The 47,832-nt window shown below is 49.7% G+C and carries 45 protein-coding genes, 1 tRNA gene and 6 pseudogenes; 18 read left to right on the forward strand and 34 right to left on the reverse strand.

Annotated elements, in window-relative coordinates:
- Positions 1–94 precede the first annotated feature (94 nt).
- The 3 genes and pseudogenes from C8R14_RS14105 to C8R14_RS08655 form a co-directional block, all read left to right on the forward strand.
- Positions 95–259 (forward strand): annotated as a pseudogene (locus tag C8R14_RS14105) (IS630-like element ISSpo6 family transposase); the annotation flags it as partial.
- A 400-nt stretch (positions 260–659) separates the two neighbouring features.
- A complete protein-coding gene (locus tag C8R14_RS08650; protein WP_011633476.1) occupies positions 660–1,010 on the forward strand; it encodes an ArsR/SmtB family transcription factor in 351 nt (116 codons plus the stop codon).
- Entirely contained in the window at positions 1,007–2,734 is a 1,728-nt protein-coding gene (locus C8R14_RS08655) for a SulP family inorganic anion transporter (protein ID WP_011633475.1), read from the forward strand. The genes C8R14_RS08650 and C8R14_RS08655 overlap by 4 nt, the downstream gene beginning before the upstream one ends.
- Before the next feature lie 20 nt (positions 2,735–2,754).
- Here the strand turns inward: C8R14_RS08655 and ppk1 are convergent, their stop codons facing one another.
- The 4 genes from ppk1 to C8R14_RS08675 all read right to left on the reverse strand — a co-directional run bounded on the left by ppk1 (position 2,755) and on the right by C8R14_RS08675 (position 6,354).
- A complete protein-coding gene (gene ppk1 / locus C8R14_RS08660; RefSeq protein WP_011633474.1) occupies positions 2,755–4,881 on the reverse strand; it encodes a polyphosphate kinase 1 in 2,127 nt (708 codons plus the stop codon).
- Positions 4,882–4,931: 50 nt separating this feature from the next.
- Entirely contained in the window at positions 4,932–5,204 is a 273-nt protein-coding gene (locus C8R14_RS08665; RefSeq protein WP_011633473.1) for an oxidative damage protection protein, read from the reverse strand.
- A 75-nt stretch (positions 5,205–5,279) separates the two neighbouring features.
- A complete protein-coding gene (locus C8R14_RS08670; RefSeq protein WP_011633472.1) occupies positions 5,280–5,843 on the reverse strand; it encodes a GNAT family N-acetyltransferase in 564 nt (187 codons plus the stop codon).
- Complete coding sequence (locus C8R14_RS08675) at positions 5,833–6,354, reverse strand: hypothetical protein (RefSeq protein WP_049753077.1); 522 nt, start codon at positions 6,352–6,354, stop codon at positions 5,833–5,835. Before C8R14_RS08675 ends, C8R14_RS08670 begins: the two co-directional genes overlap by 11 nt.
- Before the next feature lie 108 nt (positions 6,355–6,462).
- Here C8R14_RS08675 and C8R14_RS08680 point away from each other — a divergent pair, with 108 nt between their 5' ends.
- The gene (locus tag C8R14_RS08680; RefSeq protein WP_011633470.1) at positions 6,463–7,593 is read left to right on the forward strand and encodes a damage-control phosphatase ARMT1 family protein; all 1,131 of its coding nucleotides are present in this window, start codon (positions 6,463–6,465) and stop codon (positions 7,591–7,593) included.
- Here C8R14_RS08680 and C8R14_RS08685 read toward each other — a convergent pair.
- From C8R14_RS08685 to flgB, 12 genes are all read right to left on the reverse strand, one after another.
- Positions 7,583–8,128 carry a hypothetical protein gene (locus C8R14_RS08685; RefSeq protein ID WP_011633469.1) on the reverse strand — a complete coding sequence of 182 codons (546 nt, stop codon included), beginning with the start codon at positions 8,126–8,128 and terminating at the stop codon, positions 7,583–7,585. The two genes, C8R14_RS08680 and C8R14_RS08685, sit on opposite strands and share 11 nt — an antisense overlap.
- A gap of 76 nt (positions 8,129–8,204) precedes the next feature.
- Complete coding sequence (gene flgL / locus C8R14_RS08690; RefSeq protein WP_011633468.1) at positions 8,205–9,104, reverse strand: flagellar hook-associated protein FlgL; 900 nt, start codon at positions 9,102–9,104, stop codon at positions 8,205–8,207.
- 28 nt (positions 9,105–9,132) lie between these two features.
- Positions 9,133–10,536 carry a flagellar hook-associated protein FlgK gene (gene flgK / locus C8R14_RS08695; RefSeq protein ID WP_011633467.1) on the reverse strand — a complete coding sequence of 468 codons (1,404 nt, stop codon included), beginning with the start codon at positions 10,534–10,536 and terminating at the stop codon, positions 9,133–9,135.
- A 258-nt stretch (positions 10,537–10,794) separates the two neighbouring features.
- Entirely contained in the window at positions 10,795–11,802 is a 1,008-nt protein-coding gene (flgJ, locus tag C8R14_RS08700) for a flagellar assembly peptidoglycan hydrolase FlgJ (RefSeq protein ID WP_011633466.1), read from the reverse strand.
- 13 nt (positions 11,803–11,815) lie between these two features.
- Positions 11,816–12,943 carry a flagellar basal body P-ring protein FlgI gene (locus tag C8R14_RS08705; RefSeq protein WP_011633465.1) on the reverse strand — a complete coding sequence of 376 codons (1,128 nt, stop codon included), beginning with the start codon at positions 12,941–12,943 and terminating at the stop codon, positions 11,816–11,818.
- A 21-nt stretch (positions 12,944–12,964) separates the two neighbouring features.
- Entirely contained in the window at positions 12,965–13,705 is a 741-nt protein-coding gene (locus tag C8R14_RS08710; RefSeq protein WP_011633464.1) for a flagellar basal body L-ring protein FlgH, read from the reverse strand.
- Between the two features lie 186 nt (positions 13,706–13,891).
- Entirely contained in the window at positions 13,892–14,674 is a 783-nt protein-coding gene (flgG, locus tag C8R14_RS08715) for a flagellar basal-body rod protein FlgG (protein WP_011633463.1), read from the reverse strand.
- Between the two features lie 38 nt (positions 14,675–14,712).
- Positions 14,713–15,456: a flagellar basal-body rod protein FlgF gene (gene flgF, locus C8R14_RS08720; RefSeq protein WP_011633462.1), complete on the reverse strand. Its 744-nt coding sequence runs from the start codon at positions 15,454–15,456 to the stop codon at positions 14,713–14,715.
- Between the two features lie 40 nt (positions 15,457–15,496).
- On the reverse strand, positions 15,497–16,756 hold the full coding sequence (flgE, locus tag C8R14_RS08725; protein WP_011633461.1) for a flagellar hook protein FlgE: 1,260 nt from the start codon (positions 16,754–16,756) through the stop codon (positions 15,497–15,499).
- Between the two features lie 15 nt (positions 16,757–16,771).
- Positions 16,772–17,443: a flagellar hook assembly protein FlgD gene (locus tag C8R14_RS08730; protein ID WP_011633460.1), complete on the reverse strand. Its 672-nt coding sequence runs from the start codon at positions 17,441–17,443 to the stop codon at positions 16,772–16,774.
- Between the two features lie 12 nt (positions 17,444–17,455).
- The gene (gene flgC / locus C8R14_RS08735) at positions 17,456–17,860 is read right to left on the reverse strand and encodes a flagellar basal body rod protein FlgC (RefSeq protein WP_011633459.1); all 405 of its coding nucleotides are present in this window, start codon (positions 17,858–17,860) and stop codon (positions 17,456–17,458) included.
- A 5-nt stretch (positions 17,861–17,865) separates the two neighbouring features.
- A complete protein-coding gene (gene flgB, locus C8R14_RS08740; protein ID WP_011633458.1) occupies positions 17,866–18,276 on the reverse strand; it encodes a flagellar basal body rod protein FlgB in 411 nt (136 codons plus the stop codon).
- A gap of 226 nt (positions 18,277–18,502) precedes the next feature.
- Here flgB and flgA point away from each other — a divergent pair, with 226 nt between their 5' ends.
- From flgA to C8R14_RS08755, 3 genes and pseudogenes are all read left to right on the forward strand, one after another.
- The gene (gene flgA / locus C8R14_RS08745; RefSeq protein ID WP_011633457.1) at positions 18,503–19,198 is read left to right on the forward strand and encodes a flagellar basal body P-ring formation chaperone FlgA; all 696 of its coding nucleotides are present in this window, start codon (positions 18,503–18,505) and stop codon (positions 19,196–19,198) included.
- A 187-nt stretch (positions 19,199–19,385) separates the two neighbouring features.
- The gene (gene gap, locus C8R14_RS08750; protein ID WP_011633456.1) at positions 19,386–20,393 is read left to right on the forward strand and encodes a type I glyceraldehyde-3-phosphate dehydrogenase; all 1,008 of its coding nucleotides are present in this window, start codon (positions 19,386–19,388) and stop codon (positions 20,391–20,393) included.
- A gap of 92 nt (positions 20,394–20,485) precedes the next feature.
- Positions 20,486–20,977, forward strand: a pseudogene (locus tag C8R14_RS08755) (DDE-type integrase/transposase/recombinase); the annotation flags it as partial.
- Between the two features lie 61 nt (positions 20,978–21,038).
- Here C8R14_RS08755 and C8R14_RS08760 read toward each other — a convergent pair.
- The 3 genes and pseudogenes from C8R14_RS08760 to C8R14_RS14115 all read right to left on the reverse strand — a co-directional run.
- Positions 21,039–22,199, reverse strand: coding sequence for a baeRF3 domain-containing protein (locus tag C8R14_RS08760; RefSeq protein ID WP_011633454.1), 1,161 nt, complete (start codon positions 22,197–22,199; stop codon positions 21,039–21,041).
- 471 nt (positions 22,200–22,670) lie between these two features.
- Positions 22,671–22,801 (reverse strand): annotated as a pseudogene (locus C8R14_RS14110) (IS5/IS1182 family transposase); the annotation flags it as partial.
- A gap of 207 nt (positions 22,802–23,008) precedes the next feature.
- Positions 23,009–23,199, reverse strand: a pseudogene (locus tag C8R14_RS14115) (transposase); the annotation flags it as partial.
- Between the two features lie 236 nt (positions 23,200–23,435).
- On the opposite strand from C8R14_RS14115, the gene C8R14_RS08770 reads away from it, so the two are divergent.
- Together C8R14_RS08770 and cls are read left to right on the forward strand one after the other, a co-directional pair.
- Positions 23,436–23,975 carry an AmiS/UreI family transporter gene (locus C8R14_RS08770; RefSeq protein WP_011633453.1) on the forward strand — a complete coding sequence of 180 codons (540 nt, stop codon included), beginning with the start codon at positions 23,436–23,438 and terminating at the stop codon, positions 23,973–23,975.
- A gap of 661 nt (positions 23,976–24,636) precedes the next feature.
- Positions 24,637–26,115: a cardiolipin synthase gene (gene cls / locus C8R14_RS08780; RefSeq protein WP_011633452.1), complete on the forward strand. Its 1,479-nt coding sequence runs from the start codon at positions 24,637–24,639 to the stop codon at positions 26,113–26,115.
- A 196-nt stretch (positions 26,116–26,311) separates the two neighbouring features.
- On the opposite strand, the gene C8R14_RS08785 is transcribed toward cls, so the two are convergent.
- The 4 genes from C8R14_RS08785 to C8R14_RS08800 form a co-directional block, all read right to left on the reverse strand.
- Positions 26,312–27,262 carry an alpha-L-glutamate ligase-like protein gene (locus C8R14_RS08785; RefSeq protein ID WP_041353649.1) on the reverse strand — a complete coding sequence of 317 codons (951 nt, stop codon included), beginning with the start codon at positions 27,260–27,262 and terminating at the stop codon, positions 26,312–26,314.
- Between the two features lie 4 nt (positions 27,263–27,266).
- Positions 27,267–28,799: an inactive transglutaminase family protein gene (locus C8R14_RS08790; protein ID WP_011633450.1), complete on the reverse strand. Its 1,533-nt coding sequence runs from the start codon at positions 28,797–28,799 to the stop codon at positions 27,267–27,269.
- Positions 28,796–29,383 carry an ATP-dependent zinc protease family protein gene (locus C8R14_RS08795; protein WP_011633449.1) on the reverse strand — a complete coding sequence of 196 codons (588 nt, stop codon included), beginning with the start codon at positions 29,381–29,383 and terminating at the stop codon, positions 28,796–28,798. Before C8R14_RS08795 ends, C8R14_RS08790 begins: the two co-directional genes overlap by 4 nt.
- A 96-nt stretch (positions 29,384–29,479) precedes the next feature.
- Positions 29,480–29,550, reverse strand: a tRNA-Gly gene (locus C8R14_RS08800).
- A gap of 59 nt (positions 29,551–29,609) precedes the next feature.
- Between C8R14_RS08800 and thiS the strand changes: the two genes are divergently transcribed.
- From thiS to trmB, 3 genes are read left to right on the forward strand one after another with little or no spacing between them, the layout of a single operon-like run.
- A complete protein-coding gene (gene thiS / locus C8R14_RS08805) occupies positions 29,610–29,810 on the forward strand; it encodes a sulfur carrier protein ThiS (RefSeq protein ID WP_011633448.1) in 201 nt (66 codons plus the stop codon).
- Between the two features lie 59 nt (positions 29,811–29,869).
- Complete coding sequence (locus tag C8R14_RS08810) at positions 29,870–30,676, forward strand: thiazole synthase (protein ID WP_011633447.1); 807 nt, start codon at positions 29,870–29,872, stop codon at positions 30,674–30,676.
- A 32-nt stretch (positions 30,677–30,708) separates the two neighbouring features.
- Positions 30,709–31,383 carry a tRNA (guanosine(46)-N7)-methyltransferase TrmB gene (gene trmB / locus C8R14_RS08815; protein WP_011633446.1) on the forward strand — a complete coding sequence of 225 codons (675 nt, stop codon included), beginning with the start codon at positions 30,709–30,711 and terminating at the stop codon, positions 31,381–31,383.
- 177 nt (positions 31,384–31,560) lie between these two features.
- Here the strand turns inward: trmB and C8R14_RS08820 are convergent, their stop codons facing one another.
- A complete protein-coding gene (locus C8R14_RS08820) occupies positions 31,561–31,833 on the reverse strand; it encodes an ABC transporter permease family protein (RefSeq protein WP_011633445.1) in 273 nt (90 codons plus the stop codon).
- Positions 31,834–31,900: 67 nt separating this feature from the next.
- A complete protein-coding gene (locus tag C8R14_RS08825; RefSeq protein WP_011633444.1) occupies positions 31,901–32,956 on the reverse strand; it encodes a methyltransferase domain-containing protein in 1,056 nt (351 codons plus the stop codon).
- 235 nt (positions 32,957–33,191) lie between these two features.
- Here C8R14_RS08825 and C8R14_RS14410 point away from each other — a divergent pair.
- Positions 33,192–33,442: pseudogene (locus C8R14_RS14410) on the forward strand (IS3 family transposase); the annotation flags it as partial.
- 95 nt (positions 33,443–33,537) lie between these two features.
- On the opposite strand, the gene C8R14_RS08830 reads toward C8R14_RS14410, so the two are convergent.
- Entirely contained in the window at positions 33,538–35,244 is a 1,707-nt protein-coding gene (locus tag C8R14_RS08830) for a cation:proton antiporter domain-containing protein (RefSeq protein ID WP_011633443.1), read from the reverse strand.
- A 208-nt stretch (positions 35,245–35,452) separates the two neighbouring features.
- On the opposite strand from C8R14_RS08830, the pseudogene C8R14_RS08835 reads away from it, so the two are divergent.
- Positions 35,453–36,426, forward strand: a pseudogene (locus C8R14_RS08835) (IS481 family transposase).
- A gap of 173 nt (positions 36,427–36,599) precedes the next feature.
- Positions 36,600–38,513 carry an ABC-F family ATP-binding cassette domain-containing protein gene (locus C8R14_RS08840; RefSeq protein WP_011633442.1) on the forward strand — a complete coding sequence of 638 codons (1,914 nt, stop codon included), beginning with the start codon at positions 36,600–36,602 and terminating at the stop codon, positions 38,511–38,513.
- A 104-nt stretch (positions 38,514–38,617) separates the two neighbouring features.
- Here the strand turns inward: C8R14_RS08840 and C8R14_RS08845 are convergent, their stop codons facing one another.
- On the reverse strand, positions 38,618–38,935 hold the full coding sequence (locus tag C8R14_RS08845) for an IS5/IS1182 family transposase (protein WP_011633441.1): 318 nt from the start codon (positions 38,933–38,935) through the stop codon (positions 38,618–38,620).
- Between the two features lie 91 nt (positions 38,936–39,026).
- Between C8R14_RS08845 and C8R14_RS08850 the strand changes: the two genes are divergently transcribed.
- On the forward strand, positions 39,027–39,614 hold the full coding sequence (locus tag C8R14_RS08850; RefSeq protein WP_011633440.1) for a GIDE domain-containing protein: 588 nt from the start codon (positions 39,027–39,029) through the stop codon (positions 39,612–39,614).
- Between the two features lie 40 nt (positions 39,615–39,654).
- Here the strand turns inward: C8R14_RS08850 and C8R14_RS08855 are convergent, their stop codons facing one another.
- The 7 genes from C8R14_RS08855 to C8R14_RS08885 all read right to left on the reverse strand — a co-directional run bounded on the left by C8R14_RS08855 (position 39,655) and on the right by C8R14_RS08885 (position 46,511).
- Positions 39,655–40,470 carry a copper resistance protein B gene (locus tag C8R14_RS08855; RefSeq protein WP_011633439.1) on the reverse strand — a complete coding sequence of 272 codons (816 nt, stop codon included), beginning with the start codon at positions 40,468–40,470 and terminating at the stop codon, positions 39,655–39,657.
- Complete coding sequence (locus C8R14_RS08860; RefSeq protein ID WP_242500187.1) at positions 40,467–42,350, reverse strand: copper resistance system multicopper oxidase; 1,884 nt, start codon at positions 42,348–42,350, stop codon at positions 40,467–40,469. Before C8R14_RS08860 ends, C8R14_RS08855 begins: the two co-directional genes overlap by 4 nt.
- On the reverse strand, positions 42,298–43,533 hold the full coding sequence (gene hemW / locus C8R14_RS08865) for a radical SAM family heme chaperone HemW (RefSeq protein ID WP_011633437.1): 1,236 nt from the start codon (positions 43,531–43,533) through the stop codon (positions 42,298–42,300). Before hemW ends, C8R14_RS08860 begins: the two co-directional genes overlap by 53 nt.
- A 34-nt stretch (positions 43,534–43,567) precedes the next feature.
- Positions 43,568–44,182, reverse strand: coding sequence for an RdgB/HAM1 family non-canonical purine NTP pyrophosphatase (rdgB, locus tag C8R14_RS08870; RefSeq protein WP_011633436.1), 615 nt, complete (start codon positions 44,180–44,182; stop codon positions 43,568–43,570).
- A gap of 18 nt (positions 44,183–44,200) precedes the next feature.
- Positions 44,201–44,929: a ribonuclease PH gene (gene rph / locus C8R14_RS08875; RefSeq protein ID WP_011633435.1), complete on the reverse strand. Its 729-nt coding sequence runs from the start codon at positions 44,927–44,929 to the stop codon at positions 44,201–44,203.
- A gap of 59 nt (positions 44,930–44,988) precedes the next feature.
- Positions 44,989–45,795, reverse strand: coding sequence for a type I methionyl aminopeptidase (gene map, locus C8R14_RS08880; RefSeq protein WP_041353646.1), 807 nt, complete (start codon positions 45,793–45,795; stop codon positions 44,989–44,991).
- A gap of 113 nt (positions 45,796–45,908) precedes the next feature.
- On the reverse strand, positions 45,909–46,511 hold the full coding sequence (locus tag C8R14_RS08885) for a hypothetical protein (RefSeq protein WP_011633433.1): 603 nt from the start codon (positions 46,509–46,511) through the stop codon (positions 45,909–45,911).
- Positions 46,512–46,623: 112 nt separating this feature from the next.
- On the opposite strand from C8R14_RS08885, the gene C8R14_RS08890 reads away from it, so the two are divergent.
- Both C8R14_RS08890 and C8R14_RS08895 read left to right on the forward strand, forming a co-directional pair.
- Positions 46,624–47,259, forward strand: a complete 636-nt coding sequence (locus C8R14_RS08890) for a c-type cytochrome (RefSeq protein WP_011633432.1) — start codon at positions 46,624–46,626, stop codon at positions 47,257–47,259.
- A 468-nt stretch (positions 47,260–47,727) separates the two neighbouring features.
- Positions 47,728–47,832 (forward strand): transposase (locus C8R14_RS08895; RefSeq protein ID WP_146208364.1); only part of this gene is annotated, 105 nt, incomplete at its 3' end.

Raw genomic sequence — 47,832 nt, forward strand, 5'->3', positions numbered from 1 at the left:
CGCGCACAGACGTACGTCAGGCACGAACTGAGTGGGCCCGCGAGCAGCAGCATTGGGATTGCCGTCACCTGGTCTTCCTGGATGAGACGGCAACGGCCACTGGAAGAGCACCACCTTCATTGCGGGGCTGCGTCACGATGCGATCACCGCTCCGTTAGTGCTCGACGGCCCAATGAACGGGGCCGCGTTTCTCGCCTATATTCAAACATGCCTGTACCCCACGTTGCAGCCAGGTGACATTGCGGTGGCCGACAACCTGAAGACTCCTGCACAACTTCCCCACTTAGCCAAATAAACACCTAAACTGGCGAAAGGTAAAAGGTGAGTGGAGTAGAAGATGCAGATGAGTTTTGGATCCCTGGAACCTATCGTAGTGTCTGAAATTACTTGACCACTACATGTTGCCGACATCTTCCGTTTTGTGGATGAGTGATGTTACTTCCTATCGGCGTTGATGTCACTGATGAAGATGCTTGTGTCAACGATTATTGCGCAGACGATGAATCACGACAATCTTCGCTGATCTCGATATCTTTTCGTATTACTCATGTCTTTTGTCTATTTCATCCACATATAGAATTCATAGCTATATTCTTTATTGCGAATATACAAATATAATATTACACTTCCATCCTTCTATTTCAACAGCAGGTGTTTCAATGTCGGATGTTTTGCGACAATTCAAGGCCAGTGTTTTTCAGGCGCTGGCACACCCAACGCGTATTGCTATTGTAGAAGCGCTACGAGAGGGTGAGCTGTCCGCTGGCATTATTATCGATAAGTTGGCGTTAGAGCAGGCAAATGCTTCACAGCATCTCGCTGTCTTACGCGCCAAGCAGATTGTCGCTACGCGTAAAAAAGGTAATCAGGTTTTTTATATGGTGCGTGATCCACTTCTTATAGAGGTTCTGGATATCATGCGCCGCTACTTTCAGACGCATATTGAGGAATCCATGATGATGTTTCAGGAGCTTGAGCAGATAGATAAAACAGAATCCGGCGAACAATGAGTAAATACACTTCCGGCTGGAATCAATGGATGCCCAAACTTGTTGTATGCCTGCGTAACTACTCTAGGCAGGATTTTGTGGCTGATCTGATCGCCGGGCTGACTGTTGGCCTGGTAGCGCTGCCATTAGCAATGGCTTTTGGCATTGCTTCAGGTGCTACTCCGCAATCGGGAATTTATACTGCCGTTGTAGCCGGATTCATTATCTCGGCATTGGGTGGTTCGCACACGCAAATCGGTGGCCCAACCGGCGCGTTTGTGGTGATTGTTGCAGACATCATTATCAAATTTGGTTTTTCCGGTTTATTGATGGTTACGATGATGGCTGGTGTGATACTGATCATCATGGGCATTACCGGTTTGGGTACCGCAGTCAAGTTCATTCCGCGCCCAGTAATTATTGGTTTTACTAACGGGATTGCATTACTGATTGCCTCAACTCAAATCAAGGATTTTTTAGGGCTACAAACACCTGCTGCTCCCAGTGAATTTATAGAACGCATTACCATGCTCTGGACATATATTGACACGATCAATATCCCAACAGTGTTGATGGCAAGCACTTCACTGGCGGTCATTTTACTGTTTCCACGCATCAGTAAACATATTCCGGGCTCAATTGTGGCGTTGTTCTTAGGAACTGCTTGTGCTGCGGGATTTAATCTGCCGATTGAAACCATTGGCAGTACATTTGGTGATATTCCAACCGGTTTACCCGCACTAACCATGCCCGCTTTCCAACCTGATCTGATCATTCCACTTCTCCCTTCTGCATTAACCGTTGCATTACTTGCAGCAGTGGAAAGTCTGCTCTCGGCAGTGGTCGCTGATGGTATGAGTGGTGACAAACACGACTCTAACGTAGAGCTGATTGCGCAGGGTGTAGCGAATCTGGCCACACCACTGGTGGGAGGCATTCCTGCTACCGGTGCAATTGCGCGCACAGCCACCAATATTCGTTCTGGTGCAAAAACCCCGGTTGCAGGCGTTATTCATGCCCTGACACTGTTACTCATTTTATTGATCGCAGCGCCCCTGGCGCGTTTTATTCCGCTGGCAGTGTTGGCAGCAGTGCTCTTTGTCGTCGCCTACAACATGGGAGAATGGAAAGAAATTCGCGGCATCATACGTCTTCCTAAAGCCGAGCAGGCAGTATGGGCCGCCACCTTTAGCTTAACCGTATTAGCTGATTTAACCGTTGCAGTTGAAGTTGGTATTGTGCTGGCTGCGCTGCTGTATATCTATCGTGTATCACAAACAACGTCGGTCTACACGGTAACCGATGAGTATGTTCAGAGCGGACGTGCTCACAGCTTGCAAGACAGGGGACTCCCCTCCTATGTTTCAATCTTGCGCATTCAGGGGCCATTTTTATTTGGCGCAACCGATAAACTATTGGAAAAAACAACAGACCTTACTCAGTTCGCACCCATTGTGATTCTGCATCTACACAACATGATTGCAATTGATGCAACAGGACTACATGCATTGGAAAGTTTGCCTGAACGTTTGCAGCAGGCGGGCAAAACCTTGCTTGTGTGTGGCATACGTAACCAGCCAGCACAGATGCTAAAGCGTTCATCCATTACTAGCAGCATTGGCCAAGAAAATATTCTGCCCCATATTGAGGCCGCCTTACAGCGTGCACAGGAGATCATGGAAAGCTTTGATGGTATGGGAGAGGAAATTGCCAAGGATTACGATACTACGCACGCGCCACTATAAAACGCCTGTATGAGATTACATTATTCGATCGCCTCCTGTTTAACTGCTGCAAGCTTTTCAAGCAAGACCTCCTGCGCACTGAATCTACTGTTCCTTCTGGCTGATTTGTGCTTGTAATACCCGTCGCCATCCATTTCCCAGGCTTGTACGTTATCGCGCAAATACGGTTTCAATCCTTCTACAATAACGCGTTTTTTCAGCCGTGGATCAAGCACCGGAAAACAAATTTCCACGCGCCGGAAGAAATTCCGGCTCATCCAGTCGGCGCTTGCCAGATAGACGTTGTGCTGCTTGCTGTTGAGAAAATAAAAAATACGGGAATGCTCCAGAAACCGCCCGACAATGGAACGCACCCGGATATTCTCCGATAACCCCGGTACACCGGGGCGCAATGCACAGGCACCTCGTACAATCAGATTGATTTTTACCCCGGCGGCGGAAGCGGCATACAGCGCCTGAATGACAGCCGGTTCCAGTAAGGCATTCATTTTAGCAATGATGGCAGCCGGCTTTCCTGCAGTAGCATGTTTTACTTCCTGCTGGATGCTGTTCAGTATCTGGTTATGCAAATTAAAAGGTGACTGCCAGAGATGCCGCAGTTTGCTTGCCTTGCCCAGTCCGGTTAATTGCAAAAACACCTCGCTGACATCAGTACAGATTTCTTCATGACAGGTCAGCAAGCCAAAATCGGTATAAACCCGCGCTGTTCCCGTATGATAATTGCCTGTTCCCAAGTGTACATAGCGCTTTAGCTGGCCTGCTTCACGCCGCACCACCATGGCCATTTTGCAGTGTGTTTTGTGGCCAAAGACACCATAAATAACGTGCGCGCCCACCTCTTCCAGCCGCTTGGCCCAGTTGATGTTGGCTTCTTCATCGAAGCGAGCAAGTAGTTCCACCACTACGGTCACTTCCTTGCCTAGACTGGCGGCTGCCACAAGCGCCTCCATCAGAGTCGAGTCTGAACCGGCACGATACACCGTCTGCTTGATTGCCATAACATCCGGATCAGCGCTGGCTTGCTGGATGAATTCAACAACTGGCTGAAACGACTGGTAAGGATGATGCAGCAAGATATCACCCTTGCTGATCACCTCAAAAATATTATGCCCCTTCTTTTTCCGGGGCAAGAAAGGAAGACCCGGAACGAAACGTGGAAATTTGAGATCAGGCCGATCAATCAGATCAAACACCTGCATCAATCTGACCAAATTGACTGGCCCCCTTACCTGGAACAGGTCCTCGTTTTTGAGTGCAAACTGTTCCAGCAGAAATTCTGCCATTTGCTGTGAGCAGTTATCTGCTACCTCAAGCCTGACTGCATCCCCCAGATGGCGCTGTGATAACTCGCCCTGTAATGCGATCCGCAGATTCTTGATTTCTTCTTCATCCACATACAAATCACTATCGCGGGTAACGCGAAACTGGTAACAGCCGGTAACATGCATCCCTGCGAAAAGTTCGCCGACATGCGCGTGAATAATGGAGGACAAAAATACGAAACTATAGGGGTAGCTACTGACTTCTTTGGGCAACCGTATCAGACGTGGCAGGATACGGGGCGCCTGTACGATCGCAACACCAGAGTTGCGGCCAAATGCATCTTTTCCTTCCAGCCCGACCGCAAAATTCAGGCTTTTATTCAACACGCGCGGAAAGGGATGCAAAGGATCAAGACCGATGGGGGTCAGCATCGGCATCAGCTCACGAAAGAAAAAATTCCGGATCCATTCACGCTGGCTGTCATCCCAGACATTACGACGCAAAAAACAGATACCCTGCTCCACCAACGCGGGAAGAACGTCATCATTGAGCAGCTGATATTGCCGGGAAATCAGCTCATGCACCTGCCTGGATACCTGTTCAAACGTCTGGCCCGGCGACATGCCATCCGAACCAAAACCTGGGGAATCCAGCTTGATCTGTTCTTTTAGCCCGGCAATGCGCACTTCAAAGAATTCATCAAGATTGCTGCTGACAATACAGATAAAGCGCAAACGCTCCAGCAACGGGATTTCTTCATTTTCCGCCTGAGCCAGCACGCGGCGATTAAATTCAATCTGGCTAAGCTCGCGGTTCAGAAACTGTTTGGTAAGCGGGATATCCGGCCTGGTTGCCGATGCCTTGTCCGGTTCGTTATTTACCACGATCAGCCCCTGCCCAATATTTCCGGAATGTAGAAAACGGTCGCAATAGCTTATTTTTCGGGAGGAACGTAGCCAACCGGCTGCTCAGCTCCTTCACCAAAGAAATAGGCTTCCATTTGGGTGGCGAGATATTTGCGCGCCTTGATATCTGCCATGCTCAGCCGCATTTCATTCACCAGCATCGTCTGGTGTTTGATCCATTGCCCCCATGCTTCCCTGGAGACATTTTCAAAAATCCGTTTACCCAATTCCCCTGGGTAAGGTGGAAAATCCAGCCCCTCCGCTTCACACCCAAGTTTGATGCATTGCACATTTCTGGCCATATTGTTGTTATCCGTTTAGATTGATTACACGACTATTTTTATGAGAGATGAATACACGTCATACCAATGGGCAGTTTACAATATATTTTCCGAATGGATAGACTCGGAAGCAAAGACTGTCAGCCCCATGACGTAGTCATCACATTCCAGCCCGCCCATGTTGAATTTGCGCGTCCCTACCTTGCGAAACCCCATGCGGGTATAAAACCCGATGGCGGCATCATTATGTTCATATACACCGAGTAACAAACGCTCCGCCATGCGGGCACGTGATTCGGCAATGGCTTCCTGTAGCAGCCTTTTACCAAGGCCCCGCCCCTGAAATTTGCTGAAAATATAAATTCGTTTCAATTCAAGATCACGCGAGGAGCTGTCCGGCAGCAAAAACGGCGATGGCGCGACAGTCATGTAACCAATGGGGGCGTGACCCGGGCTGATTTCGGCCAGCCAGAGTTGATAGCGGCTATCGGCTAGCCAGCTGCGATAACACTCAACAGAATGGGCGTTGGCACAATGCGTGAGAATATTTTGTCCCTCCAGAACGCCCGCAAACGCTTCGAGAAATGTCGCCTGGCCAATCAGTGCAAGTGCTGCTTCATCACCAGATGAACAGATTCGTATCCGGATTTTACTGTTCATCTGGCCACTCATTTTCATCGTTCTCATTCCGCTCATCGGCTGAAAATTCGGGGAGAATGCTGCCAGCCTTCTGATATTCCGGCCGGATCAGGCTGTGCCCCCGGAATGCCGGCATAATTAACTGCTCATCAGTACGAAATGGCTCTACAGCTGGGCGCAATCCTGCCCGCCAGATTTCCATGGCGTCATCTGCCAAAGGCGCTCCCCGCTTGAATACTGGCCGCTGTTTCTCACGCCGTTCATATTTCCGATACGGTTGCAGCACCATGCAACTGCCAAAAGGGAAACAGGGGTACAGCCCCGGTATTTCCGGATAGAGCAGAAGCGGTTGAATATAAAAAGGGAAATACGACAAACCACCTCCCATCCAGATTGCCGGAAGAATCTGGGATTGCCTACTGTGAAGAGATGGTCGATCGAAACTGGCTTCAGAAAAACTTGTGCCAGGAAAAACAATCAGCATACCAAGTACCCATAACAGTCTGTCGTGTCTCTTTATCAGCCATCTCATCCTCATCTCTCCTGTTACAACCCATACACCCCGTCTGCGGAAAATGGCCGTTTCACGACCCTCCCGGTACAATGTCCAATTCAGTCATAAGATTCAAGAATACCACTCATGCCATCTCATCAGTCAATTCTGCCTCCACCCCGTCTAACTACTGAAGAACCCGGCTCCTTCGCTTCCTTTTCACTGGAAAAGCGGTTACCTGTCATTCTTGGCAAGCTTATCGATAACGCTGACACAGCTGTCTTACACGCTTTGCAGCAACTGGCAACAGAGATGCGGGAAGGAAAAATCACTACCTTGCCACCGGTAATTTTTGGCACACTTGATCAGATAATCAAACCGTACAGCGGACGGAGCTGGGCAAACATGCCGTTTCTTACCGTCGAGCTCTATTTCTACGCACGGATTTTGCTGGCCTTCGGTTATAGCACAGCCGCGCCGGCCGATCCTTTCCAGCTAGCTAAAGAAGCAGCCAACTTACAGGCCATTGAATCGCTTGCCACACTGGTTGAGTATTGTGATCCCGACTGCGATACCCACAAACTGCTGCGCTGGTCAGTCATTGGAAACACAGCTGATCTCAGTCAACACACCATCCCGGAAGCTGATCAGGTTTCGCTGCTGGTAGATGAGCGTGATGCGGCAACAAAGTTAATTGCTTCCCGAATGCAGCGGATTGATCTGGTGTTTGATAATGCCGGAATGGATGTACTGACAGACCTGCTGCTGATCCGCAAGATCAGCAGCTACTGTTCACACATCGTTGCGCATGTCAGGCCTTATCCGATGTTTGTTTCGGACATGACTATGATCAATATGGAAAGTCTGATCGAAAAACTGGGAATTTCATCTATTCCGGCAGCACGCAAACTGGGGGAAGATATTACGCAGTTGTTGCGCCAAAATCAGCTGACACTGCGCACCAGTCCTGCATTGGGATTACCTGCCAGTTTTTATGCGGATGAAACACTTACCCGTGAAACTTTTGAGAATGCAGAATTGGTTATTTTCAAGGGGGACTTGAATTATCGCTATTTTGCTGGTGATCGACGCTGGCCGCACACCACAGAAAAAGATTATTTTTTGCAGCGCTTTGGCCGATCAGCCCTGTTTTTACGCACACTCAAATCAGAAGTGCTGGCTGGCCTTACACCTGAAGTTGCCGCGAAAACCACCACGCTTCAACCAGACTGGCTCACCTGCGGCCACTACGGCATCATTCAGGTTTTTACTGGATAGCAGGAACAACAATCATTGCAACAAGCAGCCACGAAAAGAACATCAATGTCGCTGTCACAACCGCTTTGAACTGCCATATACCTGATTTTTTAAAACTATCACCCGAAAGATGCTCGAAGGATGGTTCCTGAAAACCTGATTCAGCAACCTGTTTATCTTCGGTCTCAGCTTTAATCAGGAAATCCCTGGATTTGGCTTTCAAAAGGAGTTTTATCGCTTCATTCTGCATGCGCTGATAACGATTACGTTCCGTTACGAGGCTGTTGTAATTCTTCTTGCAAAATCTGATGGTATACGAGTACCAGAGTACCCCATAAATGGCACTTACCAGAGACAATATGACAAAAGGCCCGAGAAAGCTCCCCATAGCCACGGCTACCTGTTGCACTTTATTGGCATTGGCCAGACTCACCATCGCAACACCCGCTACAAATGTCCAGATACTTAATGTGAGTCTCCATTCAACTGTTTGCAGTACTTCTACACGCTTGAGATGCAGCTCTGCAATCTTCAAATACAATTCTTCCCGGTTCATATCATTCTCCAAAAGCAGATCGTCACGAATTTACCTGAATACCGGCAATCTGCTGAACACGGGCAAGTGAAACAGGCTAAATCACATTAAACAATGACAGCTCGGAAACACGGGTAAAGGATTTCTGTGCTGCTTCCAGCAAGGCTTGTTGACGCACCATATCAGATATAGCTTGCGCAAAATCCAGATCCTGCAGGCGCGAGAGTGATTGCTGATACTGAACGGCAGTATCCTCACCAATTTGCTGCAGCGCATCGATTTCCTGCAGCCGTGATCCAACCGCAGCCCGTTTGGTCAATACATTATCCAAAGCAGTATCCAACTCCTGCAACACATTACCCACTGCCCCATTGGGCATACCACCAGGGGTTTTCAGTGCTGAAATAAAATTATCCACTGTCTGAAACAGATTTTGACCACCCGGTTCAAAAACAGCATCACCGGTTTCACTTACCGGCAACTGCCGGGAACCGGAAACTTGTATCAGCCGTTGTTCCTGATCACCTTGATACGTCACAACGCCAGCAGACTGCTCGACGAACGGTTGGGTATTACCCTTAAATCCGGAGAACAGATAATTGCCCTGTTCATCCTTGGTATTCGCCAGTCCCAGTAAGTGTTCGAAATGACCGCGCAGTTCGACGGCCATCATCTGCCGCTCATTATCAGAATAGGCCGGATTACCCGCTGCTACCGCCATGGTTCGCACACTCTGGATAACATTGGAAACACTGCCGAGTGTACTATCCACTTGCTGCAGGCTGTCCATTGCCCGGTAACGGTTATCAGCATATTGCGTATTCAATGCCAGTGATTGGGATAACTCATGCGCACGCGCCGCTCCGATCGGATCGTCCGACGGGGTCATGATGCGCTTGCCGCTTGAAAGCTGTTGCTGCAGCTTGAACAATGAACTTTGCTGCTGCAGCATGGATCGGGTTCCCTGATCATATAAGGTATTAGTACTGACGCGCATGATAAATTCCTTTTCTGTCAAAAATTGATCAGATTCTGAGCAACGAATCAAACAGCGAATTGCTGATTTCGATCACCTTGCTGGAAGCCTGAAACATCCGCTGATAACGCAGCAGGTTAGCAGCTTCTTCCTCCAGATTGACCCCGGATAATGACTGTATGGCCTGATCTGTCTGCGCAAGCAGGCTCTCCTGCGCCTGGCTGGTGACTTCCAGTTCACGGGTTTTATTACCCACCTGACTGACCAGACTTGCATACGCCGACTGATAGGATGCTGTTCCACCCTGCAGAGTGTTTGTTGTCTGCAACTTGGCAAGCTGCAAAGCATTACGGTTATCGGCCACACGATCATCAAAACTGCCTCCATCATTTAAAGCTGCCGCAATTTCAGCGGGATCACTGATTGCGACCTCAATACTTCGCGCAACATGATTGGAATCCGTCACCTCAAAAAAATTTTTACCTACCGTACCCTGTAGATCGAGTCCTAATGTATGCCGATCATTGAAAGTATCGGCAAGCCCCTTGGCAAGCTGATTAAAGTCAGTTTGTATGGCATCCAGTGTTTCACTGCGAAAAGCCAGTAATCCTCCCAAACTTCCCCCCTGCAACTGATGCTCGGGCAACAATATCTCTTTATCGCCCACGTCCATCGCCACTACTAGGCGCTGCGGATCACTTGAAGAGGGCACCGCCTTGAGTGCCATCGCACTGGTGCCGACCACCAACGACTGACCATTACCAATAAAGACGTTGTAATGGCCATTACTCTGACGCACGACATCCACATTGGCCAGTTTGCTGAGATCACGGATGAGCGCATCGCGCTGATCGTACAGATCATTGGCCGGCTGACTATTTGCCGAGCCTTCTACTGCCTGGATATTGGTATTCAGCCGCACAACCTGCTGCGCCAGTGAATTAATCTCATTCACGCTACTAGCAATCTGGCTGTTCACTCCCTCACGCATTTCCGACAAACGCTGATCCATTGACTGAAAGCGGGAAACCAATGCTTCAGCGTTGCTCAACATCGCCTGGCGGGAAGGGATCGAGGTCGGGTTGGAGGCGACATCCTGTACTGCATTGAAAAAATTGTGCAGCGCAGGCGTCAGCCCGGAAGTGGTATCCGCCAACAAATTATCGATCTGTTTGATCTCATTGTAATGACTATCCAATTGGCTGCTCTGGCCTTGCGCTTGCAACGACTGACTGACCAGATACTGGTTGTAGATACGTTGTACGGTTGACACCTGCACGCCTCGGCCGATAAATCCATTACTGTGCGGCAGGGGGGTATTCGTACTCTGAATAGCTTGCTGGCGGTTATAACCGGGTGTGGTCGCATTGCTGATATTGTGGCTGGTCGTCAGCAAGGCAGTTTGTGCAGCCTGTAGCCCGGAAACACCCACATTCATAATACTGTTTGCCATTGTTCTACCCTCGATTATCGTGAATTACTTCTATTTGTTTACGGCAAAATTCCAGTGGGATTAAAGCCATGATTCATCATATTTGCTCATTTCGTTATGAATCCCGCAACCGCCCTCTTTGCGAGATCCGTTTTAAGCTTTAGCCGTCACTGCGAACATAGTGAAACAGGTGGGTGGCGTGAAGCAATCCAACACCTTTGGAACCACTGCTACTGGATGCTGGTATTCGCAAAAAAGCAGCAAATATTTAACAACTCCTTATATGTTCAACGCATCACTGTTGATGATCTTCAGCAGCTTTTCCGCGTAGGATGGATCAGTCGCATAACCAGCCTGTTGCAACCCCCAGGCAAACGCTGTGGCACTGCGGCTTTTCAGCACGGCTGCATAACGGGGAGTGTTCTGCAGTAACCGCGCATAATCCCGGAAGGCTTCCTCGTAGGAATTGTATGCCCGGAATTTTTCCCTGATCTTTTGCGGTGTACCATCCACATATTCGGTGGTCATGGTTTCCACCACTTGTCCACGCCAGTTCCCGCTTGCCTTGATGCCAAACAGATTGAAGCTTGGCTGATTGTCCGTCCGCCGGATCTGATGCCTGCCCCAGCCAGTTTCCAGCGCGGCCTGGGCAATCATGAAATGTTCAGGAATGCCGGTTTCACGCGCCACTTTGCGGGCATGCGGCAATACATCCAGCACAAACTCTCTGGGCTGATCAACCGCAGCTATCTCAGGACCATCATTCCCGGAGCTGGAAGCAATTCCCATCCGGTTTGTTCGCCATGCGGGCGAGACAGCTGAAAAATTTGGTTTAGCGGTAGCCCGATTAAGATTCGTCCAGAGTTGGGAAGGCAGATCCTTTGTTTGCCCCGGCGCCACTGAAACCAGTGGTTTCTCATCATTTCCGACAATAGCTGTCAAGAGAGATTCTGCTCCGTCTATGGCGTTAGCCTGTTCCTTGCCGACAGCTTGTGACAATTGCCGTACGATCATGTCTGCCAGGCCAATTCCCTTGTCAGAAAGATTCTGCACCAGTTGCTGATCAAGCATCTGGGTATAAAAACGCGATTGATCACTATCAAACAATCCTTCTTTGGGCGTGGCTTCACGCATACTTTTCATCATCATGTTGAGAAACAGCGCCTCAAACTGCTTTGCCGTCTGCTTCAGCCCTTCCTGCGGATCGCGCCGGGCTTGATTGCGCAATTGATCAACTGCTTGCGCATCGATGGCCAACTGGCCGGAAATGTCGGGAGAATTGATCATATCGCCAACCTAATCAAATAATTTCCAGCTCTGCCCGCAATGATCCCGCTGCCTTGAGTGCTTGCAAAATTGCCAGCAAATCCTGCGGAGTGGCACCAATGGCATTCAGCGCTTTCACCACATCAGCCAGACTAGCTGATCCCGGCAACAACATCAGATTACCTTCTTCCGAACGCACTTCGATTTGTGATTGCGGCACCACCACCGTTTCACCACGCTGTGAGAAGGGTCCGGGCTGGCTGACAATCGGCTGGGTATTGATGATCACCGAGAGATTGCCATGCGCCACCGCACTGGGTTCAAGCGTCACCATCTGGTTCATGACGACCGAACCGGTACGCGCATTGATGATGACCTTGGCCACACCCTGTGCCGGCATGACATCAAGACCTTCAATCTGTGAAATAAACGTGACACGCTGATTGTTATCCACGGGTGCCCGCAGCTGGATAACGCGCCCATCCAGTGCAGTGGCCGTTCCATACGAAAAACGGCTGTTGATTGTCTCCACGATACGCCGTGCGGTCGTGAAATCAGTGTCGTGCAATTCCAGGTTGATGTACTCCCCCTGGCCGAGCAACGTTGGCACAGCGCGTTCCACAATCGCACCCGCACTGATCCGCCCTGCGCCCAGATGATTAATCTGAACACTACTGCCGGCTGAACTGGCACCCGCACCGCCAATCACCAGGCTGCCTTGGGCAACGGCATACACCTGGTTATCAATCCCTTTTAACGGGGTCATCAGCAAGGTGCCGCCACGCAGGCTCTTGGCATTACCCATGGATGAAACCGTCACATCAATCTGCTGCCCCGGTTTGGCGAAGGCCGGCAAGGTAGCCGTTACCATGACAGAAGCAACATTGCGTAACTGTAAATTGACTCCTGGCGGAAGATTCACGCCCAATTGCCCCAACATGCTGAGGATACTTTGTACGGTAAAGGGTGTCTGCTGGGTTTGATCACCCGTACCATCTAAGCCGACTACCAATCCATAGCCAATCAACTGATTAGCACGCACGCCCTGGATATTGACCAGATCCTTGATGCGTTCGGCAGAAGCTGGGGCAGAAATAATCAGGCAGCCCAATAATCCGAGATTCAGCAGCCCGAAATTCCGAATCCATTTGGATAAAGTCATAGCGATATGCCTCTGGTATGCTTAAAAAGGTGAAATCGACAAAAAGAAACGTGACAGCCAACCCATGGTTTGCGCTTCATCCAGATAACCAGTGCCCCGGTATTCGATACGCGCATCAGCCACCTGCACCGATGACACGGTGTTGTTCATAACATTAATCGGGTTGATCACCCCGGAAAGCCGGATGAATTCATGTCCCTGATTGATACCGATCTGCTTTTCACCGCTCACCAGCAAATTGCCGTTGGGCAGAATATCGATCACAGTCACAGTAATCGTGCCGGTGAAATTATTGTTGCTGGAGCTCTCTCCCTTGCCATCAAACTTGTTGCTTGATTTGGCTTCCAGATCAAGATCCTGAAAAATGGATTTGAATGGCAAACCGAGGAATGACGGTACTGAAAGATCAATCCCCCCATCACGCTGGGCGTTACTGCCACTTTTCTTGCTCGCATTGGTCTTCTCGTTGAGCATGACGATGATGGTGTCACCGATGCCGCGCGCGCGACGATCCTCGAATAATGGCGTATAGCGCCCGCTGCCCTGATAGTTGAATGCCGCCTGATAAATCCCACCATTGCTCTGACTGACAGGAATAATCAGCGGCTCAGGCGGCCGGATCGTCATCGGTTGCTGCACTTTCGGCGCGGGCGTGATCATTGAACACCCTGTCACCATACTGACCATGACAATTAATACGGGAGAAATCAGCGTGCCAAGAAGACGCTGATTTATTGCGTCAAAGCAGCTGGATTGCTTCATTTCATTCGCAATGACGTCCATCAATTTAATCAGTGTTTCCCCAAAATTCTTCATACAAAAATTCCATGGCGCCAGAACATTACCTATCCATAAAATCAGAAGCCACACATCCCATGAGCGTACCAAAAAGCCTGAATTTCCAATTGATACAGCTGATGTGTTAAAACCACATTCATTCAAACTGAATCAAAGTTGGGTAAGTCTGCTTAACATCTGGTCGGAAGTCTGGATCGACCGGGAATTGATTTCATACGCGCGCTGGGTCTGAATCATTTCAACCAGCTCTTCCACCACATTCACGTTGGAAGTTTCCACAAATCCCTGATTTAGCAGTCCGATGCCGTTAGTCCCCGGAATACCGGGATTGGGCACACCACTGCTCATAGTCTCCAGATAAAGGTTTTCACCAAAGCGCTGCAGGCCAGCAGGGTTAATGAAAGAGGTCAATTGAATATTACCCACTGGCAATGGTGTGGCCGAACCCGGTGTCAGTACAGATACCGTGCCATCCCGTCCGATCGTGATACTTAGCGTATTCGGCGGAATGGTAATGGATGGCTGCAGCGGAAAGCCACTGGCGGTCACCAGCTGACCATCCTGATCAGACTGGAATGCACCATCGCGGGTATAGGCCAGCGTGCCATCCGGCAGCAAAATCTGAAAAAATCCTTCCCCCTGAATCGCTACATCACGTGTATTGCCAGTCTGCTGCAAATTACCCTGCAAAAAGATATTTTCGGTTGCCACCGGCCGCACCCCGGTTCCCAGCTGCAAACCAGAAGGCAGACGCGTGCGTTCGGATGACTGCGCACCCGGTTGGCGGATGGTCTGATACAGCAAATCTTCAAACACCGGACGCATGCGCTTGAAGCCATTGGTACTGATGTTGGCCAGATTATTGGCAATCACATCCATTTTGGTCTGCTGGGCATCCAGACCGGTTTTTGATATCCACAACGAGCGAACCATAGCGTTATCCTTTTTGGAAAATTAAAAACAGGTAGAATTCAGCCTCTCAGTGTCATGATTTCACTAGCCTGCTGGGCATTCTGCTGGGCGTTTTCGAGCATCTTCATTTGCATATCGAACTGCCGGGCAAGCGTAATCATCTTCACCATCTCACTGACTGCATTGACATTACTGCTCTCGAGCGCTCCATCAATCAGGGCTACTTTACCGCTGGCAGGTGCTTCACCCCCTTGTTTCAATCGGAACAGGCCGTCATCTCCTCTGACAAGCTGCTCTGCAGGCGGATCCACCAGTTTGATGCGCCCGATAATCGATACCGCCGTGATCCGGGAATCTGACGGCAATACCGAGACACTGCCATCCTTGCCAATCGCCACCCTACTATCCGGTGGAATAGTAATCGGCCCCGTTTCTCCCTTGATATTGAACCCCTGCTGTGTTTGCAGTACACCGTTGGCATCCGTCTTGAGATTGCCATGCCGGGTATAGGCTTCTTCACCGTTTTCAAGCTGTACCGTAATCCAGCCGGAACCCTGTATCGCTACATCCAGCGGACGGTCGGTCTGCTGGATCGCGCCCGGTGTAAAATCCGCGCCGGTGGTTGAATCCAGTACAAATGCACGCGTGGGTAGCGACTCTCCGTAAACAGGCACTGCCCGGAAAGCATCGGCCTGTGCACGAAAACCTGTGGTCGAGGCGTTGGCCAGATTATGGGAAACCGTTGCCTGCTGCGTCAGGGTATGCAGCGCGCCGGTCATCGCGGTATAAATCAGTCTATCCATTTTTAGAGCGTTACCAGGTCAGGGTTAAACAGAAAATCCTTCAGATATTCATGATGGATTGCATGACCGCATCCTGTGTCTGAATGGTCTTGGCATTAGCCTGATACACGCGCTGCGTCATGATCAGGCTGACTAATTCACTAGTCAGATCGACATTGGATTCTTCCACCGCCGAAGATTGCAGTGAACCCAGCACACCAGTCTCTGGCGTGCCAATCAACGGCAACCCGGATTCAGCGGTCTCTGCCCATTGATTGTTTCCCATCGGTTTGAGACCGTTAGGATTGGAAAAACCTGCCAACGCAAGCTGCCCGAGCGTGCGTGTGACACCATTGGTATAACTGCCCCTGATCTCACCATTATCAGAAATACTGTACCCGGCCAGACGGCCCGAAGTAAATCCATCCTGATTCATCATGTTGACACCGAACTTGTTGCCAAACTGGGTAGAGCGAGTCAGATCGAACGAAAATGTAAGATCTGGGATCGCCCCCCATTTAGTAGCATCTATTGCTTGAAAATCGACAGTGACATCAATTGGTCCTGTGGGCGTAGTCATGATTCCATTGGAATCAAAGGTCAGAGAAGTGGATCCTCCCCCTCCAAATGTCACACCGAGTGGTAACCCGTTAGTGGTATCAACAGCTCCATCGACAGTTGCAAATACACCCCATTCCGTTGAATTTGTTTTCTGGAAAAACAGATTCAATATATGGGAATTACCCAGACTGTCGAATATCTCACCTGAAGTGGAATGGGCATAGGTTAATGGATTGTTTGCGTCAAACGCCACACTTGTAACACTTGTACGCGCATCCAAATTGACGCCTGTTGCAAAATTGGCAGTTGGCTTAGGTGTCAGATCCGAAGTAGGTAATCGCAGATTAACCGGTATATTGGGAATAATCTGACCGGAAGCATCGGCGGCAAAACCAGTAACGTTGTAACTATTTGCATTAACCAGAAATCCATCCTTATCCAGATGAAACTGGCCGTTACGGGTATAGCTGATCGTGCCATTGTTATTCGTCCGAAAAAAACCATTTCCGGTTATTGCCACATCTAGCGGATTGTCGGAACTGGTCACATTCCCCTGGGCAAATTCCTGCGCGATAGCTGCCACCTGGGTGCCAATTCCGATCTGATTCTTGCCCCCACCTAATGAATTGGCGAATACATCACTGAACTGCGCTTGTGATTGCTTGAAGCCAACCGTATTAGCGTTAGCAATATTATTACCGGTAACGTCCAGTTTGGCCGAGGCTGCTTTTAGACCACTTAATCCATGCTGAAAACCCATGATTTACTCCCCTGATCAAAATATTTTTTTAATATCATGCATACCGACGTAACCCAGCCTACCTACTTCCAGCAAGGCGCCCTCCTTGCCAGCCTGTGCGCTGCTGACCGAACCAAATGCCAGAGTGGAAGCAGCTACCTCCTGGTTACTGCGCACGGCTTTCAGGGCGAAACTGTATTGCCCCCCGGCAGCTTCGTTACCATTGTTTGCCAGGCCATCCCAGGCAAATGTGCCCACCCCTGCCGGTTGCGTGCCTAGATCAATGTCACGCACGGCAATACCGGCGCTATCCTTGATGGTGACGACCAGCTTGTCTACCGGTTCGGTCAGTTCAAATCCGCCGATTCCGGTGTGGTTTTCCAGTTGCATGTCAGCGCCTGGAACCAACACGCTACGGCCAATCATGTTGGCGGCTTCAAATGAACGCCGTGCATCGGAATCCGATACCAGCTTTTCCAGCGTGCTATTGAGCTTGTCGATGCCGCTTACGGTACTGATCTGCGCCATCTGGCTGGTTACTTCTGCGTTATCCATCGGGCTGAGCGGATCCTGATTTTGCATTTGTGTCACCAGCAGTTTGAGAAACCGCTCCTGCATATCCTCATCACCCTTGCGGGCAGTCTTGATACTGCCCCCATTGGAAGTCAGCAGTTCGGATACGCTGGAATTGTTTTGCACCTGACTCATATCTATCTCTCCTTATTGGCCAATTGATAGTGTTTTTTGCAGCAATGTTTTGGTCACGTTCATCATGTCAACGCTGTTCTGATAGGAACGCGATGCCGACATCATATTGACCATTTCATCCACAACGTTGACATTGGGCAGGGTAACGTAGCCTTTTTCGTCCGCCATCGGATGCTTCGGGTCATACACCACCCGCATGGGCGAGGGATCATGCACGATACCTGCCACCTTGACGCCCTTTGCCTTATCTGCAGAAATATCAACGGTACGAAAAACAACTTGCCGGGAACGATAGGCTTCACCCGTTGAACTGGTAGCGCTGTCTGCATTGGCGAGATTACTGGCCACCACATTCAGCCGCTGTGACTGGGCGGCCATGGCTGAACCGGCGACATTGAATACACTGAACAGGGACATGGCTATTAATTTCCTTCTCTGATAGCGGATAACAGGGTTCGGAACTGGCCGCTGATAAATGTCAGTCCAGCGTCATAGCGTATGGCGTTATCCATAAACTGCATACGCTCGGTATCCATATCAACGGTATTACCGTCTATACTGGGTTGCTGCGGAACACGATACTGCTCCGGCACGGACGTAATCGATCTGAAATCGGACAAGCCGATATGTCTTGATGAAGTCGTCGCCAGCGCACTTTGTACCTGTCTTGGCGACTGAACGTTTTGCATTGCCTTGGAAAAATCGAAATCTTTCGCCTTAAAACTCGGGGTATCCGCATTGGCAATATTTCCCGACAACAGCTCCTGCCGGGCCGCTCGTAACCCGAGTGCCTTTTGGTTAAAGCCAAGCAGATTGTCCAGTTTGTTGATCATGTTTTCCTCCTGCAAAGTAGTCATAATTACTATAAGCAGGAACCATGCCAAATTGAACAAGCCATTATTTCCAGCCAATCAATCAAACTGATCCATAATCACCTTTCAGTTTCCAGGTTAGCCAGGGAATTGCGGCGATACCATGCTGAACCAGCGGCAAAAATTGCCGTCAGCGGCAAAAACTGACCGTCCTGATTGTCAATCCCGATAGCCAACCATACCGGACATGAACAAAAAACCCTTATTGATCATACTCGTATGCAGCCTCCTGCTCCCTACAACGGCAATCGCTAGCGAAGACTTACCTACAGAAACAATACACAAGATAATCAATGATTTTGTGCGTGTGGAAACCCGTCACCTGCCCGGCAGGGTCATCATCAAGACAAACCAGTTGGATTCACGTCAGACATTACGCCCGTGTAACCAGCTTCAGCCTTTTCTGCCGCCAGGCGGACGCTTATGGGGAAAATTCTCAGTTGGCGTGCGTTGTCAGGATGAAGCTGCCTGGACACTTTATGTGCCGGTTGAAATCGAAGTGATTGCCAACGTCATACACGCCGCACAGCCCATCAACATGGGAAAATTAGTGGATACACAGGATATTGTGAGCAAGGAAGTCGATCTCGTGCGCATCCCCGCTGGGGCAGTCACGGATCCTGATCAGGTAGTCGGCAAGGTGGCGGTAACCTTTCTTGCTTCCGGCCAGCCGATACGCACACACCAGCTACGCGCTCCATATATCATCACACGTGGACAGAAAATACGGCTCACCGCAACCGGAGCAGGATTTGCCGTCAGCACGGAAGGTGAAGCACTCGCTGCTGCTGCCGAAGGAGAAGTGGTACAAATACGTAACCACACTGGACGAATCATGAGCGGAATAGCACGGGCGGGAGGAATAGTGGAGATAAAGCAATAGTGACAACGGCCAGAGGCATAAAATTTGGAAGAAGTTTACTGAGTTACTAAGCAGTTTTATACACTGGCGGAATAAAAATCTGCTAGTTTAAGAGGATGGCATGTCAGCTCATCCAAAATATGCGTTTTGCGCCTAATGCGACAGAACCGTTTATTTTTCCTATACACCTAACCAGCACGAGGACATCATGGCGATCAAAATTGGTATCAACGGCTTCGGACGAATCGGTCGCTGCGTTGCACGCATTGCGGCTCAGAACCCTAGCGTCGACCTTGTCGCAATTAACGATCTGACAAGCGCCGAGCAGCTTGCGTACCTCTTTAAGTACGACTCAACGCATGGCAAATACGCGGGCGTGGTCAGCAGCACCGAAAACTTGATCAGCGTCGACGGTGACAAGATACGCGTTTTTTCTGAAAGAGACCCCTCCAATATTCCATGGGGCGATCTTGGTGTGGATTATGTGCTGGAATGCACGGGTATTTTCCGCAATAAAGAGCAGGTTTCGAAACACATCGAAGCTGGCGCAAAATTTGTGCTCATGTCGGCTCCCGGCAAGGGCCTCGACATGACTTTTGTGTTGGGCGTGAACGAAGAAGGTTTCACTCCTGATATGACTGTGATCGACGTCGCGAGCTGCACTACCAATTGCCTGGCTCCAGTTGCAAAGGTCCTGCATGAAAACTTCGGTATTCAGAACGGCCTCATGACAACAATTCACTCGTACACAAACGACCAAGGCCTCCTGGATGCACCGCATAAGTCGGACTTCCGCCGTGCTCGCGCAGCCGCTGTGAACATGGTCATCACCACCACTGGCGCAGCCGTTGCCGTGACCAAGGCGATGCCTGAGCTCAAAGGCAAACTCGACGGCATGTCGGTTCGCGTTCCAACACCCAATGTTTCGTGCGTTGATCTTGTCGCGACCTTCGAAAAGCCTGTGACGGTCGAATCCATCAACGCTGCAATGAAAAAAGCCGCGCAAACGACTTTGAACGGCATCCTTGCTTACACCGAAGACCCGGTCGTCTCGACAGACATGATGAACGACCCTCATTCATCGATCTTCGATTCGAGAGCGACCATGGTGATCGGCACACATATGGCCAAGACCATCTCGTGGTACGACAATGAATGGGGTTATTCGGCCCGCATGATCGACGCGCTTCTTTTTGTCGACAACAAGCGGAAATAATCCATAGATACCGGCATTTCATTTATCGACCAGCCTGAGCTGGTTGATAAAAGGAGTTCTGTCACAAATATTCGTCAAGTGCAAAGCCACAGTTTGTGTCGATAGACAGAGCCACACGTTGGGTGTATGTGGCCATCAAACCCAACAAAACCGCAGCCAGTGCCAGAGCATTTCTGAAGGCGCTGCACAATGCCCGTCCGATCAGGATTACCCGTATCCTGACAAACAACGGCAAGGAATTTACTGACAGACTGTTTGCCAGCCGTGAACGTAATCCCAGTGGCAATCATCAGTTTGACCAGCTGTGCCAGGAACTCGGTATCGGACATCGCCTGACCCGGCCACGCACTGCGCAAACCAATGGGATAGTCGAACGTTTCAATGGGCGTATTGCTGACGTACTCAAGACAACATCGATTCAATAGCGCTGAAAATCTGGAACAGACCCTGATACGTTATGTCAGCCTGTAAACCCGCAACTACCGCAGTCTGCCCTCAAGAGTAAAGCTCCAATGCAGGCCATGAAAGAATGGCATAAAACTCATCCCCCATCTCTTTCATAAAAACCATACAATCATCCGGGACAGATACTACTCAATCCGCAGCAAAGACGCCCGGGTGATATCCTCTCGGGCGTCTTGCCGTTTAGAAACGAAAAACTGCTGCTGCACCTGTGTTGGTAGGCATGCGCTCAGCAGGCACTATCACCACTTCGCCGCCAGTCTTGAGCACCAGTTCGCCCAGATCGTCCAGCAGGTCATCTACCTCTGGGTCATCCAGCTTGCCAACAGTCACCCTGCCGGTGGCAACGTCGATCTGACCCGGAACGATACGGTCGGCTTCGATCAACAGCGTGGCCACGCGCCCTTCGACGGCAGCCTTGGCAATGTCGTCCAGCAAGTCAGAGCCCTGACCCCTGCCATTAGCGACGCCATAAGAATCGACAAAGCCCGCCAGGCGTTCGAGGTATTGTGGCTGGATCAATTGCCATGCGCGCTCACGCAGCGCGTCGATCGACATGGCATCGGGGTGCACGTCCAGAGCATCTTTCAGCAGCTGCGGATTTTTGCTGACCGAGCGGAACAGGTTGTGATGCTCAGGCAGCGCGGCCAGGATCAAGCCCATTCCGCTAGACTTGTCATAGCGATGCATTACAGCCTGATCGACAGCACGGAAAAACTGCTCGGTGTCGCGGTCGACCAGGTTCTGCTTGACGTCGGTGCCTGACCATACAGAGCCACCAGTAGGGCCATGGCCGCCAGTAGGGCCATAAGCGCGGTGCGCGCCTTCGCGGGCGCCTGGGTCTTTGCCAAGCATTCCTTCCGCCGTCCAGGCACCGCTTTCCATAGGAAACATTTCAACCAGGTTGTCGCGGTTACCCTCAAACAGTTTAAAGCTACTGCGGCTCAGTCCCAAAATCTGGTAATGGTCGGCCGATTGCGTGATGCGCATCAATGGCTTGGTATGAAAACTGTCGGCCACCACGACCAGATCGGCCACCGGGCGTGGCAGACAATAGACACGAAACATCCCCGGTGCAGCCAGTACCGCCAAGCCATCGGTCGTATGGTTCCAGAACGCAGCATTGTCGGCCAGAGTATGAAACTGCTCCAGCAGCGGCATCACTTCCCGCTTGGGGTACTTCTGGCGCAGCGACTCTTCCAACTCTTTTACCAGATTGCGAAAGCGGATCGGGTCTTGCACGTTGTCGGGATGCAGCCGGTGCGTCGTCTGGTACAGCGACAGACAAGGCACCTCCTTGTTATGCAGCAGAACGTCTGGGTAGTCATGGTTCAAAGAATTCATTGTGGAACCTTTCAAAAATGGAATTAAAAAACAGCTTTGAAGTGCTGCAGCATGAATAGATAAACAGATCTTACAGTCACGATAACCTGAATTTAAATCGTCAATACTATTTTTTATAAAAAATACGTTAGATTATAAAATACCAACAATGAAGAGGATTTTGTAAAACAAACTAAAGAATATGGGAATGTAACAGGGTTTTTTAAGATTTCTTTGCCTTGAGAAAAATAAAAGCTGTCTTTGTGTCAATTAATGATAGGTCGAATCTCAAGAAAGTAATTGGCATTCATCAATATTGATGATGGGTGTGTGTAACGATCCAGTAAAAACCTGTGCAGATGATAATGGAAAAAAGACGCCATGAGCATCAAAATGGAAGGTGAGATCAGTTGGACAGCCCGCGCGTTGGTGCTGGATATTTTGCAGGGTATAAGCTATGGTCTCCGAAGCGAGCCACGCCTATGAACCTGTTTATGCTCTTCTGGGCAATAGCGTTAAAAGTGCCAGGTGGACAAATTGCAGGCTGGTATTGCGTTTTCGCTCGCAGCTCTTCCATAATCGCCGACATTTTTCCGACCATGAAAAATTCGTTTCATAATCCAGCACCTGGAAATGACTGTAAAAGTGTGCAGTTTACTTCTCCTGGCGATCTCGCGACCACCTCACCCAAACAAACCTGACTGCCTCGGTAAATGGTTGAGCTGTGTAGCCAGAATCAGTAAGCATGCTCAATACGCAGGACAGTCAGGATGCTTGGCGTTAATGCAACAATAGTGTCCTCTTAACGATTGATAACGTCTGCAAGGTTGTTGCTGCAATGGCGTGGGGCAATCCCAAGGTGTCAAGCAATATGTTGTTTGATTCCGGACGCTTTCTTGCCTGCATCGTAGCCTTTTTCCTCGGTGGTATCCGTATTTTTTACACTCTGGGTATCAACAATCGGCATACCTGGACATGCGTTGCAGCCAGCCCGGATACGGGCCTCTGATACCTGGTTTTTTTAAGAAACTGTCAAAGTAGTATGCGAATGTAATGGCGGTGTATCGGTTTTAAATCGCCGTTGACAATAGTCAACAGATTGGGAATTATGTTATGCATCCGTCGAGGTGGTGAACTTCATCATTTACGGCATCAACGGCGTCCTGCCAAACAAATTTGACCAGACCTTGGGCACTACTGCTAGGCTGGTGGAATAATGAAAGCAGTAATAGTAATTCAGTTTAAAGAGGATTAAAGATGGCTGGTGATTTTTTAGGTGTGCCACTACTGTTCATAGGATTTATCCTTATTGTTAACGCTATATGGCTACAGGGCAAGGTGGATACCAAGGATGTTGGAATCTTCAACCTGCTAGTTGGGATCCTCGCCACTATTGGCGCACTTTATTTCGGTTTGGTACAGAACAATTTTCCGCTGTCCGCCGGAGGTTTGCTGTTCGCCATGACCTATCTGTGGGTCGGTATCAACGCAGTTCGCGGCGCTGAAGATCAGCGTGCGCTGGGGTATTACTGCCTGCTGGTTGCATTCACGACTGTGTCTTATGCCATCAAGGCTTTTATGGATGGAGATCTGGGCTGGACCTTTGAATGGATCACATACGGCATTCTCTGGTACCTGTTCTACCAAATAATGACCAAGGGCAACACCAAACTCATGGGGATGACTATCGCGATGACATATTTTGTCGGTATCGAAGTCGCGATAACCGGTTGGATCTACCTGTACGGTTACTGGCCGTTCGGCAACTGGTGGCCACTGCAAATCACCGCCAGCTGATAAAGAAACGCAAATAAATCTCCGGGTTACAGGCGGCACCTCCCATTTTTCTCGATATCGCACAAGGCCAGGCACAAGAGTTTACTGGCTGCGCCGCCTACGGGAAAAACTTCAATCAGGCTGTCAGGTTGTCCTCAAACAGCTGCATCAGTCCCAAAATTTGGTAACAAACAGTCGGCTGATTGTGTGATGCGTATCCATGGCTGAGGGCGGAAGCTGATGGCCACCGGGCGCGGCGGATGATAAAAGTGAATATCCCCGGTGCAACCAGCACTACCAAGCTATCGGTCGCATGATTCCAGTCCAGAACGCAGCATTTCAGTCAGAGCATGAAACTGCTCCAGTAGTAGTAGCACTTCGTGCTTGGGGTACTTCTGGCTTTAGATAAACCGAACACTTTTATCGCCATTTATCTTTCTGTATTGAAACAATTATGATGTCCACAATAAAATGCGTACTTTGATAAAAATCATCAACTATGCCAAAGGTTGCGATATAGAAAACTGGTGAATATATTGAAAAAGCTTCATGGTTAAAATTCAGAGACAATTTCAGCCTCAAATCTACTTTCTTCAACATTTTTACCACAAAGTACGCACTTGCTGGATAAGCCGGAATCTTCCGGGTGTTAATCAATAAAAGGCAAAGGAACCAAATCTGAATGGACGTCGTTCTGAATCTGCTAAGTGAATCGCAGACTACCGTGGTCATGATCTTTGTCACAACCACTGAACTGCTTGGCATTGCGTCAGCCTGGCATGCGATAAACAAAGTTAGAACGTCCCAGGCGGCCGTCGCGTGGGCTGTTGGCCTCGTCGCGATGCCGATTTTGGCGCTACCGCTGTACTGGGTATTCGGACAGAAACAGTTTGCAGGTTATCGAGACGCCATTCGGCAGGTGGGTGAGCAGCACCAAGCTTCCGTCGAAGCGGTCCATCGTGAATTGATGACGGACAGAAACGCCGGCAGTGCAACGGGCGAGTCGCCGTTGGACGTTCTAGCAGACGTTCTTGATACACCATTGAGTTGTAACAATACTTTTCTATTGTTGATTGATGGCGAGTCTTTTTTTAACACGTTGTTTGAACAGATCCACAGCGCAAAAAGCTATATTTATATCGAATTTTACATTATCCGAGATGACAATATTGGCCGTGAGTTTGCAGAAGCTTTATGCAAACGCGCTCAGGCCGGAGTCACTGTGCGTCTGCTGTACGACGAAATCGGCTGCACGAAACTGACAAAGACATGGTTGCAGCGGGTCCGCGATGCCGGTGTGGACGTGTTGGCTTTCAATACGCGTCAGGGTTGGGCCAATCGTTTTCAATTGAACTTTCGCAACCACCGTAAACTCGTCGTGATCGATGGGCAGCGAGCGATCGTAGGTGGCCTGAATGTCGGTGACGAATATCTTGGTCGCATCTCCTGGGCTCCTCGCTGGCGGGACACGGCAATTCATGTTGACGGAGCAGTTGCCCGAAAAATTCAAGCCGTATTCGCCAGTGATTACTATTGGGCCACTCGACGGGATCTGCCGGAAGCTGTCTGGAGCACGATTGCCGAAGTACAAGTCGTTTCGGGTGATCAGCATGGAATGGCGGCGGTGTGCGCGACCGGCCCGACAGACGACCGTATGCGCGCTACCATGATGTTCGCTACCATTGCCGGCTGCGCTCGAAAGCGGCTGTGGATCAGTTCTCCGTACTTAGTCCCGGATGATTCCTGCATTACGGCGCTATCGATGGCTCGGGCAAGAGGCATCGATGTGAGAATTCTGATTCCCGAAAAGGCTGACTCCTGGCTCGTGTTCCTTGCCGGCTTCTATTACGAACAGCAACTCGAATCACTGGGCATTCCGGTATACCGTTATTGTTCCGAAGGATTCATGCACCAGAAGTGCATTCTGGCGGACGACAATCTGGTACTGATCGGATCAACTAATCTGGACAATCGCTCTCTGCACCTGAATTTCGAACTGATGCTGGCGGTAGCAGATCCCGGTCTTGTTCAGGAGGCAGCACAAATGCTGGAACAAGATTTCGCAGCTTCCGATAACATGAATGCGAGTCATGGTCGGCTGCGGCCATGGTACATCCGTACCGGGACCATTGTCGCCAGATTGTTTAGTCCGATATTGTAATTTCGGTATTACCAAATTTAGTGAGCTGCATATCTTTAACAATTAATGTAAACAGCTCTTCCTGTTGGGTCCATATTTATATGGGCCGCTTTGGTGTTAACTACTATGTTGTCTGTCATATGTGTTTAAAGCCCTAACAGACCACTGAAATGGGATATAAAATGGGATATATTCAAACGGATAAATTTTCGCAACATCAAGTCTGATTTTCCAGAAACAATTGTTGTCCCAGTGTGGCACGGGCTGATGCCGAGGTAGGAATTTCTTTCAGTTTGGCGATTTTTTCCAACAACTGGCTCATACCTCTGCGGTTGGCAATCTGGATGGATAAACCGGGGCGTGCATTGAGTTCCAGTACCAGTGGGCCCAATTCCCGATCGAGCACAACGTCCACCCCCAGATAGCCTAGTCCGACCAGCTCATGACATTGCGCTGCCAGTGTCAGCAATTTATGCCAGTGAGGAATTTTGAGTCCACTGATGGCAACACCGGTATCCGGGTGTTGTTCAATTGGGTAATTTTGCCAGATAGCATGGGTGGTACAGCCGGTCATCATATCGATACCAGCACCCACTGCACCCTGGTGAAGATTGGCCTTGCCATCCGACATGCGGGTTGGCAAGCGTACCATGGAAGCGACTGGAATTCCTCTGAAGACGATGGTGCGAATATCCGGCACGCCACGGTAGGAAACTTCCTCAAACAGCGGATCAAACTTGACCCGGTATTCAATCAGCGCCTGATCGGGCTGGCCACCCAGGCTGTACAGGCCGCTGAGTATGTTGGAAATATGATATTCGATATCTTCCCCGGTCAGCAGGTCACCATTATTTTGCCGGTAACGATTATTGAGACGCCCGGTAATGACACAAATACCACTGCCTCCCGAGCCATGCGCCGGTTTGATCACAAAATCTTCATGATCCTTGACGATCTCGGGAACGCGGCTGACATCATATTGGATTTCAATCACGCCATACAGCTCGGGTACCGCAATACCGGAAGCTGTCGCCAAATATTTGGTCCGCAACTTGTCATCCACCAGCGGATAAAGCGAGCGCTTGTTATAACGCAGAATAAAATCAGCATTGCGCTGATTCATACCAACGACTCCACTCTGCTTGAGCCTTTCCCAGATTCCAAACATGATATTACGGCTTGTTCCGCGCAAATGCACGGAAACGCCAGAGTTCCATCAGTCGGTAGCCCGAGTAGCGCCCCAGTAGCAGGATTATGGCCAACACTACCAGCAACAGTTCTGGAAAGGCAAAGAACATGTACTGAAATTCATTGATATTCATGGCCAGATAACCTATCACCGCTACCAGCAGGCTGCCTGAAACCTGCTTGAATGCTTCAGCTGGACCAGCCTCTTCCCAGGTCAGTGACATACGCTCGATTGTCATCGTCATAATAACGATCGGGAACAAGGCCACGGACAACCCGGTCTCCAGCCCAAGCTTGTGCATGACCACGCTAACACCAGCGACCAGTAACACCACCATGGTCAACACCGCTGCAAGGCGAGGTACCAGCAGCAGTTTCAACTGTTCAACATAGGCGCGCAACAGCAATCCGAGACCGACAATCAGACAGAACAGAATCACGCCCCATAATAATTCTGTTTCGCGGAAAGCCAGTGCGATCAGGACCGGCATGAACGTGCCAAACGTCCGGATTCCGATGATGTTGCGCATGAATACCACCACTAAAGCGCCCAGCGGTATCATCAGCAACACTTTGTACACATTCTGGACATGCACCGGCAACGAGTACAGTGAAAAATCCATCAGATGGAAACCTCTTTCCGCCGAACGGGAGCCGGCAATATTGATGGTTTCCTGTAATGCACTGGCAACAGTATATTGAATGCTCGATTCTGTAGCGCCTTCAATTGAGAAGGCTCGATCATCGTCAATCTGCCACACAATGAAATTCGACGGCAATCCTTCCTGTCCATCCTTGATATTCAGTGAACGCCACTGTTTGCCATCATAAACCTGCAGAAAATGCTCCAGCTCCGAATATTCTTTGTTGTCCTGCAGGCGCAGGCCGCGAACGATACGGGAAGGAATACGAGCGCCGGCCAGTATCCAGCTCAGATTTTTTGCCAAATTACGTGTCCGGTTGATATGCTTCAGCAGCAATTTTAGCTCCGTCATGGATGCTGCTGCATTCAACTGTTCAATCACACGCTGCGAAAAAGAAACGGTATCGGCAGATTGCTGACGTGCCTTATCCAACAGTCCTTGAATCACCGGGGCCAGGTTTTCCGGATACTCCGGGGCCTTCGGATAAACTGGCACCACATCCGGTTTTTGTACAGCTCCCTCGTTTTCAAATAATACAACCCGGTAAAACAGTAACTGCTTACCCTGCGCTCTTCGTTTAGCCCAGTGCGCAACACGACCGGCATTATCCTGCTCGATTGCCAGCCCATAATCCGCACTGACAAAATCCTCATCAAGAATGGAATAACCGGGAGGGTTAAGCGGAAGCGGCAGGGTTACCTTGATCGCGCTGTCAGATTTAGCGCGAAAGCTGATACGCGCTTCAATATCCCATACCTCTGCCTGTTCGGAAGCAGTCAAAGGCAGGCCAATTACAGCAACCTTGTAATAGGCCAGTCCCAGTCCTATGAAACACAGTATGAAAGCCAGCAAATAAAGATGCAGTTTTCTCATTCAGGCTGCCTGGAATCAGTTGGTTCATCACTCTTCTTTTTCTTTTTGACGTGACCGCACACTGCCTTGGTGAGATAGGCACGCGCAGGATCAACCAGTGCATAACCGGCCAGCGCCTTGCGCCCGAGCAATACCGGATAATTCAAGGCACGGCGATCAATCAAATCAAACTCGGTTTCCCGAACCTCATCTGCCAGACAGATCTCCATGGAAATCACCGGGCGTTCCTGAGAAGGTCCGTCGTGCTGTTTGATTTTAAGCATCCGGGTCAACGGGCGCTCAATCTCGACAGAGCGTTCCCCGGAACCCTTCCTGAAATCAAAGGTAAATTTAACCCATGGCTTACCATTTTTTCTGAATACCTCAATATCGCGAGCGCTCATGGAAGCAGTATTAGCGCCGGTATCGACTCGTGCAGGCATCTTAATTCCCCAAGGTTCCAGGCGGATAAATTCAACCCAGCCAAGAATTTTTAGGGAATCCGGGGTCTCGGCAGATTTTTCTGCCCAGGTGGCACCATAAGGCAATAGCAGCAAAACTGCAGACAAGATGTACAAGATCTGTCTGATTAAACGAATAGTCATCGGGGTTTCTGAATTTTTGTAATAGTTAAAGAATCACTCTCGGTAACCGGATAATTCTGACAGATAAAATTAACGTGGGTTGTCAGTCTCTGGATGAGCGGGTGAAGGGAATCGAACCCTCGTCGTAGGCTTGGGAAGCCTCTGCTCTACCATTGAGCTACACCCGCATGTTAGAATGGATTGCTTGGTTTAAAGTCTACCTTACCTTGGGTACTTTTTAAATATTATGCAACTCATAATCAACGGACAGCAACAAAGTTATGATGGCCCGCTGAATATACAGCAACTGGTTGAACACTTGTCGCTGCAGAACAAGCGCATAGCCATTGAACGCAACGGTGAAATCATCCCCCGCAGCAGTTTTCCCGAACAAATCCTCAATGATGGGGATCAACTGGAAATTATTGTGGCAGTTGGTGGGGGCTGATTATTAAAATTTGCTTTGATCCTGTCCCCAACTAACACAAAACAACCACTGACACACTTATGGACACGCTCGTCATTGCTGGTAAAAGTTATACTTCCCGTTTACTGCTGGGGACGGGAAAATACAAGGATTTTACTGAAACCCGCGCTGCAGTTGATGTCAGTGGCACACAAATTATCACCGTAGCCATACGTCGTACCAATATCGGGCAGAATCCCGATGAACCCAACCTGCTGGATGTACTGCCTCCCTCACAATTTACGCTCCTGCCCAATACCGCCGGCTGTTACACGGCAGCAGACGCCGTTCGCACGCTACGCCTGGCACGCGAACTGCTCGACGGACATGCGTTAGTTAAACTGGAAGTGCTGGGCGATCAGAAAACGCTGTTTCCCGATGTGGTGGCAACGCTCGAAGCAGCCAGAATTCTGGTCAAGGATGGTTTCCATGTCATGGTCTATACATCGGATGATCCCATCGTCGCCAGACAACTGGAGGATATCGGCTGTGCCGCCATCATGCCACTGGCCTCGCTGATTGGTTCCGGCATGGGCATCCTGAATCCCTGGAATCTGCAGATCATCATTGACAAGGTCAAAGTGCCGGTTATCGTTGATGCTGGCGTCGGTACTGCATCGGATGCCGCCATTGCCATGGAGCTCGGCTGTGATGGTGTACTGATGAATACGGCTGTAGCCAGCGCCCGCAACCCGATACTGATGGCCTCGGCCATGCGCAAAGCAGTTGAAGCAGGACGCGAAGCCTGGTTGGCCGGACGCATGCCGAAGAAAATTTATCAGGCCACGCCAAGCTCCCCGTCAGAAGGCATGATTACCGGATCGCCGCATTCTGCTGCAAACAATTAAGCTGCAGCAACGCTTCTTCAGGAAACCGATTTTTGTCTTCTCACCCTCCTATTCGCAGCTATGTGCTCCGCCAGGGGTATTTTTCCCATGCACAGCGGCACGCTTACGAATCCCTGCTGCCGCGTTACGGTATTCCATTCTCGGAAAACCCGATTGATCTCGATTCGATTTTTGGACGTACCGCACCAAAAATTCTGGAAATCGGATCAGGCATGGGGGAAACCACTGTCGAGATTGCTGCCCAGCATCCGGAAAAAGATTTTGTGGCCATTGAGGTTCATGCACCCGGAATTGGCAGCCTGCTTGATCGTATCGAGAAACACGGCCTGACCAATCTGCGGATTATTCCGCATGATGCCAAACTGGTTTTGCAACACATGCTTACTGGTGAATCACTGGATGGGATCCACATTTTTTTCCCGGATCCGTGGCCCAAGGCACGCCACCATAAGCGCCGCCTGATCCAGTCGGATTTTGTCTCGCTGCTGTGTAACCGGCTGAAACCTGGTGGTTATCTGCATATCGCCACCGACTGGGAAGACTACGCCATTCATAGCCTGCATGTTTTAAGCAGCGAGCAGCGGCTCATCAATACTGCCGCTGACTATGCCCCCCGCCCCGCATACCGGCCACTGACCAAATTCGAGCAACGTGGCATGAAGCTCGGCCACACCATCCGCGACCTGATATTCACCAAAGCTGCCTGAACAATCCTCCTTGCGCTTGTGATTACCGACACTTGGTAGAAAATATTTTTGCATGGTTGAAGCAGCAGAACCGATGTCTCCAGCACCAATGCGCGGGCAAATGCATAACCACACTATTGTTGGCCACCAGAGAGCGCTAGTGCTGAGGAATAGGCTGCGCTTCATCACCGCTGACGTTCATTGATAGATTGTATCGTAGATATGCACAGCCAAGGCACGGCCAGTATCGGACAATGATTCCGGTATGCGATCAACATAGCTGCTGGTGAAAATCAACGCCGCTGTCTCCGCCGTGGCACGACCGATGCCAAGCATGAGCCCAGCAGCGATAGCCGACCCGGCCGCCGGTAACAGGATATGCCCGGCGCGCACGTTAGCAACAGTAGCCGCCATTTCTTCCAACGGCAGCAACTTGATCGGCGCGCCCTGTGCCGATGGAGATATAACCAATACTCTCCGGATTGCCTACTACAGTCTTGATGTTCATTCTTGATCTCTCTTGTACAAACGTTTATTTCTAGCAGCACGTGCCGCCAGAGCCTGACAAGGAAGTGTTCATATCGAACGGCAACTTGCTGCCACAGCCGTCAAACAAACCAAAATGACGCTCAAAATTACCGATAAAATCAAAATGTGATGCAAAACGAGAATCATGCAACATGCGCCAAGTGTTGCCGCACACGGGAAAGACGCGGCCAGTGTCGATCGCGTGATGTTTGTCGAGAACGAAACGTTCGGCGCAGTAGGGAATTGTGCCGCGGTAGATGACAGCCTGGCCATAATCCTCACACGCCGTTTCCAGATCACCGAGCTTGAAGAGCCTGTAGTTGGCTGAAAAAAAACGTACATCACCGACCCGTGGCGCCAATGCAGGATCGGTGATCTGCAATGGACGGTCGGTCACCAAGCGCGGATCAAGAAAGCCGTGTCGATGCGCCAGGCGCAGAAAGTCATTCCAGTACAATGCGCCCCCCAGACATTCGCCGTACAACACTGAATCGTCGCGTACTGCTGCCGGCACGCGTCGGTCGGCGTACACATCAGAGAAGTAGAATTCGCCACCGTCTTTCAGCAGGTATTGCACACCACGCAGTACCGCATCCTTGTCAGGCGACAGGTTGACGACACAATTGGAGACGATCACATCGAAACTACCCGGCTCCAGGTCGAGTTCATCCAGACGCTCAATATAGCCGTGCAAAAAGCGCACATTGTCGTAACCGATGGATTGCACATGGAAAGCCTTGTGTTTTACGGCCACAGCGAGTTGCTCGTCAGTCATGTCAATGCCGATCACCTCGCCCGTCGGTCCTACCAGTTGCGCCAGAGCATACACATCGCGTCCTGAGCCACATCCGAGATCGAGCACTCGGCAACCTTCCAACAAGGGCGGACAAACCAGGCCACAACCATAATAGCGCGATAGCACTTCCGGATGGATGTGCTCAAACACAGGCTTGAGCCAGGCTGGCATCGCACTGATATCGCAGCAGGTACTGGTTTTGAGATCGCCAGTATGCTGTAATTGGCGACCGTAATAATCTTTGACTGAGTCTTGAACGATGTTGTGCATGATAAATGTCCTGGTAATTGAGTGCGGTATTGGAATTGGTCGTTGTAACGAAGGCGGTTCTTACACTCACCTCAAACTGAATCGGGCCCAGTAAAAGAAAAGTGATCGGCTCATGCTGGTAGATCAAATGTTTGCCAAGAGCGCGCGGGGCAGCTGGTCACCTGCGTGACTAGATGAGATCGAATCTGGTTATCCGGGCACTGTTCCATTGTTCCGTGCAATTGACGAAAAACTTCCGGAGCAAGGCTTAATTCTTCACTTGGATCGTGGTAGCCAATATTGCTCACATGATGACCAGCACATATTAAAACAATTTGGTTTGGTCGCGCCTCCATGAGTGGCAAGGGAGATTGCTGGGATAACGCCCCTAGCGGAAGCTTCTGGAGAATCTTCGAAACCGAATTGGTACAGCATCGGAAATTCAGAATACGATTACAAGTAAAACAGGAAAGACTCGGTTATCTATCGCCAGTAGAATTTAAATAACAATGTTATGCAAATCTGATCGCCGCTTAAACACATGGACTCCATTTTTGACAACACACCTCACCCGTTGGCTGTGTGGTGAAGTATGAACGCTCTCACAACCTCTTTTTTTCATCTTCCACAACGGGCTGATAACCTCGGTTTCTCAGATTTTGAACGGCCTCCTCAATTTCATCGGCCGCAACATTGAGCATCCGCAGCGCTGTCACCCCAAGGCTCAGACTCGATTCAATTGTTTCCGGGTAAGCATGGGCAGCACCGGCCGCTAGCAAATGCCGGCTGGTTTCCAGGTCCCGTACCCGTACAATCACCGGAACATGGGCACTGGTTCTTTTTATATAGATCATGGCACTTAATGCGGTGCTCTTGATATCAACTGCCAGCACGATCAGAGACGCCCGCTCCACCCGAATGGAGGCCAGTAATATGGGATCGGCAATATCACCGAGCCAAACCGCATGTCGATCCGCCCGGCCCAGGGCCACCCGTCGGGGATCCGTATCAAACGCCACAAACGGTATACCGCATGCATGCAATAAAATAGCAATCGTACGCCCCATGCGCCCGTAGCCACCAATTATCACGGAACGCTCGGCCGCTTGCGGCAACTCGGCTGCCTCCTCATCAGATGGCGGTGAAGTCTTAGTCAAGAAAGTAGCGATGGCATCATTGAAGCGGATCAGCACAGCACCCAAAACCATCGACAGAAGTACGGATGATATCGCGATCTGACCAAGCCCGATGTCAATCACACCAGAATCAAGTGCAATTGCAATGAGGGCAAGCCCGAACTCACCACCCACACTCAACATTAGTCCCGTGCGCCACATCATCCTGGCATCAACCCCAATCCCGCGTACCAATGCGGCAACAATCAGGATCTTGCTGATCAAAATAAGCAAGGCGCCTAGCAGTGTCCACTGCCAGATAGGCGGTATCGCCACCGGGTTGAAACGCATGCCAATACCAATAAAGAAAAGGCCCAGCAACACATCCCGGAACGGGCTGATACTGGACTCAACCTGATGGCGAAACTCTGTTTTACCCAGAACAAGGCCGGCAAGGAATCCACCGAAGGCCAGTGACAAGCCCAAGCTGTTAGTAATCCATGCGGCAAACAGGGCCACCAGCAACACGGCCAGCGTAAATACCTCAACTGACCTGCGTTCAGAAATAATCTGAAAAAATGGGGATAATAGCCAGCGCCCGACGATGAACACCAGAATGAAAGCCAACACCGCTTTGGCAAAAGCCAGAGCCAGGGATCCAGCCAGCACATCGGCGGCCACGGATACACCTAGAACCGGGATCACCACCAGAAATGGAACGGCAGTGACATCCTGAAACACTGACATGGCCAGACCCAGACGGCCGTGGGGCGTATTTACCTCACCTTGTTCAGTGAGCAGGCTGGCAATAATAGTGGTGGAGGACTGGGCAAACACCGCACCAAACACGAATGCTGCAATGATAGGAAGCCCGGCAAGCCAGGTAACAACGCCCACCACCAAGGTGGTAAGCACGACTTGCCCGGTACCCAGTCCGAGAACCCGGGTTCTCAGCGCATCCATTTGCGGCAGGGAAAAGTTAAGCCCAATGGTAAACAACAAGAAAACAACACCGAACTCCGCGAGCGATTCCAGCCCAGGCATAGAGACCACAGGCCCAGCTGTATGGGGCCCCAGCAGGATTCCAACCAGTAGGTAACCCAGGCTGGTGGGGATATGCAGCCGCTGAAAAACCACCACCACAGTGATGGCAACGGCCAGCAGTAGAATAATCTGAACGAGATACTCCATCATGGCTGGAGTTTACCGTGCAAGGCCTGCCATAGGCTACTACAACAAGTGGAATCGAATAGTTGGATACCCTAGTACCGAAGTTAAAGAGTTATTTGTTCAGTCCCATATGATTGTATAGATAAAACTCGTTATCCGCTGTTCATGGCGCGAGCTGTCATGAGAGAGCTGATAGAATCCTTCAGGCCATCCGGGAGAGCCATGAAATGATATAGCTTTACATAAGAATGCTCGTACTACACCAGCGATACGGGCTGAAATTGCCGCAAGCGTTGACTCTGCTGCGGTGCTGGCGCAACGCTATGACGTCACCGAACAGACGATCTGCAAATGGAAGCATCGCGATGTTTTTACCGATCGGTCACATACGCCACACCGGCTGCAGACTACGCTTACACCAGCACAAGAAGCCATTGTGATTTATCTGCGTCGCTCACTGCTGCTGCCTTTGGATGATCTGCTGGCCATCACCCGTGAATTTTTATGCCCTGACGTCTCTCGCTCCGGGCTGGGCAGATGCTTGCAACGCCATGGTGTGGGTAATCTTAATGTGTGCTCAAACCCAAAGAAGCGCAACCCGCACACAAGGCTTTCAAGCATTATCAACCCGGTTATATCCATATCGACATCAAATACCTGCCACAAATGCAAGATGAACACCGCAGGCGCTACCTGTTGATAGCAATAGACAGGGCCACCCGTTGGGTGTATGTGGCCACCAAACCCAACAAAACCGCAGCCAGCGCCCAGTGCCGGAGCATTTCTGAAGGCGCTGCACAATGCCTGTCCGATCAAGATTACTCGTATGCTGACAGACAACGGCAAGGAATTTACTGACAGACTGTTTGCCAGCCGTGAACGTAATCCCAGTGGCAATCATCAGTTTGACCAGCTGTGCCAGGAACTCGGTATCGAACATCGCCTGACCCGGCCACACACTGCGCAAACCAATGGGATGGTCGAACGTTTCAACAGACATATTACTGACGTACTCAAAATATATCGCTTCAATAGCGCTGAAGATCTGGAACAGACCCTGATACGTTATGTCAGTCTGTAAACCCGCAACTACCGCTGTCTGCCCTCAAGAGTAAAGCTCCAATGCAGGCCATGAATGAATGGCATAAAACTCATCCCCATCTCTTTCATAAAAAACCATACAATCATCCGGGATGCGACAATTAGCCAGAGATAAGTTACCCGAGTGATATCAGTCGCGAACAATTTGAAATCATCAAACTGTTATTACTCAGCAACAGGCATCATTCTTATGGCTACCCTCACTCAAAAGCTCGTAAGACAAACTAAATGGCTCTCTCCATATCAGTAACAGCCGCGAAACTGCTAAACTGCGCGCCATGATACGAATCTCAGAACTAACCCTGCAACGTGGCCCTTTGCGCTTACTAGAAAATGCAGATTTAACCCTACACCCAGGGCATAAAGTCGGCTTAATTGGTGCCAATGGTGCCGGCAAATCCAGCTTATTCGCCCTGCTGCGCGGCGAACTGCATCCTGACGCGGGCGATTGTTTATTGCCGATGAACTGGCGCATTGCCCATATGCGTCAAGAAATCGACGCACCTGATCGTGATGCGATTGATTATGTACTCGATGGTGACAGCCACTTACGCGATATTCAACAGCAATTAGCCAAAGCTGAACAACGGCAAGATGGGGTCGAGCTTGGTCGCTTGTACTCGGAACTTGACAACGCTGATGCCTATACCTCCGACGCGCGCGCGCGTAAATTATTAGCTGGTTTGGGTTTCTTGGAAGAACAAATGGAAAACCAGGTCAACAGCTTTTCCGGTGGCTGGCGGATGCGCTTAAATCTAGCGCAAGCATTGATGTGCCCATCAGATTTACTATTACTTGATGAGCCCACCAACCACTTGGACCTCGATGCAATTTTATGGTTGGAAGGTTGGCTGCAAAACTACTCCGGTACTTTGTTACTGATTTCCCATGACCGTGATTTTTTAGATGCGGTGGTCGGTCATATTGTCCATATTAATCAGCAAAAACTAACGCTGTATCGCGGCGGCTACACAGCCTTTGAACGCGCCTGTGCTGAACGTATTATGCAGCAGCAACAAGCGCACGAAAAACAAAGCGCACAGCGCGCGCATATGGAAGATTTCATCCGACGCTTTAAAGCCAAGGCCAGTAAAGCACGGCAAGCACAAAGCCGTGTTAAAGCCCTGGAGCGCATGGAGGAGTTGGCGCCAGCACACTTTGATTCACCTTTTGACTTTATTTTCCGCAAAGCCGATAAAGTCTCTACCCCGCTGCTGAATCTCGATGAAGCAGCGCTTGGCTACCACGCAGAGCAGCCTATTTTAAGCAATGTAAAACTACAGCTAGTCCCCGGCGCACGGATTGCTTTGCTTGGCCCCAACGGTGCAGGTAAATCAACGCTGATTAAAAGTATTATGGGTGATTTACCGTTATTGGCAGGCCAGCTCACCTGTAGTGAAAACTTAGTGATCGGCTACTTTGCTCAGCATCAACTGGATTCACTTGATCCCAAAGCCAGCCCGTTACTGCATTTTCAACGCATTGCTCAAGATGAGCACGAGCAAGTCTTGCGTAATTTTCTCGGCGGTTTTAATTTTCGAGGCAAGCGCTGTGATGAACCCGTGCTCAATTTCTCTGGTGGTGAAAAAGCCCGCTTAGCTTTGGCACTGATTGCGTGGGGCAAACCTAATTTATTACTGCTCGATGAACCCACCAACCACCTTGATTTAGAAATGAGACAAGCATTGAGTATGGCTTTACAAGATTTCTCCGGTGCACTACTGCTGGTGTCTCACGATCGTCATCTGATTAAAAGTACCATGGATGAGTTGTACTTAGTCGCCGAGGGCCGGGTACAAGAGTTTGCAGGTGATCTTGAGGACTACAGCAAATGGCTCAGCGACTATCGTTTGCGCCAGCATCCTAATAGCGATGCAGGCACCAGCCCCGATAAAGTCGATCGCCGTGCACAACGCCAAGCAGCTGCAGCACTACGTAAACAACTGGCACCGCTACGCAAGCACACTGATACATTGGAAAAACAGTTAGATAACATTCAAAAAGAGCTACAGGCTTTGGAAACCATCTTGACTGATAATAATCTCTATGAGCCGCCACAAAAAGAGCAGCTCAAGCAACACTTAAACCAGCAAACCAACTTGCTACAACAGCAAGTGAAACTGGAAGAAACCTGGCTCAATAACTTAGAAGAGCTAGAATTATTGCAAAGTGAACTTGAGGAAGATGCATAACGCAATGGTTTGAAGAGCTGGCTGAACTGGGTATCACGAAACGCTTGGCCACCCCACTGAATCGCCCCGGCCGGTAGCCATACAAGTCCGAAACTATTGAACCACTATACTGCCGCCTGTGTTCGTGACACACGCCATGGGCCGCCTTTCTTGCTTGAGTACCTTTCAGAATTGCGTTTGCCTTCAGTATTCCTGGTGGAAGGCGGTGCAGCAATCAAGCTGACATCGACGATCATCTTGTTTGAGAAACTTTGGGCTGCCAGTTGGCGATTGACAGTGGCAAAGCCTTGCTGAGCCAGGTTATGTTGTTCCAGCAGGTGACGAAAACGCAGTATAAGTATAGCGCTTTCATCAAGCATGCGATCCAGTTCAAAACGGCAGAACTGGCGCAGGCTGGCAATCTCATCAAGTACATCTTCCATGTCCGGATCAGAGTAGTTGTAGGCAATTTAGGCAATACGCACCCGCACCGAATGGAAAATCCTGTATCAGCACACCAGCGATCAGTCGTTTATGCTGGATGATGGTACTGGTATCTGTCTGATCAATCCGGAAGGGGCAGAAATCACCAGCAATGAAAAACTGATCTGGCACGGTAATACCGAATGGCCAACACAAACCCAGGTGCTGGATAGCGCTTCAGCCATTGTCGCGCTGACCAGCCGTTACCGCTACAGTGAGCGATTGATCCTGCCTGGGCAACGGCTGTATATCCTCGGCCATCTGCAAACGCGATCACCGGCAACCGAGCAATCTGTGCAGAATATTACACGTGATCTGCTCAGTGATTGGAAACAGGACAGAGAGCAATTGCTGGAACGCTTTGACAGCAATCGGGATAGCGAGATAGATCAGGCAGAATGGGAAATCGCTCGTGAGGCTGCTCGATCACAAGCTCACACCCTTCATCAACAGCTATTGCACGAACTGGAAATCCATCATATTTCCAGACCGGAAGATGACAGACGTCCGTTTATCATATCGGTTCCCGCAAACGGAGTTGATCCGGAAATGTCGCCGCCACGCGCTCTTTATGCTGACGGTCAGCCTGGGGATGATGAGCTGCGCTGCTTGGCTGTTGCGGGTACATGGATAGGTTAAACCGATATTTTCTGACGGTATTTAATAAAAACTGCGATGACTAGAACCACAACTGCACGCCGGCCACAAAGCGAACCTGGCTGGAATCTCCGCCTTCCTCTCGCACAAGATCAGCCGTCTTAAAAAAGCTGCGGTCGTATGAAATTCCAATATAAGGTGCGATTTCTCGCCTGATTTCATAACGCAGCCGCAACCCCAGCTCAATATTGTTGAGCCCTTGGCCAGTAGTAAACTTTTCTACCTTTTGCACGGCTGCATGAGTCTCAATACGTCCTTGCAAGATCAACCGCTGTGTCAGCAAAAAGTTGCGGGATGTCTGGAAACGCATGGACACATCTCCATCCTGGCTAATAAAGAGCGCAGACTCCACTTCGTAGCGATACGGAGCGAGCCCTTGAAACCCGATAACCGCATGAGCCCGCGCCACATCTCTCCCTTTAAAGATTTGTGTCTCTCCGCGCACACCGATCTGAAAATCATAATACTTCCCAATAAATCTACCGTACAGAAGCTGTATGTCGATGTCGTGGTCTGCTTTGAAAGCCGTATTTCGTTCGCCTTCACTTTTAAACCACAGTCGGTTGAAGTCTCCTCCGTACCAACCCTGTATATCCCAGCGGAAATCGCCGCCATCCTCTCCCGGACGGTATTCAAGCACACCAGCACTCAGGAACGCATAGTTCTGATCACTATGGGTCGGATGATGATATTCACCCCGAGATTGGAGCAGATGATTGGGCAAAGTCTGTTTTGCTTTGTCTGACAGTATTTCTGCGCTTGCTGCCGGCAGGCTGCTACCCGCACCTAAGAACAGAATCGCAACAATGCCAGCCCCAAGTTGCAGAAAGAATTTCACGGTTCTGTTCCGGGAACTGCATCCAGGGTCTCAACCACACGAAACATTCCTGTTTCCATATGCAAGAGCAAGTGGCAGTGAAAGGCCCAAGGACCAGGTGCATCAGCAGTAATGGCAACAGAAATGCGTTCAGCGGGCTTGACAAGAACCGTGTGCTTACGCGGAAGGTATGCGCCAGCGCCATTTTCCAGATACATCCACATGCCATGCAGATGCATCGTGTGGTCCATCATCGTATCGTTAACAAAAATCCAGCGTAACCGCTCTCCATGATGGAAAAGGATCGGCTCCCTGGCATCTGAATATTTCTTGCCATCGAACGACCATATGAAGCGTTCCATATGACCGGTAAGGTGAATTTCGAGCTCACGCTCAGGTTTGCGCTGATCAGGATAGGGCTTGAGGCTCTTTAAATCGGTATAGACTAACACCCGGCGGCCATCATTTCCCAGCCCGATGCCCGGTTCATCCATACGACTCTGTGTGAAATCCGGAATGAACTGATTGCCAGGACCATGATCGTCAGCAGCATGCCTGACTGGCTTGGTATCGAGATGCCCGGGCCGATCATGCTCTCCATGCGTGTCGTCGAGCTGCATCCCTTTTGTCGGTTCACCTCTAGCTGCATCGTGAGATTCGTGGTCACCATGGCTCTCGGCGTTCATGTGTCGCATGCCCATATCTGCCATGGTGAGAAGCGGACGGGAGCGGCGCGGCGGAATCTCTGCCGTCATTCCAGGGCGCGGTGCCAGGGTGCCGCGTGCGAAACCACTTCGATCCAGTGTCTCTGCAAAAATCGTGTAAGCACGATCCTCTTTAGGTTCCACGATAATATCGTAGGTTTCAGCCGGACCGATGCGGAACTCATCCACTTCAACAGGTTGTACATTCTGACCATCCGCTTGCACTACGGTCATCCTGAGTCCGGGAATCCGGATGTCCTGAAATGTCATAGCCCCTGCTTGAATAAAGCGCAATCGTACGCGTTCACCCGGACGGAAAATCCCCGTCCAATTTGCGGCCGAGGTCAATCCATTCATGAGGTAGGTGTAGGCATAACCCGTTACGTCTGCCAAGTCTGTCGGATCCATTCGCATCCGGGCCCACATCAAGTAATTGTCAAATGCCGGGAGCCAGCCATCCTGCATGACGTCCTTAATAAAATCACCCAGCGTGCGCTTTTGAAAGTTGAAGTAGCCGGGCTGCTTCTTGAGCTTTCCGATCATTGCATCCACTGAAGAAAAGCTCCAGTCCGAAAGCATGATCACATATTCGCGATCGTACTGGATCGGGTCTGGTTCAAGCGGATCAATAATCATTGGTGCATACACGCCTGCCTGCTCCTGGCCGCCTGAATGACTGTGAAACCAGTACGTGCCGTACTGCCTGATCGTGAAGCGATAGGAAAAGGTTGTTCCCGGCTCAATACCCGGGAAACTGACACCAGGCACACCATCCATTTCAGGTGGCAGGAGAATGCCGTGCCAATGTATTGAAGACGTTTCGTCCAGGCGGTTAGTCACATTCAGGGTAACATCCTGCCCTTCGCGCAAACGAAGTAAAGGCCCTGGAACGGTACCATTGACAGTTGTGGCGGTTGTAGTGCGATGATCGATACGAAACGGCGTTCTGGCGATAGTGAGATTGATAACATCTCCGCTTAGCTGCATAGCCGGCGTAACAGCACTTAAGAAATTAGACCAGGCATAGGTCGGCAGCATCCCGTCCAGAGCAGTAAGGGTTCCCAGTGTGCCTGATTTTTTCAGAAAGGCGCGTCTTGAAATTGAGTCCTTCATTCCGATCTCCCCCCCCCCCGCTATTTTAAGTTCAGGAAGTTGTCGTTTGCCTGGATTCTGGCAGAAAAATCTCCAGCAAGTCATTCAAAAACCTTCGCCCGTCAGCCGTCGGCCGGATACAATCGTGCTGCCACTCAATCAACCCTCGTTGCTCGGCAGTGGTTAGTTGCTGCTGAATTGAGGCAACTGTCAAGCCAGTACGAGTATGAAACAGCCCAGGATCAAAACCGTCCGTCAATCGCAGTGCATTCATCATGAACTCAAAAATCCGGTCTTGCGGCCCAACTTCCTGTTCCGTGGCAAGCATATTTTCAAGATTGGTATTTCTAGCTGCGGCCTGCTCCAGATAGTGACGAGGGTGCTTATGACGCATCTGCCGGATAATTTTTTCTCGAAAGCTGATTTTGCTGTGCGCCCCGGCACCGATCCCCAGATAATCGCCATATTGCCAGTAGTTCATATTATGCACACACATCCTCCCGGGCTGTGCAAATGCAGAAGTCTCGTAGTGCTGGTAGCCTTTTTCTGCAAGAACACGCTCGATCATGATCTGCATATCAGCTGATGTATCTTCATCTGGCAATTTTGGCGGCTGGCGATAAAACAGGGTATTGGGTTCAAGCGTCAGGTGATAAGCAGAGATATGCGGTACGCCCCAGCCACAGGCTGCCTCAATGTCCTGCAATGCTTCATCCTGGGTTTGATTCGGCAGTGCATACATTAAATCCAGATTGATATTGCTGAAATGCTGTAGCGCCTGTTCAACCGCACGAGAAGCTTCAGCATCATTATGGATACGCCCCAATGCCTGCAAATGCCCGGGATTGAAACTTTGGATACCAATGGACAGTCGATTAATGCCAGCAGACCGGAAATCTGCAAACTTTTGTGCTTCCAGCGTTCCCGGATTGGCTTCCAGTGTAATTTCAGTCTCGGGAGCAAAAGACAGCAGCATACGCGCATACGAAAGAATTGCATCGATTGAGGCACCACTGAACAGGCTCGGGGTTCCGCCACCCAAAAATACGCTGGTAACAGGCCGCCCCCAGATTTGTGGCAACGATAGCTCCAGATCACGCTTGAGTGCTGCAACATATTCGGCCTCCGGGAGCGCGCTATTCGGATCAATTGCATGCGAATTGAAATCACAATAAGGACATTTTCTGACGCACCAGGGCAGATGAATGTACAACCCTAAGGGAGGAAGCTCAATCAGATGAGGTGATTTTGAATCAGGCAGGGATAAAACCGGGATTATTTTTTTCATGTCAATCGCATGATCACAAACACGTTATGTCAAACTAAACCGGCATTTTTTCATTCCCCGCCAGTATTTGTACCAGCCTGGCAAGCGCCTTGCCGCGATGACTGATCTTGTTTTTTTCTTCCATGGAAAGCTCGGCTGCGGTTTTACCCAGTTTGGGCAGAAAAAAATGGGGATCATAACCAAATCCGCCCTGACCTTTGGGTTCAGCAATGATTTCTCCATGCCAAGTATCTTCGATAATGACAGGTTGCGGATCCTGCCCATGACGCAACAGGATAATCACACAGTAATAATAGGCCCGGTGATCGGATTGGCCATGCAGTGCTTCAACCAGTTTGCGATTGTTACGTTTATCCGAGCGAGGTTCGCCCGCATAGCGGGCGGACAATACACCGGGCGCACCTTGCAAAGCATTAACACATATCCCGGAATCATCTGCCAATGCGGGTAATCCGGTTGCGAGACTCGCATGTCGTGCTTTGGCCAGCGCATTTTCCACAAACGTCATGTGAGGTTCATCCGCTTCAGTTACTCCAAGCGATGCTTGTGTAACCACTTCAATACCAAGGGGAGCCAGCAGTTTTCCTATTTCAGCAAGCTTTCCGGCATTATTGCTGGCGATAACAATCCTGCTCAGGGAGTGCTGCATGTGTAGTTACTTTTATTGTCAGGAAGCAGCGGTTTCAAGTGTTTTACGTTGCAGGTCAAACAGCTCTTGCAGCCCCTGTTGAGCCATATCAAGCATGACATCCAGTTCCTGACGGCTGAAAACGACTTTTTCTGCAGTACCTTGAACTTCCACTAATCCCAGATTACCAGTCATGACGACATTCAGATCAGTATCGCAACTGGAATCTTCCGCATAATCCAGATCCAGTAGGGGTTGGCCTTTCAGTATGCCAACCGAAACAGCAGCAACGTGATCCTTGATCGGATTTTCTGAAATTATTTTTTCTGCACGCAAATATCCAACTGCATCACACAAGGCAACAAATGCGCCGGTAATGCTAGCGGTACGAGTTCCCCCATCGGCCTGGATCACATCACAGTCAATCTGAATTGTGCGTTCACCAAGTTTTTTCAGATCCAGTACGGAACGCAATGCTCTCCCGATCAAGCGCTGAATTTCCATAGTACGTCCGGATTGTTTACCTTTGGCCGCTTCACGCTGCATTCTTTCACCTGTGGAACGCGGCAACATGCCATATTCTGCCGTCAACCAGCCTTGCCCGGCCCCCTTGAGAAAAGGCGGGACTTTTTCAATAACACTAGCGGTACAAATGACCTTGGTTTCACCGTATTCAATCAACACCGAACCCTCAGCATGCCGGATATAGTGGCGAGTTATTCTGATCGGGCGCATTTGTGCAAGCGTACGATGATTGTATCGTGGCATATCAATCACTTATTTTTTGCACTGATAATGTAATTCCAGCGTGCTATCGGATAATGTCATCAGACTGAGAAATGGTAGTCAGGTTTGGCGGGAGATCCCGATGATATGGTCAGCACTTCGTAGCCATTATCGGTAACCAGTATTGTATGCTCCCATTGCGCAGACAGACTGCGATCCTTGGTAATCACTGTCCATCCATCCGGGAGTTGCTTGATGGCAGCTTTTCCTGCATTGATCATGGGTTCGATTGTAAAAATCATACCAGGTTTAAGCTCGATTCCCGTACCAGCGCGGCCATAGTGCAATACTTGGGGATCTTCATGGAATTTTGCACCAATACCATGCCCACAAAATTCTCTGACGATGCCATAACCAGTTTTTTCTGCCAGACGCTGGATCGCGTGGCCAATATCTCCTAAATGTTTGCCCGGACGCACCTCCTCGATTCCACGCCACATTGCCTCATAGGTGAACTCGCATAACCGCTTGGCCTGAATGGAAGGCTCACCTGCGTAATACATACGGCTGGTATCACCATGGTAACCTTCATAGATGACCGTTATGTCGAGATTGACAATATCTCCGTCCTTAAGCTTTTTATCTCCCGGCACACCGTGACAAACCTGATGATTCACAGAGGTACAGATAGATTTCGGATAAGGACTGTAACCAGGCGGTGCATAATTAAGAGGAGCCGGTATCGTTTTCTGTACATCGACCATATAATGATGGCAAAGCTTATCCAGCTCACCTGTTGTTATGCCGGGTACTACATAGGGTTCAATATAATCTAGCACCTCAGACGCCAGTCGCCCGGCAATACGCATGGTTTCAATTTCCTGTGCTGTTTTAATATGAACTACCACACCCACTCCAACTTGCTCCAATAATCATGATAAATATTTGAAGAAATCTGTGAAAAATCTACAGATAAACAATTCATTGATTTTACCGCTCGAGAATACTGCGCCACCAGATTTTATAAGCGATCACATTCGCTAACTTCAAGCTGTGTACCCGGGAACTGACGGATCAGCTGCTGAATATTTTCAGTGATCTGTTTAGTTGGACTGCGAACTACAAACTCAAATTGTTCCAGAGTTTGTTCACTATCCAACACATGTTCCACACCCTTGTTTTTCATGTCTTCTGTCAACGCCACCGCATCGGAGTTATCCATCAGGATTGCCAATGAAATTGCATTATGCCACGGGTTATCTGCATTTTCTTGAATATGCAAATGAGGAATCTCCAATTTTTCCAGTTGTTCGATCTGCTTCGCAGTCTCACGTGCGTTTTGTAATGGTGGAATGTGCATCCAATGAATAGTAATTTTTCCTTGGGAAATCTCAGTGACAAGATCTTTCCTCGTTTCCCATTTAGAAATTTCCGCTCTGGCTAATCTGGCAACAGGTTCTGGCAGGCTTCCCCATTTAAGACATGCAACCTTGGTAGGCAATAGCTCTATTTTTTCTGGATGAATCAATGGCTTCTGTACAGAAAAATTATTTTTCGGCAGGCTGTAAAAGTAAAAAGCAGCACCTATATTTGCCAGCAATAAAAAAAGAAGAAGTTTTTTCATCTCATAGATTTATAAGTAAACAATAGCAGCGTTTACTGTAGTCAACAAATCTTGTTAGAATACATATATATTGTCTCTTTTATCAGAAACTACTTTATAGCCTATAACGATCATGAAACTCATTGGAACTACTGTAGCAGCAATCGCACTCACATTTTCCAGCTTTGTATTTGCCGAATCCCCAGCTGCGGGCGATGTTGAGAAAGGCAAAGAAATTGCAGCCGGAATATGTGCAGGCTGTCACAATGCTGATGGTAACAGTACTATTCCTATTTACCCCATTCTTGCGGGGCAGGAACCGGGATATACTGCCAAGCAATTGCATGATTTCAAGGCCGCAGCAGGTGAAACTGCCGCGCGTGACAATATGATTATGGCTCCCATGGTGGCAACATTAAGCGAGAGCGACATCGAAAATCTTGCTGCTTACTATTCACAGCAAAAGCCACAACCCGGAATAGTTGGTGATGCTTCCCTGATAGAGGAAGGAAAAAGGCTTTATCAGGGCGGAAATCTGGAAAACTTTATTCCTGCGTGCTCCAGCTGCCATTCTCCCAATGGACAAGGTATTCCACCGCATTATCCAAGAATAGATGGCCAGCATGCCGCCTACACTCTGTCCCAGCTACAAGCATTTCGCCTGGGAACACGCAAGAATGACACGAACAGTGCCATGCAGATGATTGTTTCGCGCATGAGTGAACAAGAGATGAAGGCAGTATCTGAGTACATCACCACACTCAGGTAACATCTTACTTATCTGACGTAATTGACAGGAGACATTCTTCAAGAATTAACCTCCTGTTTTTTATATTATTACGATCATTCAACCGGCCTCAGTAAGGTTTGTGGAAAAAACATACTCTGTTCTTTTTAAACTAAAGTTGGGTTAACGGTTTTTTCATCTAGTCATCAAACAAACCTGCCCTTCACAGCATCTTACGCATTCGCCATACCTTCTACCCAATCCCCCCCCTTGTATCAGGCTAATTGTCGCCTGTTGGCCATGTTTACCCGCACCAAAGTTGCCAAGGAGTTTCGTAAATGGGTGCTGGATATTCTGGATAAGGAAGTTAACCAGTAACCTGTCAGCAATCCCGACAAATTCATTTCACCGGAACAGCAAGGCATCCTGTTTAACCTGACGGCAATCTGATATGGTCTAATAGACCCGGACACTCCAGTTAAGAGAAAATAGTCTTAATTGGAGGATGAAATGGAGCCTGGGAAACACTATACAAAGGAATTCAAGCTGGATGCAATCAGCTTGGTACTGGATCAGGGATTAACGATAGCAGAAGCTGCCAGAAGCCTGGAAATC

Origin of the sequence: Nitrosomonas eutropha, from assembly GCF_003201195.1 — a bacterium.
GTDB lineage: Bacteria > Pseudomonadota > Gammaproteobacteria > Burkholderiales > Nitrosomonadaceae > Nitrosomonas > Nitrosomonas eutropha.

Coding starts and splice junctions, on each gene's coding strand:
- C8R14_RS08730 (WP_011633460.1), bottom strand. CDS start 17,443: ATGAGTCAGGTGCAAAACAATTCCAGCGTATCCGAACTGCTGACTTCC.
- C8R14_RS08650 (WP_011633476.1), top strand. CDS start 660: ATGTCGGATGTTTTGCGACAATTCAAGGCCAGTGTTTTTCAGGCGCTG.
- cls (WP_011633452.1), top strand. CDS start 24,637: ATGGACGTCGTTCTGAATCTGCTAAGTGAATCGCAGACTACCGTGGTC.
- C8R14_RS08825 (WP_011633444.1), bottom strand. CDS start 32,956: ATGCACAACATCGTTCAAGACTCAGTCAAAGATTATTACGGTCGCCAA.
- flgJ (WP_011633466.1), bottom strand. CDS start 11,802: ATGATCAATTCTCCCGACATTTCCGGCCAGTTGGCCATCGATGCGCAA.
- thiS (WP_011633448.1), top strand. CDS start 29,610: ATGCAACTCATAATCAACGGACAGCAACAAAGTTATGATGGCCCGCTG.
- flgA (WP_011633457.1), top strand. CDS start 18,503: ATGAACAAAAAACCCTTATTGATCATACTCGTATGCAGCCTCCTGCTC.
- C8R14_RS08890 (WP_011633432.1), top strand. CDS start 46,624: ATGAAACTCATTGGAACTACTGTAGCAGCAATCGCACTCACATTTTCC.
- C8R14_RS08850 (WP_011633440.1), top strand. CDS start 39,027: ATGCTGGATGATGGTACTGGTATCTGTCTGATCAATCCGGAAGGGGCA.
- rph (WP_011633435.1), bottom strand. CDS start 44,929: ATGCCACGATACAATCATCGTACGCTTGCACAAATGCGCCCGATCAGA.
- C8R14_RS08685 (WP_011633469.1), bottom strand. CDS start 8,128: ATGAACCGGGAAGAATTGTATTTGAAGATTGCAGAGCTGCATCTCAAG.
- C8R14_RS08655 (WP_011633475.1), top strand. CDS start 1,007: ATGAGTAAATACACTTCCGGCTGGAATCAATGGATGCCCAAACTTGTT.
- C8R14_RS08795 (WP_011633449.1), bottom strand. CDS start 29,383: ATGACTATTCGTTTAATCAGACAGATCTTGTACATCTTGTCTGCAGTT.
- C8R14_RS08705 (WP_011633465.1), bottom strand. CDS start 12,943: ATGACTTTATCCAAATGGATTCGGAATTTCGGGCTGCTGAATCTCGGA.
- C8R14_RS08770 (WP_011633453.1), top strand. CDS start 23,436: ATGGCTGGTGATTTTTTAGGTGTGCCACTACTGTTCATAGGATTTATC.
- C8R14_RS08885 (WP_011633433.1), bottom strand. CDS start 46,511: ATGAAAAAACTTCTTCTTTTTTTATTGCTGGCAAATATAGGTGCTGCT.
- flgC (WP_011633459.1), bottom strand. CDS start 17,860: ATGTCCCTGTTCAGTGTATTCAATGTCGCCGGTTCAGCCATGGCCGCC.
- flgB (WP_011633458.1), bottom strand. CDS start 18,276: ATGATCAACAAACTGGACAATCTGCTTGGCTTTAACCAAAAGGCACTC.
- flgG (WP_011633463.1), bottom strand. CDS start 14,674: ATGGTTCGCTCGTTGTGGATATCAAAAACCGGTCTGGATGCCCAGCAG.
- flgL (WP_011633468.1), bottom strand. CDS start 9,104: ATGCGCGTCAGTACTAATACCTTATATGATCAGGGAACCCGATCCATG.
- C8R14_RS08760 (WP_011633454.1), bottom strand. CDS start 22,199: ATGAATTCTTTGAACCATGACTACCCAGACGTTCTGCTGCATAACAAG.
- C8R14_RS08675 (WP_049753077.1), bottom strand. CDS start 6,354: ATGAGATGGCTGATAAAGAGACACGACAGACTGTTATGGGTACTTGGT.
- C8R14_RS08680 (WP_011633470.1), top strand. CDS start 6,463: ATGCCATCTCATCAGTCAATTCTGCCTCCACCCCGTCTAACTACTGAA.
- flgE (WP_011633461.1), bottom strand. CDS start 16,756: ATGGGTTTTCAGCATGGATTAAGTGGTCTAAAAGCAGCCTCGGCCAAA.
- C8R14_RS08845 (WP_011633441.1), bottom strand. CDS start 38,935: ATGGAAGATGTACTTGATGAGATTGCCAGCCTGCGCCAGTTCTGCCGT.
- C8R14_RS08840 (WP_011633442.1), top strand. CDS start 36,600: ATGATACGAATCTCAGAACTAACCCTGCAACGTGGCCCTTTGCGCTTA.
- C8R14_RS08860 (WP_242500187.1), bottom strand. CDS start 42,350: ATGACTTGCTGGAGATTTTTCTGCCAGAATCCAGGCAAACGACAACTT.
- C8R14_RS08830 (WP_011633443.1), bottom strand. CDS start 35,244: ATGATGGAGTATCTCGTTCAGATTATTCTACTGCTGGCCGTTGCCATC.
- C8R14_RS08810 (WP_011633447.1), top strand. CDS start 29,870: ATGGACACGCTCGTCATTGCTGGTAAAAGTTATACTTCCCGTTTACTG.
- C8R14_RS08665 (WP_011633473.1), bottom strand. CDS start 5,204: ATGGCCAGAAATGTGCAATGCATCAAACTTGGGTGTGAAGCGGAGGGG.
- C8R14_RS08670 (WP_011633472.1), bottom strand. CDS start 5,843: ATGAACAGTAAAATCCGGATACGAATCTGTTCATCTGGTGATGAAGCA.
- rdgB (WP_011633436.1), bottom strand. CDS start 44,182: ATGCAGCACTCCCTGAGCAGGATTGTTATCGCCAGCAATAATGCCGGA.
- hemW (WP_011633437.1), bottom strand. CDS start 43,533: ATGAAAAAAATAATCCCGGTTTTATCCCTGCCTGATTCAAAATCACCT.
- C8R14_RS08710 (WP_011633464.1), bottom strand. CDS start 13,705: ATGAAGCAATCCAGCTGCTTTGACGCAATAAATCAGCGTCTTCTTGGC.
- flgF (WP_011633462.1), bottom strand. CDS start 15,456: ATGGATAGACTGATTTATACCGCGATGACCGGCGCGCTGCATACCCTG.
- C8R14_RS08785 (WP_041353649.1), bottom strand. CDS start 27,262: ATGTTTGGAATCTGGGAAAGGCTCAAGCAGAGTGGAGTCGTTGGTATG.
- C8R14_RS08790 (WP_011633450.1), bottom strand. CDS start 28,799: ATGAGAAAACTGCATCTTTATTTGCTGGCTTTCATACTGTGTTTCATA.
- gap (WP_011633456.1), top strand. CDS start 19,386: ATGGCGATCAAAATTGGTATCAACGGCTTCGGACGAATCGGTCGCTGC.
- flgK (WP_011633467.1), bottom strand. CDS start 10,536: ATGGCAAACAGTATTATGAATGTGGGTGTTTCCGGGCTACAGGCTGCA.